Origin of the sequence: Mycobacterium marseillense (genome assembly GCF_010731675.1) — a bacterium.
Taxonomy (GTDB): Bacteria; Actinomycetota; Actinomycetes; order Mycobacteriales; family Mycobacteriaceae; genus Mycobacterium; species Mycobacterium marseillense.
Window position 1 is genome coordinate 1724881 of sequence record NZ_AP022584.1, and the last position, 57671, is coordinate 1782551.

A 57671-nucleotide genomic window follows, 5' to 3' on the forward strand; every position below is an offset into this window, starting at 1 on the left:
GGCGATGATCAGCGTCCGCTCGAACTGGCCCATGTTCTCGGTGTTGATCCGGAAGTAGGCCTGCAGCGGGATGTCGACATGCACGCCGGGCGGGACGTAGATGAATGAACCGCCGCTCCATACCGCGGTGTTGAGCGCGGAGAACTTGTTGTCTCCCGCCGGGATCACGGTGCCGAAGTACTCCTGAAAGATCTCGGGGTGCTCGCGCAGACCGGTGTCGGTGTCGACGAAGATGACGCCCTGGGCCTCGAGGTCTTCGCGGATCTGGTGGTAGACCACCTCGGACTCGTACTGCGCCGCGACGCCACCGACCAGGCGCTGCTTCTCCGCCTCGGGGATGCCCAGCCGGTCGTAGGTGTTCCTGATGTCCTCGGGCAGGTCATCCCAGGTCGCGGCCTGTTTTTCGGTGGAGCGCACGAAGTACTTGATGTTGTCGAAGTCGATGCCCTCCAGGTTGGAGCCCCACGTCGGCATCGGCTTGCGCTCGAAGATGCGCAGCGCCTTGAGCCGGGCCTGCAGCATCCACTCCGGCTCGCTCTTCTTCGCGGAGATGTCGCGGACCACCGCGTCGGACAGCCCGCGCTGGGCGCTGGCGCCCGCGACGTCGGAGTCCGCCCAGCCGTAGCCATACCGCCCCAGGGAGGCGATCGCCTCTTCCTGGGTCAGCGGTGCGGTAGCCGTCTTGCTGGCCTCGGGTGTGAGTGTCATAGAGACGCTCCTTTGATGCTCGTTGTGTTGTGGCGCGGGCTGGGCGCCTTGCTTGAAACCTTGCTCTGCGTCAGGGGGACGTGCGTGGTGCAGGCGCAGTCGCCGTTGACGATGGTCGCCAACCGCTGGACGTGGGTGCCCAGCACCTCGGCCATCGCCTGCTGTTCGGCGTCGCACAACTCCGGGAATTCCTCGGCGACGTGGGACACCGGGCAGTGATGCTGGCAGATCTGGACGCCGTGAATCGGCCCGCCGACCTGCGTGGTGCTGGCTACGTAGCCGGCCTTGGTCAACGCGGTGGCGATCCGTTCGGCGGCCGCCTCGACGTCGTCGTCCGCGGCGCTGTCGGCTCCGGTCACCTCGGTCAAGATGGCGTCGATCCGCTGCCGGGCGAACGCCTGAACCGCCTCTTCACCGCCGATCGCACGCAGCTGGCGCATGGCCGCGGCCGCCAGGTCGTCGTAGGCGTGGTCGAGCTTGGCACGGCCGCCCGCCGTCAACCGGTAACGCTTGGCGGGACGCCCGCGTCCCACCTGCTGCCATGCCGCGGCGGGCGTGGCCTCCGCGTCGCCCGCCTCGATCAGGGCGTCGAGGTGCCGGCGCACACCGGCGGCCGCCAGGCCCAGCCGGTCACCGATCTCGCCGGCGGTAATCGATCCGGATTCCAGCAGCAGGCGCACGATGGCGCGGCGGGTGTGACCATCCGAGCTCGCAGCGCCGGCGTCGGCCGCGGCGGCACCCTCGAGGTTGGTTCGGATTTTCACAACACCAGTGTGACGCAATTCCGACGATCGGTCTAGCAAGGGTGCCCTGTGCTGGCGTTGCGCTGCTCACACGCAGCAGGACGCGTCGGCGACCCGCTACGCCCCGGCTGCGCCGCGCCGGCGATCGCCGACGGCGCGGCGGTGACCCTCGCCATCCGACGGCTACGCTGCTCTGATGGCAGCCCGCCACCACACGCTGAGCTCGTCGATCGCGAGTCTGCACGGCGACGAGCAAGCGGTGGGTTCGCCGCTGAACGATACCGAGCTCACCGCGCTGCGCCGCATCCGCCTGTTCGGCGCCACCGGCACCATGCTGATGGCGATCGGCGCGTTGGGCGCCGGGGCCCGGCCCGTCGTGCAGGATCCGACGTTCGGGGTGCGGCTGCTCAACCTGCCGTCGCGCATCCAGACCGTGTCGTTGACGATGACGACGACGGGCGCGGTCATGATGGCGCTGGCCTGGCTGATGCTCGGCCGATTCGCGCTGGGCAACCGGCGGATGTCGCGCGGCGACCTGGACCGCACGCTGCTGTTATGGGTACTGCCGCTGCTGATCGCCCCACCGATGTACAGCAAGGACGTCTACTCCTATCTGGCGCAGAGCCAGATCTCCCTGGAGGGACTCGACCCGTACCGGGTGGGACCGGCCTCCGGGCTGGGCCTGTCCCACATTTTCACCCTGTCAGTGCCGACACTGTGGCGCGAGACACCGGCGCCCTACGGCCCGCTGTTCTTGTGGATGGGGCGCGGCATCTCGGCGATCACCGGGGAAAACATCGTCGCCGCCGTGCTGTGTCACCGGCTGGTGGAGTTGCTCGGCGTCGGGCTGATCGTGTGGGCGACGCCGCGGCTGGCCCGGCGCTGCGGTGTCGCCGAGGTCAGCGCGCTGTGGCTGGGCGCGGCCAATCCGCTGCTGATCATGCATCTGGTGGCCGGCGTGCACAACGAGGCGCTGATGCTGGGCCTGATGCTGGCCGGGGCCGAATTCGCGCTGCGCGGCGTCAAAGCCCCGCGCCTGCTGCCCACCTCGTGGCGGCCGGGCCCGGACTGGGAACCGCTGGGCATGCTGCTGGCCGGCGCCGTGCTGATCACGCTGTCGTCGCAGGTGAAGTTGCCGTCGCTGCTGGCGTTGGGCTTCGTCACGATGGCGCTGGCCTACCGGTGGGGAGGAACCCTGCGCGCCCTGCTGTTGGCGGGTGGCGGCATGGCGACCCTGTCGCTGGCGGTGATGGCCGTCGTCGGCTGGGCCAGCGGGCTGGGCTTCGGCTGGATCTACACGCTGGGCACCGCGAACGTGGTGCGCAGCTGGATGTCGCCGCCGACGCTGCTGGCGCTCGGCACCGGGCAGGTGGGCATTTTGCTGGGCCTGGGCGATCACACCACCGCCGTGCTGGGGCTGACGCGTGCGATCGGCGTGCTGATCATCACGGTCATGGTGGCGTGGCTGCTGTTGTCCGTCTTGCGGGGCAGGCTGCACCCGATCGGAGGGCTCGGCGTGGCGCTGGGCATCTGCGTGCTGCTGTTTCCCGTCGTGCAGCCCTGGTATCTGCTGTGGGCGATCATCCCGCTGGCCTGCTGGGCCACCCGCACCGGCTTCCGGGTGGCGGCGATCGTGATCAGCCTCGTGGTCGGGATCTTCGGCCCGACCGCCAACGGTGACCGGTTCGCGCTGTTCCAGATCGTCGACGCCACGCTGGCCAGCACCCTCATCGTGGTGCTGCTCATCGCGGTGACCTACACCCGGTTGCCGTGGCGGAACCCGCCGGTGCAGGCGCAAGAACCCGACCCCCCACCGGCGGCCGACCCGGCGGCACCCGCGCAGCCCGCCCCGACCCCGCGGCCGGCGCCGGCGCATGACGCCTACGCTGATTCCACGTGAGCCGCGCCGACGACGATGCAGAGCGAAGCGATGAGGAGGAGCGGCGCTGGTGAGCGCGGACGTTCCTGAAGTAGTCGTGCGGCTGCGCGGCGTGAGCAAGCACTACGGATCCGGCGGGGCTGTCGTGGCGGCCGTCTCGGATCTCGACCTGGAAGTGCACGCCGCCGAAGTGCTGGCCCTGCTCGGCCCCAACGGCGCCGGCAAGACCACGACGGTGGAGATGTGCGAGGGCTTCGTGCGCCCGGACGCCGGCACCATCGAGGTGCTCGGCCTGGATCCGATCGCCGACAACGCGCGGCTGCGGGCGCGCATCGGTGTGATGCTGCAGGGCGGCGGCGGCTACCCCGCGGCCCGCGCCGGCGAGATGCTCGACCTGGTGGCCGCCTACGCCGCCGACCCGCTGGACCCCGCCTGGCTGCTGGACACGCTGGGCCTCACCGACGCCGCGCGCACCACCTACCGGCGGCTCTCCGGCGGGCAGCAGCAACGGCTGGCGCTGGCGTGCGCGCTGGTCGGGCGGCCCGAACTGGTGTTCCTCGACGAGCCCACGGCGGGCATGGACGCGCACGCCCGGCTGTTGGTGTGGGAGCTCATCGACGCGCTGCGCCGCGACGGCGTGACGGTGCTGCTCACCACCCACCAGCTCAAGGAGGCCGAGGAACTCGCCGACCGACTGGTGATCATCGACAACGGGGCGACGGTCGCCTCGGGCACGCCCACGGAGCTGATGCGCAGCGGGGCCAAGGACCAGTTGCGGTTCAGCGCGCCGCCACGGCTCGACCTGTCCCTGTTGTCCGCGGCGCTGCCCGAGGACTACAAAGCCACCGAGGTGACGCCGGGCGAGTACCTGGTCGAGGGTCCGGTCGACCCGCAGGTGCTCGCGACGGTCACCGCGTGGTGCGCCCGGATCGACGTGCTGGCCACCGATATGCGCGTCGAGCAGCGCAGCCTCGAGGACGTGTTCCTCGACCTGACCGGCAGGAAGTTACGGCCATGAGCGAATCACGGTTTCCCGCAGGCACTTTCGCCCCCGACCCGCGCCCCAGCGCGGTGCCCAAAATGCTGGCCGCCCAGTTCGGACTGGAGCTCAAGTTGCTGCTGCGCAACGGCGAACAGCTGCTGCTGACCATGTTCATCCCGATCACGCTGCTGGTCGGACTCACGCTGCTGCCGCTCGGCTCGTTCGGCCAGCACCGCGCGGCCACCTTCACCCCGGTCATCATGGCGCTGGCGGTGATCTCGACCGCGTTCACCGGGCAGGCGATCGCGGTCGCCTTCGACCGCCGCTACGGCGCGCTCAAGCGGCTCGGGGCCACCCCGCTTCCGGTGTGGGGCATCATCGCGGGCAAGTCCCTGGCCGTCGTTACGGTGGTTTTCTTGCAGGCAATCCTGTTGGGCGCCATCGGTTTTGCCCTCGGCTGGCGACCCGCCCTGATCGCGTTGGCGCTGGGCGCGGCGGTCATCGCGCTGGGCACCGTGGTGTTCGCGGCACTTGGCCTGCTGCTCGGTGGAACGCTGCGGGCCGAGATCGTGCTGGCGGTGGCCAACCTGATGTGGTTTGTCTTCGCCGGCCTGGGCGCGCTGACCGTGGAAACCGACATCATCCCGACGGCGGTCAAATGGGCGGCCCGACTGACCCCGTCGGGCGCATTGACCGAGGCTCTCTCCCAGGCGATGACCATGTCGGTGGACTGGTTCGGGGTGATCGTCCTGGCGGCATGGGGCGCACTGGGCGCGCTCAGCGCGCTGCGCTGGTTCCGGTTCACCTGACGGCCGGCCCATCGGCGGGCGTACTACGGCATGTAGTTTTCGGTGCCTTAGGATCGGGCCGTGCTTGGACGAACGCTGTTGCGGCTGGTGGACCTGCTCCCCAATCCCAGTCTGGGCGTCCAACGGCTGATCGCCGTGGCCGTCATCCTGACCCAGGGCGGCATCGCCATCACCGGCGCGATCGTGCGCGTCACCGCCTCGGGGCTGGGCTGCCCCACCTGGCCGCAATGCTTTCCGGGCAGCTTCGTCCCGGTGGCCCACGCCGAGGTGCCGCACATCCACCAGGCCGTCGAATTCGGCAACCGGATGGTCACCTTCGCCGTGGTGATCACCGCGGCGCTGGCCGTGCTCGCGGTGACCCGAGCCCGACGGCGGCGCGAGGTGCTCGTCTACGCCTGGTTGATGCCGGTATCGACGGTCGTGCAGGCGGTGATCGGCGGGATCACGGTGCGCACCGGGCTGCTGTGGTGGACGGTGGCCATCCACCTGCTGACGTCGATGACGATGGTGTGGCTCGCGGTGCTGCTGTACGTCAAGATCGGCGAGCCGGACGACGCGGTGGCGCGCGTGCCGATCCCCGCGCCGTTGCGCGCGCTGACCGCGCTGTCCGGCGTGAACCTGGCCGCGGTGCTGGTCACCGGCACGCTGGTGACGGCCGCCGGCCCGCACGCGGGTGATCGCAGCCCCACCCGGACCGTGCCACGACTCAAGGTCGAAGTGGACACCCTGGTGCACGTGCACTCGTCGCTGCTGATCGCCTACCTGGCGCTGTTGGTGGGCCTGGGCTTCGGGCTGCTGGCCGTGCGGGCCACCCGGCCCGTGCTGGTGCGGCTCGCGGTGCTGCTGGTGCTGGTGTTCGCCCAGGCCGCCGTCGGCACCGCGCAGTACTACACCGGGGTTCCCGCCGTGCTGGTCGCGCTACACGTCGCGGGGGCCGCAGCGTGCACCGCGGCCACCGCGGCGCTATGGGCGTCCATGCGGGAACGGTTGCGAGAGCGGGCCGAGGCCGAGCCGCTCGCAGCCTGACTCGACCGCCACGGCGAACCGGCGCTGCGCGAGCTCGCGGGCGGCGGTGTCCAGGTGCCGCCAACCCAACTGCGGCGCAACGAGATCCAGCTTCACCAGCCGGTCCCCCGCCAGGTCGGCGCGCGCGTAAAGCAGCTCCCGGGGGCCGATCCCGGCGCTGGCGGCGGCCGCCGCCAGCGCCGCGTGGCCGAGGTCCCAGGACTCGAACTCCGGCTCGTCCGGCCAGGCGTGCGATTGCTCCCCGCCCAAAAAGATCAACGTCGTCCGACCCGTCGCGCCAGGTGCCGTCGGGACCCCGTCGTCCGCGAGATCGCGCAGATAACGCTCATCGAAATTCCACGCGATCGCGGCGGGCGGGTTGAGCAGGTGGCGCACCCGCTGCGTCCAGGCCAGGAATTCGTCACGCCGGCCCCGCTCGTGCGGCGCGGCCCGCAGGATCACCAAGTCGGCCTGGGCGGTATCCGGGTCGTCCCAGGACAGCCACCGCGCGTGCAGCCCGCGCCGGCGCAGCGCCGGGACCAGGCCCGCGTCATCGGGGTCGCCGCCGGGCCCCGCCAGCACGATGCGGGGATGGAAGACGTCCGGACGAGCAAGCTTCATGCCCGGGCATGATAAGCACATGCACGCAATCGAAGTCAGCGAAACCGGCGGCCCCGAGGTGCTGCGCTACGTCGATACGCCACAACCCACACCCGGACCGGGCGAGGTGCTGATCGAGGCCGAGGCCATCGGCGTCAACTACATCGACACGTATTTCCGTTCGGGGCAGTATCCGCGCCAGCTGCCGTTCATCCTCGGCCAGGAGACGAGCGGCACGGTGGTCAACACCGGCGAGGGCGTCGACAGTTTCACCGCGGGCGACCGGGTGGTCACCGCCGCCGCCTCCGGCGGTTATGCCGAATATGCCACCGCCCCAGCCTCTTTCACCGCCGCGGTGCCCGACGCGGTTCCCGCCGACGTGGCGGCCTCGGCCCTGCTGAAGGGCCTGACCGCCCATTACCTGTTGAAGTCGGTGTATCCGGTGCAGGCCGGCGACACGGTGCTGGTGCACGCGGGCGCGGGCGGTGTCGGCCTGATCTTGACGCAGTGGGCACACCTGTTGGGCGCGCGGGTGATCACGACGGTCTCGACTCCGGAAAAGGAGCGCCTGTCGCGACGGGCCGGCGCCGACGAGGTGCTCTCCTACCCCGACGACGCCGACGAATTCGGCGAGCGGATCCGCGCGTTGACCGACGGCGCCGGGGTGGCCGCGGTGTACGACGGCGTGGGCGCGACCACGTTCGACGCCAGCCTGGCCAGCCTGGCTGTGCGGGGCACGCTCGCGTTGTTCGGCGCGGCCAGCGGGCCGGTTCCGCCATTCGATCCCCAGCGCCTCAACGCCGCCGGCTCGGTGTTTCTGACCCGGCCGTCGCTGGCGCACTTCGTCCGCACCGGGCAGGAATTCAGCTGGCGGGCAGAGGAATTGTTCGCCGCGGTCGCCGGGGGCGACATCACCGTGGAGGTCGGCGGGCGCTACCCGCTGGCCGATGCGGCCCGCGCCCACCAGGATCTGCAGGGCCGCAAGACCACCGGCTCGCTCGTGCTGGTGCCCTGACCCAGTCCGTCAGAACAGGTGCGGCAACCCGATAGCCGAGTCGATCGCCAGCGCGCAGAACACCACCGCCAGGTAATTGTTCGACTGCAGGAACAGCCGCAGCGGCTTGACCGGCTCACCGACGCGCACGCCCGCGTACAGCTGGTGCGCCATCGCCAGGAACCACACCCCGGCGACCACCGCGACCGCCGCGTACAGCCAGCCGGTCGCCAGCGCCAGCGCCAGCGTGGACAGCACCGTCAGCCAGGTGTAGATCAGGATCTGCTTGGTCACCTGGCGCTCGGTCGCGACGGCCGGCAGCATCGGGACGCCCGCCGCTTTGTAGTCGTCCTTGTAGCGCATCGCCAGCGCCCAGGTGTGCGGCGGCGTCCAGAAGAAGATGATGGCGAACATCACCAGGGCGGGCCAGCCGATGGTGTTCGTCACGGCCGACCAGCCGATCATCACCGGCATGCAACCGGCCGCGCCGCCCCACACGACGTTCTGCGAGGTGCGCCGCTTGAGCAGCAGTGTGTAGACGAACACATAGAACGCGATCGTCGCCAGGGCCAGCAGCCCCGACAGCAGGTTCGTCGTCCACCACAGCCAGAAGAACGACCCGACCGTCAGCACCAGCCCGAGCACCAGGGCGTTGCGCGTGGGCACCGCGGCCCGCGCCAACGGCCGGCGGGCGGTGCGCTTCATCACTTTGTCGATGTCCGCATCGGCCACGCAGTTCAGCGTGTTGGCGCCCCCGGCGGCCAGCATGCCGCCGATCAGCGTGTTGACGATGAGCAGCGGGTTGACCGTGCCGCGCTGGGCGAGCAGCATCGCCGGGATCGCGGTCACGAGCAGCAGCTCAATGACCCGCGGCTTGGTCAGCGCCAGATATGCCAGCACCGTGCCTTGTATCCGGCTTGGCAAGTGGCTCGGCGCGGCGCGCCCGCGAACGCTCACGCAATAACTCCTTGGGGTCGCAGCGGCGCGCAGCATCTACTACAGACGATGGTAGACCGAGTGGCGGCGATGCCCCGCCCGTGGGTCCATTCCCGCAGACTTTTCCCAGTTTTCCGAACTGAATGTTAAGGGCTTTCGACGGGCGCGTAATTTTCACACCTGCCGGCCGCGGGTACCCGAAATCCTGCTCTGCAAGAGCCGGCCCTCCCGCACTAGGGTGGGATTGATCAGCTCGATGACCCAAGGACTGAGTCTGTGACGACACTCGAAGAGATCTCCACGCTGACCCAACCGCACCTCCCGGACGACTGGTCCGAGCTCGACTCGGCGGCCGTCGACACCGTTCGGGTGCTCGCCGCCGACGCGGTGCAAAAGGTCGGCAATGGCCACCCCGGGACGGCGATGAGCCTGGCCCCGCTGGCGTACACCCTGTTCCAGCGGACGATGCGCCACGACCCCAGCGACACCCACTGGCTGGGCCGCGACCGGTTCGTCTTGTCGTGCGGGCACAGCAGCCTGACGCTGTACCTGCAGCTGTATCTGGGCGGTTTCGGCCTGGAGCTCTCCGACATCGAGTCCCTGCGCACCTGGGGATCCAAGACGCCCGGGCACCCGGAGTTCCGCCACACCAAGGGCGTTGAGATCACCACCGGCCCGCTCGGGCAGGGCCTGGCCTCGGCGGTCGGCATGGCGATGGCCGCCCGCTACGAGCGCGGCCTGTTCGACCCCCACGCCGCCCCGGGCACCAGCCCGTTCGATCACTTCATCTATGTGATCGCCTCCGACGGCGACATCGAAGAGGGCGTCACCTCGGAAGCCTCGTCGCTGGCGGCCGTCCAGCAGCTGGGCAACCTCATCGTGTTCTACGACCACAACCAGATTTCCATCGAGGACGACACCAACATCGCGTTGTGCGAGGACACCGCCGCGCGCTACGAGGCCTACGGCTGGCACGTGCAGCGGGTCGAGGGCGGCGAGAACGTCGTGGACATCGAGGAGGCCATCGCCGCCGCCAAGGCCGTCACCGACCGGCCGTCGTTCATCGAGCTGCGCACCATCATCGGCTACCCCGCGCCGAAGCTGATGAACACCGGCAAGGCGCACGGCGCGGCGCTGGGCGACGAGGAGGTCGCCGCGGTCAAGAAGATCCTCGGCTTCGACCCGGACAAGAACTTCGAGGTGCGCGACGAGGTGATCGCCCACACGCGCAAGCTGGTCGACCGCGGCAAGGAAGCGCACGAGAAGTGGCAGGCGGATTTCGACGCGTGGGTGCAGCGCGAACCCGACCGCAAGGCGCTGCTGGACCGGTTGACCGCCGAGAAGTTGCCCGACGGCTGGGACGCCGACATCCCGCACTGGGAGCCGGGTTCCAAGGAGCTGGCCACCCGGGCGGCCTCCGGCAAGGTGCTGTCCGCGCTGGGACCGAAGCTGCCCGAGCTGTGGGGTGGTTCCGCCGACCTGGCGGGCAGCAACAACACCACCATGGATGACGTCAAATCCTTTGGCCCGCCGTCCATTTCGACGAAGGACTACACCGCCGACTGGTACGGCCGCACCCTGCATTTCGGTGTTCGCGAGCACGCGATGGGCGCGATCCTGTCCGGCATCGTGCTGCACGGGCCCACCCGCGCGTACGGCGGCACGTTCCTGCAGTTCTCGGACTACATGCGTCCCGCGGTGCGGCTGGCGTCGCTGATGGACATCGACACCATCTACGTGTGGACGCACGATTCGGTCGGTCTCGGCGAGGACGGGCCCACCCACCAGCCGATCGAGCACCTCGCGGCGTTGCGCGCCATCCCCAAGCTGTCGGTGGTGCGCCCGGCCGACGCCAACGAGACCGCGCACGCCTGGCGCACGATCCTGGCCCGCGGCAACGGCAGCGGCCCGGTGGGGCTGATCCTGACCCGCCAGGGCGTGCCGGTGCTCGAGGGCACCAGCGCCGACGGTGTCGCCCGGGGCGGTTACATCCTGGGCTCGGACGGCGAGGAGGCCGGCCAGGACCCCGACGTGGTGCTCATCGCCACCGGCTCGGAGGTCCAGCTCGCCGTCGCGGCGCAGAAGTTGTTGGCGGACAAGGACATTGTGGCGCGGGTAGTCTCCATGCCGTGCGTCGAATGGTTCGAGTCCCAGCCCGACGACTACCGCGACAGCGTGCTCCCGCCGTCGGTGTCGGCCCGCGTGGCCGTCGAGGCCGGGGTCGCGCAGAGCTGGCACAAGCTGGTCGGTGACACCGGGAAGATCGTTTCGATCGAGCACTACGGCGAATCCGCCGACTACAAGACCTTATTCCGTGAATTCGGCTTCACCGCCGAAGCCGTCGCTGCCGCCGCGGAACAAGTCGTGGATAACTGACGAAAGGGTAATTCACATGACCGCTCAGAACCCTAACCTCGCGGCGCTGAGCGCCGCGGGCGTATCCGTGTGGCTCGACGACCTGTCGCGCGAGCGGCTGCAGTCGGGGAACCTGCAGGAGCTCATCGACACCAAAAGCGTTGTCGGCGTGACCACCAACCCGTCGATCTTCCAGAAGGCGTTCGCCGAGGGCGACGCCTACGACGGTCAGATCGCCGAGCTCGCCGAGCGCGGCGCCGACGTCGACGCCACCATCCGCACCGTCACCACCGACGACGTGCGCAACGCGTGCGACGTGCTGACGCGCGAGTGGGAGAACTCCGACGGTGTCGACGGCCGGGTGTCCATCGAGGTGGACCCGCGGCTGGCGGGCGAGACCGACAAGACCATCGCGCAGGCCGTCGAGCTGTGGAAAATCGTCGACCGGCCGAACCTGTTCATCAAGATCCCGGCGACCGAGGCCGGGATTCCGGCGATCACCGCCGTTCTGGCGGAAGGGATTTCGGTCAACGTCACGCTGATCTTCTCCGTCGAGCGGTACCGGGCCGTGATGGACGCCTACCTTGCCGGCATGGAGAAGGCCCGCGAAGGCGGACACGACCTGTCCAAGATCCATTCGGTGGCTTCGTTTTTCGTCTCCCGGGTGGATACCGAGGTCGACAAGCGGCTGGAGAAGATCGGCGGCGAGGACGCCCTCGCGTTGCGCGGCCAGGCCGGCGTGGCCAACGCCCGGCTGGCCTACGCGGCCTACCAGGAGGTGTTCGACGGCGGCGAGCGCTACCAGGCGCTCAAGGCCGACGGGGCCCGGGTGCAGCGTCCGTTGTGGGCGTCGACCGGAGTCAAGAACCCCGACTACTCCGACACGCTGTATGTCACCGAGCTGGTGGCGCCCAACACGGTGAACACCATGCCGGAGAAGACCATTGACGCCGTCGCCGATCACGGCGAGATCAAGGGCGACACCGTCACCGGCACCGGCGCGGACGCCCAGCAGGTGTTCGACAAACTGGCGGCGGTCGGCATCGATCTGCCGGATGTCTTCATTGTGCTGGAGGACGAGGGCGTGGAGAAGTTCGTGGATTCGTGGTCCGAGCTGCTGGAGGAAACGCAGAAGCAGCTGGGTTCCGCCTCCAAATGAGCCCAGCCCGCACCGCGCAACAATGGCATAACCCGTTACGGGACAAGCGCGACAAGCGCCTGCCTCGTATCGCCGGGCCGTGCGGGATGGTCATTTTCGGTGTTACCGGCGACCTGGCGCGCAAGAAGGTCATGCCGGCGATCTACGACCTGGCCAATCGCGGGCTGTTGCCGCCGAGCTTCTCGCTGGTGGGCTTCGCCCGCCGGGATTGGAGCACGCAGGATTTCGGCAAGGTGGTGCACGAGGCGGTCAAGGAACACTGCCGCACGCCGTTCCGGCAGGAGAACTGGGATCGGCTGGCCGAGGGATTCCGGTTCGTCCCAGGCGCTTTCGACGACGACGAGGCGTTCGGCCGGCTAGCCGAGACCCTGGACAAGCTGGACGCCGAACGGGGCACGGGCGGTAACCACGCCTTCTACCTGGCCATCCCGCCGAAGTCCTTCCCGGTGGTGTGCGAGCAGCTGCACAAGTCCGGCCTGGCCCGCCCGCAGGGTGAGCGGTGGAGCCGGGTGGTGATCGAGAAGCCGTTCGGCCACGATCTGGAGAGCGCGCAAGCGCTCAACAAGTCCGTCAACGCCGTCTTTCCCGAAGAGGCGGTCTTCCGGATCGACCACTACCTGGGCAAGGAGACGGTCCGCAACATCCTGGCGCTGCGGTTCGCCAATCAGCTGTTCGACCCGATCTGGAACGCGCACTACGTCGACCACGTGCAGATCACCATGGCCGAGGACATCGGCCTGGGCGGTCGGGCCGGCTACTACGACGGCATCGGCGCCGCGCGTGACGTCATCCAGAACCATTTGATGCAACTGCTGGCGCTGACCGCCATGGAGGAGCCGGTCAGCTTCAGCCCGTCGGCGCTGCAGGCAGAGAAGATCAAGGTGCTTTCGGCGACACAGCTCGCCGAGCCGCTCGACGAGACCACCAGCCGCGGCCAGTACGCCGCGGGCTGGCAGGGCGGCGAGAAGGTCCTCGGGCTGCTCGACGAGGAGGGGTTCGCCAAGGACTCGATCACCGAGACGTTCGCCGCGATCACGCTCGAGGTGGACACCCGGCGCTGGGCGGGGGTGCCCTTCTACCTGCGGACCGGAAAACGGTTGGGCCGCAGGGTGACCGAGATCGCTCTGATCTTCAAGCGCGCACCGCACCTGCCGTTCGACGCGACCATGACCGACGAGCTCGGCACCAACGCCATGGTGATCCGCGTGCAGCCCGACGAGGGCGTCACGCTGCGGTTCGGCTCCAAGGTGCCCGGCACCGCGATGGAGGTCCGTGACGTCAACATGGACTTCTCCTACGGTTCGGCGTTCGCCGAGGAATCCCCGGAGGCCTACGAACAGTTGATCCTCGACGTGCTGCTGGGTGAGCCGTCGCTGTTCCCGGTCAATGAAGAGGTCGAATTGGCTTGGCAGATACTCGATCCCGCGCTGGACAACTGGGCGGCCGGCGGCAAGCCCGAGCCGTACGAGGCGGGCACCTGGGGCCCGGACTCCGCGTTCGAGATGCTGCATCGCACGGGCCGGGAATGGCGGCGGCCGTGATAATCGATATGGAAGACACCACCACCACCGCGGTCAACAAGAGACTCGACGAGCTGCGGGAAAGGGTCGGTGCCGTCGCCATGGGCCGGGTCCTGACGCTCATCATCGCGCCGGACAGCGAGGAGATCCTCGAAGAGTCGCTGCAGGCGGCCAACGACGCCAGCCACGAACACCCCAGCCGGATCATCGTCACGATGCGGGGCAACCCGTACGCGGACAAGCCCAGGCTGGACGCGCAGCTGCGCGCCGGCGGCGACACCGGCGCCAGCGAGGTGGTGGTGCTGCGGCTGTCGGGCGCGTTGTCCGGCCACGCGGCCAGCGTCGTCACCCCGTTCCTGCTGCCCGACATCCCGGTGGTGGCCTGGTGGCCCGACGTCGCGCCAGCGGTGCCCGCGCAGGATCCGTTGGGCCGGTTGGCGATTCGGCGCATCACCGACGCCACCAACGGGGTCGACCCGCTGGCGGCGATCAAGAGTCGGCTGCCCGGACACACCGCCGGCGACACCGATCTCGCCTGGGCGCGCATCACCTACTGGCGGGCGCTGCTCACCTCGGCGGTCGACTTGACGCCGCACGAACCGATCGAGTCGGCGCTGGTGTCCGGCCTGGCCACCGAGCCGGCCCTCGACGTCCTGGCCGGGTGGCTGGCCAGCCGGATCGACGGCCCGGTGCGCCGGGCCGTCGGCGAACTCAAGATCGAACTGAAGCGCAGCAGCGAGACCATCGTGTTGAGCCGCCCGCAAGAAGGCAGGACGGCCACGCTGAGCCGGACGTCGCGGCCGGACGCCCTGCTTCCGTTGGCGCGTAGGGAAACCGGCGAGTGCCTCGCCGAAGACCTGCGTCGCCTGGATCCCGACGAGATCTACCAAACCGCGCTCGAAGGCATTGAGAAAGTGCAATACGTGTGAGCACCAGCATCGAAATCTTCCCGGACAGCCAGGCCCTGGTCGCCGCCGCCGCGACGCGGCTGACCGACACCATCGCGAACGCCGTCGCGGCCCGCGGCCGCGCGCTCGTCGTGCTGACCGGCGGCGGCAACGGCATCGGGCTGTTGGAGTCGTTGGTGGACCGACCCGTCGAGTGGTCCAAGGTGCACCTGTTCTGGGGCGACGAGCGCTACGTCCCCGAAGACGACGACGAGCGCAACGACAAGCAGGCGCGTGCCGCGCTGCTCGACCACATCGATATTCCGTCCAGCCAGGTGCACCCGATGCCGGCCAGCGACGGCGAGTTCGGCGGCGATCTGGCCGCGGCGGCGCTGGCCTACGAGCAACTGCTGGCGGCCAACGCCGCGCCCGGGCAGCCGGTGCCGACTTTCGACGTGCACCTGCTGGGCATGGGGCCCGAGGGCCACATCAACTCGCTGTTCCCGGACACCCCGGCCGTGCTGGAAACCACCCGCATGGTGGTGTCGGTCGAGGACTCCCCCAAGCCGCCGCCGCAGCGAATCACCTTGACGCTGCCCGCGATTGCGCGTTCCCGCGAGGTGTGGCTGATGGTGTCCGGGGCGGGGAAGGCCGAGGCGGCGGCCGCGGCCATCGGTGGGGCCGCACCGGTCTCGGTGCCGGCCGCCGGGGCGGTCGGGCTGGACAGCACGCTCTGGCTGCTCGACGAGGACGCCGCGTCCAAGCTGCCGTCGGACCCGTCCGGCGTGGCCTGACGCGATTCGCAACGCGGGGTTCCCGGCCGGCCCGTCCGGGTCATAATGGCGGTCATGGCAGACAGAACCGTGCGCGGGGGGCAAGAGCGAAGCCGGATCAAGACGCTCACCCAGGCCGCGTTGAACGCCGACAAGACGGTGGAGCAGGTCGAAGACGTCCTCGACGGTTTGAGCAACACCATGAAAGAACTCAACAGTTCGCTGTCGGCGCTGAACGCCACGGTGGAACGCCTGGAAACCGGCCTGGACCATCTCGACGGCACGATGGCCAGCCTGGACGATCTGGCCAAGCGGTTGATCGTGCTGGTCGAACCCGTCGAGGCCATCGTCGGGCGGATCGACGAGATGGTGAAGGTGGGCGAAACCATGATGTCTCCCCTGTCGATCACCGAGCACGCGGTGCGCGGCCTGCTGGACCGGCTGCGCAACCGGACCGCGGAATAGGCGGCCGGCGGTACCCCTGATGGCCACGTTGCTGCTGCACCATTCCGCCTTCGCCGCCCACCGGACGGCGCCCGGGCATCCGGAGCGGCCGGACCGCTACCGCGCGGTGGAAGCGGCGCTGAGCCGGCCCGAGTTCGACGCGCTGCTGCGCGAGACCGCTGAGCCGGCCGAGCTCGCCGCCGCACGCTACGTGCACACCAACCGCTACGTGGACGCGCTGGAGGCGGCGCGCCCCGAGCGCGGCTACGTCTACCTCGACGGCGGCGACACCATGATGGAGCCCTCGACGTGGGAGGCGGCGCTGCGCGGGGTGGGCGCCACGCTGCGGGCGGTGGACCAGGTGCTGGCCGGCGAGGTGCAAAACGCGTTCGTCGCGTGCCGGCCGCCGGGGCATCACGCCGAAACCGAGCGCGCCATGGGCTTCTGCCTGTTCAACAACATCAGCATCGGCGCGCGGCACGCGCAGCGCAAACACGGGCTGATGCGCGTCGCGATCGTCGATTTCGACGTCCACCACGGCAACGGCACGCAGCAGATCTTCTACGCCGACCCGAGCGTGCTCTACGCGTCCACGCACCAGATGCCGCTGTTTCCCGGCACCGGTGCGGCGCGAGAAACCGGAGCCGGCAACATCTTCAACGCGCCGCTGGCGCCCGGTGACGGCGGCGCCGAACTGCGCGCCGCATTCACCGACCGGATACTGCCCGCGCTGCACGCCTTTTCGCCCGAACTGATCATCGTGTCCGCCGGGTTCGACGCGCACGAACGCGATCCGCTGGGTTCACTGACCATGACGACCGATGACTTCGCCTGGGTCACCAGGGAATTGATGAAATCGGCGGAGACGCTGTGCGACGGCCGGTTGGTGGCGGTGCTCGAAGGCGGTTATGACCTGCAAGCCCTGGCCGATTCGGTCACCGCGCACGTCGGCGAGCTGGTGAAAGGCTGAGCCCTCGCCGGTTCAGCTGGCCTTTTTCTCGTGCATCTCGGGCGCCGGGCCGCCGACCGGCGTCGCCGACTTCATGATGTCCTCGATCGCGGCGAGGTCCGCGTCGGTCAGCGTGACGTCGGCCGCACCGGCGCTGTCCTGCAGGTAGGTGACGTGTTGCGCGCCCATGATGGCGGTGTGCACGCCGGGTTGCGCGAGCGTCCAGGCGATGGCCAACTGGCTCGTCGTGACGCCGAGATCGATCGCCAAATGGCTCAGGTCCTCAACGACTTTCAGGTTGCGCAGATAGTCCTCGCCGGTGAAGATGGGACTCTTGCCGCGCCAGTCGCCATCGGCAAAGCTGGTGTCGGGCTTCATGGTTCCCGTGAGCAAGCCGTGCGCCAGCGGGCCGTAGACCATCACGCCGATGTCGTTGGCATGGCAATAGGGCAGCAGATCGCCCTCGATGTCACGACGGAACAGGTGGTAGGGCGGCTGCACCGCTTCCACCGGAAGCGTGGCCGAGAGTTCCTCGATTTGGGCGGTGTCGTAGTTCGACACGCCGACGTGCCGAATCTTGCCCTCCGACATCAGTTCTGCGAGCGCCTCACCCGTCTCGGCCGCTGGAGTGGTGGGGTCGGGCCAGTGCACCAGGTACAGGTCGATGTAGTCGACGCCCAGCGCGCGAAGGCTGGACTCGACGCCACTGCGCAGGTACTCACGGCTGGCGTCGCGGACCAGTCCCGTGTCGGTTTTGCGCAACCCGCCTTTGGTGGCGATCACCAGCTCCTCGCGGGTCCGCGCGAAATCGGCGCGCAGGGCCGTGCCGAGGATGCGCTCGGATTCGCCGAACCCGTATTGCTGGGCGGTGTCGAAGAAGTTGATCCCCAGGTCACGCGCGCGATGGATCATGGTGATCGCGGCGTCCTCGTCGGCTTGGCCCCAGTCACTACTGAACGCCCAGGTACCGAAGGCCAACCGGGAAACCTCAAGCCCCGTCTTGCCGAATGTGATGGTTTTCAAATGCCAACCTCCGCCGTTGGATAGTCGTCCCCGCGTACGCGGCCCGCGTAGCAGGCCACGACTCAACCATAACGACGGCGAGACCGCGTGCCGCAACACCAGTGCTCAGCGCGGAAAATACCGGCTGTCGTTGTCGACCGCGTCAAAAATGTCCAAGGCGTGCTGAAATGGCCCGGACGTGATCCGTTGATCGGTCGCATACGAGTGGTCGAGTTCGAACACGACACACAGGAGCAGACCGAGCAGCACCGCGAGCGTGCTGGACACGACGAGGTGGCCGACGGCGCTGCCCAGCCGCAGTAAACCGGTGAACGCGATCAGCACCACCGCCCCGAATATCAGGCCCGCCCACATCAGGGCGGGTATCCGCGGCTTGGTGCCGACGATGCGCTCGTTGCGGTCGGACGCCAAATCGCCCAGCTGGTTGAGGAATTGCTGGTTGATCGGCTTGGCCGCGATATTGGGCTGCTGGCGGCCGACGGTGCGATACATGCGGGTGATCGCGGCCCGCGCCCCGTCGTCGTGCTGCCTGTTCCACTCGGGCCCGGCCACCGCGCCCGCGTACTTGCGCAGCAACTCCTGAATCTCGGTCCGTTCGGGTTCGGGCATGGCGACCGTCTGCCGATACATCGTCGTGAGCGCCGACGCCTCGCCGGAGACGACGACCTGGGTGGACGAGAAGTGCTCCCAGGTGGCCACCACGGTGAAGCCCAGCAGCGCGCCGTACACAAACCCGACGACGGTCAGGTACGACGTCATCGCCGGATTGTGTTCGTTGCCGTGCCGCTTTTCCGGCAAAATGCGCCGCCCCAGCCACAGGGAGCCCGCCGCGATCGCGATCGCGACGGCGACGACGCACACCAGCAGCAGCCACAGGGGTAGTCCGGATCCGCTCACTGGTCTCCTCGCTCGGTGCCGCGCCGATCAGCGTATTGCGACCGCGGCTGGCCCGGGGACCGATTCGCGCGTTCTCAGCCGCTGTTTCGCAGCGCGCTGGCCAGCCCGTTCATCGTCAGCAAAATGCCGCGCTGCACCAATTCGTCGTCGTCGCCGGAGCGGTAGCGGCGCAGCAACTCCACCTGGAGGTGGTTCAGCGGCTCGAGATACGGGAAGCGGTTGAACACCGACCGCGCCAGGGCGGGGTTGTCGGCGAGCAGGTTGTCCTGCCCGGTGATCAGCTTGTGCATGGCGATGGTGCGGCGGTGCTCGTCGGCGATCTTGTCGAACACCCGGCGCCGTAGTTCCTCGTCGTCGACCAATTCGGCATAGCGCGCCGCCAGGCCCAGGTCGCTTTTGGCCAGCACCTGCGCCAGGTTGGACAGCACGCTGCGGAAAAACGGCCACCGTTGGTACAGGTCGTGCAGGATGCCCACCCGCTCGTCCTCGCTCTGCGGGCCCGCCGCGATCCACTGCTCGAAGGCCGTCCCGGTGCCGTACCAGCCGGGCAGCATGACCCGCGACTGGCTCCACGCCAGCACCCACGGGATGGCGCGCAGGTCGGAGATCGACTCGGTGGGTTTGCGCGACGTCGGCCGGCTGCCGATGTTCAGCGAGCCGATCTCGCTGACCGGCGTCGAGGCCATGAAGTAGTCGACGAAACCCGGTGTGTCGTGCACCAATTCGGCATAGGCGCGCTGGGCCAGCACGGCGACCTCGTCGAGCACCGCGTACGCCGGTTCCGCGGCGTCGCCCAGGCCCTCGACGTCCAGCAGCGTCGATTCCAGCGTAGCGGCCAGCAGGCTTTCCAGATTGCGTTGCGCCGCTTGCGGTTCGGCGTATTTGGCGGCGATCACCTCACCCTGCTCGGTGAGCCGCAGCGAGCCGTTGACCGCGCCGGGCGGCTGCGCCAGGATCGCCTCGTAGCTCGGCCCGCCGCCGCGGCCCACGGTGCCGCCGCGACCGTGGAAGAGCCGCAACCGGATTCCGGTCTTGCGCGCGACTTCCACCAGCGCCAGCTCGGCCCGGTACACCGCCCAGCTGGACGCCAGGTACCCGCCGTCCTTGTTGGAGTCCGAGTAGCCCAGCATCACTTCCTGGCTGTCGCCGCGCGCCGCCACCAGCGCCCGGTAGATCGGCAGTTCCAGCATCGCGTGCAGGATCGTCGCGCCGTTGTGCAGGTCGTCGATGGTTTCGAACAGCGGGGAGATGCCCACCGGGCAGTAGGGCTGGGGCCCGGACGCGTCGATCAGCCCCGCCTCTTTCAGCAGGATCGCGGCCTCGAGGACATCGGAGACCGAACGGCACATCGAGATCACGTAGTTGGGGACGGCGGACGGTCCGTACCGCTTGATGGCGTCCGCGGCCGCACGCACCACGCCGAGCTCGCCCCGTGCCAGGTCGGACAGCTGTGCGTCGTCGCCGACCAGCGGGCGGCGGGTGCCCAGCTCGGCCGCCAGCAGCTCGACGCGCTCGTCTTCGGGCAGCGACCGGTAGTCCGGGTGCACGCCGGCCCAGGCCAGCAGCTCGCCGACCACCTCTTCGTGCGCGTCGGAGTTCTGCCGCATGTCCAGGCCGCACAGGTGAAACCCGAAGACCCGCACGCCTTCTCGCAGCAGCGCCAGCCGATCGTCGGCCAGCAGCGCGCTGCCGTGGCCGCGCAGCGACTCGTCGAGGGTGTCGAGATCGGCCCCCAGTTCGGCCGGGGTCTCATACGGCGGCAGCCCCAGGTCCAGCACCTGCTGCGGGGTCCGGTCCAGGATCTCGGCGCTCGTCGCGCTGAGCCGGGCGCGGATCACCCGCACCGCCCGCCGGTACGGCTCGTCGGCGCGGGCCTTCTCCCCGCAGCCCTCGGCCAGGTCGGCCAGCGCGGGGGTGACCGAGACCAGACGCGCCGACATCGACAGCTCCTGCTCCAGCGCGGTCAGTTCGGCCAGGTAGTGCGCGAGCGCGGTGAACGCGGCGTTGCCGGTGGCCTGGCGTACCACGTCGGCCGTCACGTTCGGATTGCCGTCGCGGTCGCCGCCGATCCAGGACCCGGGCTGCAGCATCGGCTCGCCCAGCAGGTCGGCGTCGGGCCAGCGGGACCGCAGGGCGTCGCGGACCTCGGCGTTGACCTGTGGGATCACCTTGAAGAACGCGGCGGCGTAGTAGCGCAGACCCACCTCGATCTCGTCGGTGATCTGCAGCCGGGACAGCCGGATCAGCGCGGTCTGCCACAGCGTGAGGACCTGGCGGCGCAACTCGAGTTCGATGTCGCGGCCCTCGTCGGTCTCGGCGTGCCCCTCGGCGTGCAGCCGCATCAGCTCGGTGATCCGATGCTGGGTGACGAAGACGGTGCGCCGGCGGGTCTCGGTGGGATGCGCGGTGATCACCGGAGCGACCACGGCGCCCCTCAGCGCGTCGGCCACGGTGGCCGAATCGAGTTGTGCCTCATCGAGTTTGGCGTAGGTGGCGGCCAGGGTGCTGTCCTGTGGCGGTTCGCCGGCGGCGACGTGGACCGCGCGGCGGCGCTCGCGGTGGATGTCCTCGGCGACGTTGGCCAGCAGCGCGAAGTGGCTGAACGCGCGGATGACGGGGACGGCCTGGTGGATATCGATGCCGTCGAACATTCGCGCCAGTTCCGCGCGGTCGATCTCGGAGCGCCGCACGCGGAACGATTCCACCCGGGCACGTTCGACGAGCTCGAACACGTCCTGCCCGTTCTGCTCGCGCACCGTGTCGCCCAGGATGGCACCCAGCAGCCGGATGTCCGCGCGCATCGGCTCGGTCGCCTCGCGCCCCACCAGGGTGCGCTGGACGGCGCCGATCGGTTCCAGGGTGCTGTCGGGGGCTTCGGGCGTCTCAGCCATGCGTCTCAGTATCGGTGCGGCGCTCGTCAGCGGCGACGGTGAAAGTCACGACGCATCGCCGGCGCGTCGCGTCGCAAATTTCACGCTCGGAGCTCGAGGCAGGTCAGGTTCTCAGCGGTACTTGATCAGCAGTGCCATGGCGATGATGCACACCAGCCAGATGGCGGTGATGAAGTACGTCAGGCGGTCCAGATTCTTTTCCACCACGGTGGACCCGGACAGGCTGGACTGGACGCCACCACCAAACAGCGTGGACAGGCCGCCACCCTTGGCGCGGTGCAGCAGCACCAGCAGCACCACCAGGATGCTGGTGACGACCAGGGTGATCTGCAAAGCCAACTGCATGACGGCCAGCCTACCGGTGCCGTCACCGGCAGCAGGGGCCCCCCTAAGGAAGGGGCCCACCGGCGGCGATGGCCGCCAGCGTCGCGAATTGCTCGCCGTCCAGCGACGCGCCGCCGACCAGACCGCCGTCGATGTCGCCGCTGGCGACGAGCTCGCCGACGTTCTTGGCGTTGACCGAGCCGCCGTAGAGGACCCGCACCGAGTCGGCGATCTGCGGGGACGCCAAAGCGCCCAGTTCCTTGCGGATCGCCGCGCAGACTTCTTGCGCGTCCGCGGCGCTGGCCACCCGGCCGGTGCCGATCGCCCACACCGGCTCGTAGGCGATGACGACCTTGCCGATCTGTTCGGCGGACAGCCCGGCCAGCGAACCGCGCAGCTGTTCCTCGCAGTGGATGACGTGGTTTCCGGCCTCGCGGACGTCGAGATGCTCGCCGATGCAGACGATCGGGGTCAGTTCGTGCTTGAGGGCCGCGGCGGTCTTGGCGGCGACGACGGCGTCGTCCTCATGGTGGTACGTCCTGCGCTCGGAGTGCCCGACGACGACGAACGTGCAGCCCAGCTTGGCCAGGAACGCGCCGCTGACCTCCCCGGTGTAGGCGCCCGCGTCGTGCTGGGACAGATCCTGCCCGCCGTAGGTCAGCCGCAACTTGTCGCCGTCGACCAGGGTCTGCACGCTGCGCAGGTCGGTGAACGGCGGCAGCACCGTGACGTCGACCTTGTCGTAGTACTTGTCCGGCAGCGCGAACGCGATCTTTTGCACCAGGGCGATCGCCTCGAAGTGGTTGAGGTTCATCTTCCAGTTGCCGGCGATCAGTGGCTTGCGGCTCACGACTCTGGGCCTCCCTAGTTGTGGTCGGGCTGGGGTCGGCTCAACACCTCGATACCCGGAAGCGTCTTGCCCTCAAGGTATTCCAGCGATGCTCCCCCACCCGTGGAGATGTGGGAGAAGTCGCCCTCCGGGATGCCCAGCGCGCGCACGGCGGCCGCGGAGTCCCCGCCACCGACCACGCTGAAGGCGCCCTTGCCGGTCGCGGCGGCGATCGCCTCGGCGACGCCCTTGGTGCCCGCGGCGAACGCCGGGAACTCGAACACGCCCATCGGCCCGTTCCAGAACACGGTCTCGGCGTTGGAGAGCAAGGTGGTGAACCGTTTGACCGATCCCGGACCGATGTCCAGGCCCATCAGATCGTCTCCGATGGCGTCGGCGGCGACGGTCTGCGGTGTCGCGTCGGCGGCGAACTTGTCGGCCACCACGATGTCCACCGGCAGCCGCAGCACGTCGACGTAGGTGTCCAGCAGCCGGCGGCAGGTGTCCACCATCTCGGTCTCCAGCAGCGACTTACCGACCGAAAACCCTTGCGCGGCCAGGAAAGTGAAGCACATACCGCCGCCGATCACGATGCTGTCGGCCCTGGTGGCCAGCGACTCGATGACACCGAGCTTATCGGACACCTTCGACCCGCCGAGCACTACCGCGTAGGGGCGCTTGGTGGAGCTGGTCAGCTGCTCCAGCACCGCGATCTCCTCGGCCACCAGCGTGCCGGCGTAGTGCGGCAGCAGGGTGGCGATGTCGTACACGGAGGCCTGCTTGCGGTGCACCACACCAAAGCCGTCGGAGACGAAAGCCCCTGTCGGCCCGACCAATTCGGCGAGCTGGCGGGCGAGGGCGAGCCGCTCGGCGTCGTCCTTGCTGGTTTCGCGGGCGTCGAAGCGGATGTTCTCCAGCAGCAGGACGTCGCCGTCGGTCAGCCCCTCGGCGCGGGCCAGCGCGTCGGTGCCGACGACGTCCCCGGCCAGCTGCACGTGCCGGCCCAGCTGCTCGGACAGCGCCGCGGCGACCGGCGCCAGCGACAGCGTCGGGTCCGGCCCGTCCTTGGGACGCCCGAGGTGCGCGGTGACCACCACCTTGGCGCCCGCCTCGACGAGCGCCTTCAGCGTCGGCACCGAGGCGGTGATGCGCCCGGGATCGGTGATCTTGCCGTCTTCCAGCGGCACGTTCAGGTCCGAGCGGACCAACACACCGCGACCCGAAACCCCCTCGCCGAGAAGGTCTTTGAGAGTGTGGACGGCCACGGGTTACAGCGACTTGCCGACCAGGGCGACCAGGTCCACCAGGCGGTTGGAGTAGCCCCATTCGTTGTCGTACCAGGACACCACCTTGGCCTGGTCGTCGATCACCTTGGTCAGACCGGAGTCGAAGATCGAGCTGTGCGGGTCGGTGACGATGTCACTCGAGACGATCGGCGCGTCGTAGTACTTGAGGATGCCCTTCATCGGACCCTCGGCGGCGGCCTTCATCGCGGCATTGATCTCGTCGGCGGTGGCGGACTTCTTCAGCTCGGCGGTCAGGTCGGTGACCGAGCCGGTGGGGATCGGCACCCGCAGCGCGTAGCCGTCGAGCTTGCCCTTCAGCTCGGGGAGCACCAGTCCGATGGCCTTGGCCGCGCCGGTGGAGGTCGGCACGATGTTCAGCGCGGCGGCGCGGGCCCGGCGCAGATCCTTGTGCGGCCCGTCCTGCAGGTTCTGGTCCTGGGTGTAGGCGTGGATGGTGGTCATCAGGCCCTTGACGATGCCGAACTCGTCGTTGAGGACCTTGGCCAGCGGCCCGAGACAGTTCGTGGTGCACGAGGCGTTGGAAATGATGTTCTGGCTGCCGTCGTACTTGTCGTCGTTGACGCCGAGCACGATGGTGATGTCCTCGTCGGTGGCGGGCGCGGAGATGATCACCTTCTTGGCGCCGGCGTCCAGGTGGCCCTTGGCCTTGGCGGCGTTGGTGAAGATGCCGGTGGACTCGACGACGACGTCGACGCCCAGGTCGCCCCAGGGCAGCGCCGCCGGGCCTTCCTTGACCTCCAGCGCCTTGATCTTGGTGTTGCCGACGACGATGGTGTCGTCGCCCTCGAGGCTGACGTCGTGCGGCAGGCGGCCCAGGATGGAGTCGAATTTCAGCAGGTGCGCCAGGCTGGCGTTGTCGGTGAGGTCGTTGACCGCGACCACCTCGATGTCAGCGGTGCCTTGCTCCTGTTGAGCCAGCAAGGCCCGGTAGAAGTTCCGCCCGATTCGACCGAAGCCGTTGATACCTACTCGGACCGTCACTTGTCTCTCCTCTGTCTTCTTTCCTGTGTCCGCTGATTCGCGCTCGCCGCCAGCCTAGATCAGCGGCGCCAACCGTTGCCGCGCTGGTACAACAGCCGTGACGTCGGCCACACGCGGCACCGGCTAGACGGGATGGCCGCACTGCTCCTCACCCCGCTTCGCGGGCCGCATCGTCGTAGGGCTACCGGCGGCGCTTACGCAGCCGGCCCAGCGCCGCCTCGGCCGCGTGGTAGCCGCACAACCCGTGGATGCCCGCGCCCGGCGGGGTGGACTGCGAACACAGATAGACGCCCGGCACCCCGGTCGCGTACGGGTTCACCGAGACCCGCGGCCGCAGAATCACCTGCAGCCCGTCGTTGGCGCCGCCGAGGATGTCGCCGCCGATGTAGTTGGGGTTGTAGGCCTCCAGATCGGCGGTGCCCCTGCTCACGGTGGCGACGACGCGGTCGCGGAACCCGGGGGCGAAGCGCTCGATCTGGTCGACGATGGCCGCGGTGGCGTCGCCGGTGTAGCCGAACGGCACGTGCGCGTACGCCCAGATCGGGTTGATGTCGCCCGCCGAGCGCGACGGGTCGGCCAGGTATTGCTGCCCGACGAGGACGAACGGCCGTTGCGCCATGGTGCCTTGCGCGCGTTGACGTTCGGTGTCGGCGGTCTCGGCGAAGGTGCCGCCCAGGTGCACGCTGCCGGCGCGCCGGCACTCGGGGTTCGTCCACGGGATGTGGCCCTCGATGGCGAAGTCGACCTTGAAGGCCGAGGACCCCCGCCGGAAGCGCCGGTAGGCGCGTTTGACGCGGCCGGGCAGGACGTCGCCGTAGATCTGCAGCGCGGCGGCGGGCGTCAGGTCGAGCATGACGATGTCGGCGTCCGGGATGTCGCGGCGGCCGGTGACGGTGATTCCGGTGGTGATGGCGCCGCCGTGCGCTTGCAGTGCGGCGGCCAGGGCCCGCGTGATCGCGCCGGACCCGCCTTCGGCGACGGGCCACCCGTAACGGTGCCCGGCCGCCAGGAACAGCAGCCCCAGCGATGCCGTCAGCGGACGGTCCAGCCGGGTGTAGATGTGGGCGGCGGCGCCGCCGAACAGCGCGCGGGCCTGCTCGGTGCGAAACCAGCGGGCCAGCACGGTCGCCGGCAGCAGCGCGCGGGGCCCGAAGGCGGCGAGGCGGAGCGGGTGGTGCGGCACGCGCAGCACCGGGCGCAGCAGGTCCTGCGCCAGCTGATCGAATCCGGCCGCGAGGCCCCCGACGGCGAGCCGCCACCGGGTGGCGTCGATCCCCATCCCGGCGACCGTCCGATCCAGCGATTGGTACAGCACGCCGGCGGTGCCGTCGTCGAGCGGGTGCGCGCAGTCGATCTCCGGCCACTTCCACACCAGTCCGTACCGCGGCAGGTCGATCTCCTGCCAGTACGGCGAACCGACGCCGAACGGGTGCGTGGCCGAGCAGACGTCGTGGATCACTCCGGGCACCGTCAGCTCGGCCGAGCGCGCTCCCCCGCCGACGGTCTCGCCCGCCTCCAGCACCTGCACGTCGACACCGTGGCGGGCGAGATGGATCGCGGCGGCCAGCCCGTTGGGCCCGGCGCCGACGACGACTGCCCTAGCCATGGGCGCCGTCCGTGACGTGGACGGGGTAGTCGTCGCCGGGCTCGGGCCAGGGCTGGCGGCTCAGCATGCCCGCCACGTCGACGTAACCCTGCTCGATCAGTCCGGTCTTGGCGTCGACGATGCGGTAGGCCTGCGTCTGCCGGTGGATCGGTTGGGCTTCCAGGATGATCACCCGCACGTCACCGTCGTCGAAGTCGCAGCGGCGCTGCACCGCGGCCAGCAATTGTTCGTTGTGCAGGTGGCCTTCGCCGAAGTTCCAGCCGATCAGCGGCCCGGCGATGATCTCGCCGTCGCGCAGCAGGTAGTCGGCCTCGTCGGCGCCGTCCGGCAGGGCGCGCGGCACCAGCCCGCCCAGCGCGCGCCCGTGGGTGTGCATGGACCGCCAGCCCATCAGCTTGTCGATCATGAGCTCGGCGGTCTGCGGATCGTAAAGCCTCGCAAGCTGATTGGGCGCCAGGGCCGACGCCTTGGTGATGTTCGCCTCGATCTTGTCTTCGGCGCCTTTGCGCAAGCACCAGGTGCTGGTGGCCCAGTTTCCCGCGTAGTAGCGCATCGCGGGCAGGAACGAAATCTGTTGGGGGAAGAAGTTTCCCACGATCGGCACCACGGCGAGCGCGGCGATCAGGATGGCCAGTAGCAGCGGCGAGCTCAGCCCGGTGGCCGTGACCCCCGCGTAGTGACCGAACAGGTAGAACAGCGAGAAGATGAAGAAGACGTTCCACTCCAACGGGACTCCCATCGGGATGGTGGACGTGATGTTCAGGTGGAACAGCAGCATGAAGGCGATCAGGAACCACGCCCACCGATGGCCGTCGGCGACGAAGACCAACACCAGCGGAACTCCGAATTCCGCGGTGGTTCCGCCGACGTGGGCCATGACCTTCGGAATCCAGGAGGGCCGTAGGTCGTCGACGGGATCCAGGTAGAGCCGGCGCTTGAACCAGTTGAACGCCCGGCTGCGCAACAGCGGGCTGTTGCTCATCATGACCGCCACGACATACGGGAAGTGATGGTTGAGCTTGGAGGTCGCCGCGCCCCACCACAGCGCCAGCATGATGATCTTGAAGGCGGCGATCTGGTCGGTGAAACCGAAGAAGAACACCAGCAGCGTCAGCCCGTAGTGCTCGCCGCGCGCCGCCAGGAAGATGGTCTTGTCCCGCAGGCCCAACAGCGCCAGCGCGACGATCGCCGGGATGACCAGGACGGGGTCGATCAGGCCGACGTCGCCGGCCGCGGTGACCGGCCCGCCGCGCCCGGGCGAGAGCAACGCCCAGATGCCCGATGCCAGCACGACGAGGTACAGCGCGACGTCGACCACGGTGCGGTTGTCGCCGCGGGTGAACGGAACCTTGTCCGGCCAGGCCGGCAGCCGAATCGTGTTGGGCCGCAACCAATACAGAAAGCCGCCGAACGGCGGCCAGAACCGCGCGGTCAGCGGCCCCGATCCGCAGCCCAGGCCGAGGATCTCGAACAGCAGCGTGAAGACGACCACCTTCTGGTACACGATGGGCTGCGTCCACCAGTCGGCGATGTGCCCGAGATCGCCCAGGCCCGGCGTCAGCGAGATCACCGCGGCGGCGCCGGCGACGTACGCGGCGATCTTGAACACGTAGAACAGGTACACCGCGTACGGGGAGCCGAAGCCGTGCTCGACCCAGTGCCGGGTCATGATCTGGCGCCGGGTCGAACGCGGCAAACTGAGCCACGTGTGGGCGTCGACGTCGGGAAACTCCGGACTCATGAATCCCATGGGCGGCCTCGTTCCGATCGGCAAAACCAGCTGGCCCATCGAATGTATCGGCACCGTCAGGCGCGTGCGCCGATATCGTGTTCGGCCGCGAGCCGCGTCGCTTACGCCGGCGAAAATGCCGAAACACCATGACAGCGGCGCTGCCCCGGTCGCTACCATCGAGGGACTCGACTCGGCGATCAGGCCCGGCGCGAGCGTCAAGGGAGGAACGTGACCGACAGCGACAACTCCGAGGGCGGGGACATCGGCAAATTCGACCCCGTCTTGACCCAGCGCCTGATGGCGGTGATGCGCCCGGTCCTCAAGACCTACTTCCGGTCAGAGGTGCACGGCCTGGATTCGTTCCCGACCGGCGGCGCGCTGGTGGTCGGTAACCACTCGGGCGGCATGTTCCCCATGGACGTCCCGATCTTCAGCGCCCATTTCTACGACAAGCTCGGCTACGACCGGCCGGTCTACACGCTGAGCCACGACATCCTCATGACCGGTCCCACCGCGGACTTCTTCCGCCGCACCGGATACATCCGGGCCAACCGGGAGAACGCGGCGGTCGCGCTGCGGTCCGGCGGCGTCGTGATCGTGTTCCCCGGCGGCGACTACGACGCCTACCGGCCGACCCTGTCGGAGAACGTCATCGACTTCAACGGCCGCAAGGGCTACATCCGCACCGCGATCGACGCCGGCGTTCCGATCGTGCCGGCGGTGTCGATCGGCGGGCAGGAGACGCAGCTCTACCTGACCCGCGGCACATGGCTCGCCGAGCGGCTGGGCATCAAGCGGTTGCTGCGCAGCGCGATTCTGCCCGTTTCGTTCGGTTTCCCCTTCGGCTTGAGCGCCGTCATCCCGCCCAACCTGCCGCTGCCGACCAAGATCGTGACCCGGGTGCTCGAACCGATCGACATCGCCGCGAAGTTCGGCGAGGACCCCGACATCGACGAGGTCGACGAGTACGTGCGGTCGGTGATGCAGGAGGCCCTGACCGAGCTCGCCGCCAAGCGCCGCTTCCCGATTCTCGGCTGAGTCATGCCAAATCCCTTGAGCGAGACCCTCGGTCTGATCGGCACCATGCGCCGCGCGGGGCTGATCGCGCCCATGCGCCCGGATCGCTACGTTCGGATCGCCGCGGCGATGCGCCGCGAAGGCATGGGCATGACGTCCGGGTTCGCCAGCGCCGCCCAGCGCTGCCCGGATCGGCCGGGCCTGATCGACGAGCGGGGCAGCCTGACCTGGCGCGAACTCGACGAGCGGTGCAACGCGCTCGCCGCGGGGCTGCAGGGGTTGCAGTCGGGCCAGCCCCGGGTCATCGGGATCATGTGCCGCAATCACCGCGGCTTCGTCGAGGCGTTGGTGGCCGCCGATCGGATCGGCTCGGACATCCTGTTGCTCAACACCTCGTTCGCCGGACCCGCGCTGGCCGACGTGGTGGCACGCGAAGGCGTCGACGCCGTCATCTACGACGAGGAGTTCACCGCGACGGTGGACCGCGCGCTGGCCGGCACGCCCGACGCGACCCGCATCGTGGCGTGGACCGATGCCGAGCATGAGCTGACCATCGAGAAGCTGATTGCGGGACGGGCCGGGGCGCAACCGAAGCGCACCGGCCGCAAGGGCAAGATGATCCTGCTCACCTCCGGCACCACCGGAACCCCCAAGGGCGCCAAGCAATCTGGCGGCAACGCCGGCATCGGCACGCTGAAGGCGATCCTGGACCGTACGCCGTGGCGGGCCGAGGAGCCGATCGTGATCGTGGCGCCGATGTTCCACGCATGGGGGTTCTCCCAACTGCTGCTCGCGGCGTCGTTCGCCTGCCCGGTGATCACCCGGCGCAAATTTGACCCGGAGGCCACCCTGGATCTGATCGACCGGCACCGCGCGACCGGCCTGGTGGTGGTGCCGGTGATGTTCGACCGGATCATGGAGTTGCCGGTCGAGGTGCGCCGCCGCTACAGCGGCCGGTCCCTGCGGTTCGCGGCGGCGTCAGGTTCGCGGATGCGCCCCGACGTCGTCACCGCGTTCATGGACGCGTTCGGCGATGTCATCTACAACAACTACAACGCCACCGAGGCGGGCATGATCGCCACCGCCACGCCCGCCGACCTGCGCGCCGCGCCCGACACCGCGGGTCGGCCCGCGGGCGGAACCGAAATCCGCATCCTGGACCCGGAATTCAACGAGTTGCCCACCGGCGAGGTCGGCAGCATCTACGTACGCAACAACACCCAGTTCGACGGCTACACCTCGGGCAACACGAAGGATTTTCACGCCGGATTCATGTCGTCGGGCGACGTAGGGTACGTGGATTCCGCGGGCCGGTTGTTCGTCGTCGGCCGCGACGACGAGATGATCGTGTCCGGCGGCGAGAACGTCTACCCGATCGAAGTGGAGAAGGCGCTGGCCGCACATCCGGACGTCGCGGAGGCCGCGGTGATCGGCGTGGACGACGAGCAATATGGCCAGCGGCTGGCGGCGTTCGTGGTGCTGGAGCCGGGCGCCGGCGCCACCCCCGACGCCCTCAAGCAGCACGTGCGGGACAACCTCGCCAACTACAAGGTGCCCCGCGAGATCGCCGTGCTGGACGAACTTCCCCGCAGCAGCACGGGCAAGATCCTGCGCGCGGAACTGCAAGCGCGGGTAGGCGGCTGATGCGGTTCACCCGGACGATCAGAAAGCCTCGGCCGCTGGCGCGCGCCGCGCTGGAATTGGCCAACGCCGCCAACGGATTACGGCCGCTAGCCCGCAAGGGGTACAGCACCGTGCTGGTCTTCTGGTTCGGCTGGCCGGCGTCCGAGGTGCCCGGCGTGTACTTCTCGGTTTCGCTGGCCGATGTGCTGCGGCGGGGGCGCCGCGGCGACTTCGCGGGACGGCGCGGAAAGGCGGCGCTGGCCCTGACGGCGGCGTCCTGGGCCATCCTCGCGGTGATCAAGTATCGCGGCGTCACCACCCCGGGCCCCGTGCTGGAGGCGGGGCTGCGCGAGCAACTCGGCGACGACTACGAAGAGGCGCTCGAGAAACTCCCCCAATCCAAGCCCACCCGCCGCGGGCGCCGCACCCTGCCACTCGGCAATACGGTGGCGCGGCGCCGCTATGTCGAGAAGACGAACGTGGTGTCCTACGGGCCGCACGGCCGCGCCAACCTCGCCGACATCTGGCGCCGCCACGACCTGCCGCGTGACGGCAAGGCGCCGGTGCTGGTGCAGGTGCCCGGCGGCGCGTGGGTGATCGGCATGCGCCGGCCCCAGGCCTATCCGCTGATGAGCCACCTGGCCGCGCGCGGCTGGGTGTGCGTGTCGATCGGCTACCGGGTGTCGCCGCGGCACACCTGGCCCGACCACATCGTCGACGTCAAACGCGCGCTGGCCTGGGTCAAGGAGAACATCTCCCGCTACGGCGGGGATCCGAACTTCGTGGCGATCACGGGCGGGTCGGCCGGCGGCCATCTGTGTTCGTTGGCGGCGCTGACACCGAATGACCCGACGTTCCAGCCGGGTTTCGAGGAGGCCGACACGTCGGTGGTCGCCGCGGTGCCCGTGTACGGGCGCTACGACTGGTTCTCCACCGAGGGCGAGGGGCGGCGCGAATTCGTGGAGTTGCTCCAAAAATTCGTCGTCAAGCGCAAATTCGACACCCACCGCGACATCTACGTCGACGCCTCGCCGATCCGGCGGCTGCGCGCCGACGCGCCACCGTTCTTCGTGCTGCACGGCCACGACGATTCCCTGATCCCGGTGGGCGAGGCGGCCGAGTTCGTCGAGGAGCTGCGCGCGGTGTCGAAGTCGCCGGTTGCCTACGCCGAATTGCCGCATGCCCAACACGCTTTCGACATCTTCAGTTCGCCGCGCGCGCACCGGTCCGCGGAGGCCGTGGCGCGGTTCTTGTCCTGGGTGTACGCGACGCGTCCGCCCGAGCGCGACTGAGGCGGCTTTCGTCGCTCGAGCGCGGCTGAGGCGGCGGCTTTTGTCGCTTGAGGCTGTGCGCCCGGGCTGCCCGGGGCGGTGCCCCCGGGGCCGCCCGAGGCGTTGCGTCCGGAGGTGTCGCCCCGGGCCGCCGCCTTCCCCGACACGATTTCGGATATTGGAAACGCATAGCGAAATACCTTGTGTCACTGTGGTTTCAGTAGTCACAATGCGGCGATTCTTGTCAGAGGGTGTCGATAGTTTGGCGGTGTGAGTCCAACTGGTCTGCCCGATGTCGATGCGGTGTTCGACGCGCTCGATGCCGAGGTGGACCGCGCGTGCGGGTTGGTGCTTGATGCGTTGACCATCCAGCAGCAGCTGGCGGTGTTGGAGCGCTGTGAGAAACTCCGCCGGCGCCTTCCGGTCATCGAGCATCCGCTGCTCAATTCCCTTGCCCGCCAGGTCCCCTCCCAAGAACTGGGCGCCGGGCTCTCCCACGCGTTGACCGATCGCATCCTGATCAGCCGCAACGAAGCCTCCCGGCGCATCAAAGAAGCCCGCGACCTCGGGCCACGCCACGGCCTAACGGGCGAACCGATCCCCCCTGTCCTGGCGGCCACCGCCGCCGCCCAACGCGCCGGCAGCTTGGGGGCGGGCCAGGTGGCGGTGATCCGCAACTTCTACCACCACCTACCCGGCTGGGTCGACGTCGCTGCCCGCGACAACGCCGAGGCCCGACTCGCCCAGCTGGGCACCCAGTTTCCCCCCGAACACCTCGCCGCACTGGCCCGCACGATGACCAACACCCTCAACCCCGATGGCACCTTCACCGATGAGGACCGCGCCCGCAGCCGCGGGGTGAGCCTGGGTGACCAACAGCCCGATGGCATGTCGGCGCTGCGGGGCCTGATCACCCCCGAGCTACGCGCCACCCTGGAAGCCGTGGAAGCCAAACTGGGTGCCCCGGGCATGTGCAACCCCCTCGATGAGATGCCCTGTGTGGACGGATCGCCCAGCCAGGAGGCCATCGAGCGCGACCCCCGCTCAGCCGCCCAGCGCCACCACGACGCACTGCTGGCCGGGCTGCGCGCGTTGCTGGCCTCCGGCGAGTTGGGTCAGCACAACGGACTGCCGGCCTCCATCATCGTCACCACCACCCTGCAAGAGCTCGAGGCCGCCGCCGGGCGGGGACTGACCGGTGGGGGCACGATTTTGCCGATGAGTGATGTGATCCGCCTGGGCCGCCACGCCAACCACTACTTGGCGATCTTCGACAAAGGCAAAGCCCTGGCCCTGTATCACACCAAACGCCTGGCCTCACCCGGACAACGAATCGTGTTGTACGGCAAGGACCGCGGCTGCACCGCACCCGGCTGCACCGTATCCGGCTACTACTGCGAAGTCCACCACGTCACCGACTACAGCAAGTGCCACACCACCGACATCAACGACCTCACCTTCGCCTGCGGCCCCCATCACCGCGTCATCAAACCCGGCGGCTGGATGACCCGCAAAAACGCCAAAGGCGACACCGAATGGAAACCCCCACCAGAATTCGACCGCGGCCAACCCCGCACCAACACCTACCACCACCCCGAAAAACTCCTCCACGAAGACGACGAGGACGACGAAGACGACAATCCCGGGGCCGCATAACACTTCGTAAATCATCCGCGCTCGCGGCGACCCGTAGCGTCAGATCGCCAGGCAGGCTTAGCCGGAGCTGTTCTCCCCCGCGGCGGCCTTCTCGAGGTCGGTCAACGCCGGCTCGATTCGGTCGGCCATGTCGTCGATGTCGTTGGCCACCTCCGGCGTCGTCACGAAACCGAAGTCCAGGTAGTCCTGGTAGGAGAAGCAGGTGATGTTCAGCGCGACGTCCATCACCGGCGGACCCAGCGGCACCAGCGAATCCAGTTTGGCGCCGGCCATGTACAGCGGGAACGGCGGGCCGGGCACATTCGAGACAACCAGGTTGATAGGGGCCAGGTTTCGCGACAACCCGCTGGCGGTGTAGGCCCGCGCGGCCAGCTGCAACAACCCCGGCGGGGTGGTCTCGGTCAGCCCCATGATCTGATGCGCCGACAGCGCCTTGGCCATCAGCTTGGCATTCTGGGTGCTTTCGTGGATGGACCGCAGCCGCTCCCCGGGATCTTCGATATGGGTGGCCAACGAGACGGTCATCGAGCTCACCTTGTTGCCGATGTCGTCCTTGTTCTCGTCGGTGCGGGTCGATACGGGGATCTGCGCGATGAGCGGTTTGGCAGGCAGCTCACCACGTTTGAGCAAGTAGTCGCGCGCCGCGCCGGCCACCAACGCCAGCACGACGTCGTTGAGCTTGACACCGTACGCATCCTTGATGGCCTTGGCGCGGGCCAGTTCGACGCGGCAGCCGGTGATGCGCCGGTGCGGCGATACCGACGCATTGAAGCGGGTTTTGGGCGCATCGAAGTAGCGCGATGGCTTGCTGCTCACACCCAACGCGGCGATCTGTTGGCGCACGGTCTGCTCGACCAGCCGCGCGACGCGGAACGGCGTCTTGACGCCGACGTTGATGAGCGCGCCCACCGCCCGCCGCTCGATGCCCGGAATCTGCAATCCCACCAGCGATCCCACCGTCTCCTGTTGCGGCGGACGGGGTTCCGGCGTGGCGTCCAAAAGGATTTCACCCAACCCGGCGCCCGAGACCCCGTCGACGATGGCGTGGTGCATCTTGGTCAGCGTCGCCATCCGCCCGCCCTCGACGCCCTCGATCACCCACATCTCCCACAGCGGACGCGAGCGGTCCAGCTTGTAGGACATCAGCCGGCCCACGAGCTCCTCGAGCTCGCGGCGGCCGCCGGGGGAGGGAACGCCGATGCGGCGAAGATGGAAATCGACGTCGAGGTCCTCGTCCTCGACGAACCACGGCCGATCCAGCCCCAGCGGCGCGCCCGTGACCCGCCACCGCAACTGCGGCACCTCCGGCAGGCGGTCGATGAGCAACTGGCGGAGGCGCGCAAAGCTGTACTCGGAGCATTCCTTCGGGTCGCAAATCGCCAAGGCCCCCACATGCATGTGCCAGCCCGCGGTTTCCGCCGACCAAAATGCCGCGTCAACACTAGAAAGCCGTTTCATCCCCCGACCGTAGCCCCCGCCCACCCCTTGCGAACAGCGATTCGCGCGACCAGTTACGCGTCTTCTGATTGCCTGACTCCTCAGCCCGCCGCTTCGCGGCGCGCATCGTCGTCAGGCGTCTTCCAGCAAATCCGGCGTGACCGCCGACTCGGTGTCGGGAATGCCCTCGATCTTCGCCTTGCGGTCGGCCATCGACAGCAACCGCCGAATACGGCCGGCCACAGCGTCTTTCGTCATCGGCGGATCGGCGAGCCGGCCGAGTTCCTCCAGCGACGCCTGTCGGTGCTCGACGCGCAGCTTGCCGGCCGACGCCAAATGATCAGGCACGGTGTCGCTGAGGATCTCCAGCGCCCGCTCCACCCTGGCCGCCGCCGCGACCGCCGCCCGCGCCGAGCGGCGCAGGTTGGCGTCGTCGAAATTGGCGAGCCGATTCGCCGTTGCCCGGACCTCGCGGCGCATCCGGCGCTCCTCCCACACCAGCCGGGTGTCCTGGGCGCCCATCCGGGTCAGCAACGCGCCGATCGCCTCGCCGTCGCGCACCACCACCCGGTCGGCGCCGCGCACCTCGCGGGCTTTGGCGCTGACCCCGAGCCGACGCGCCGCACCCACCAACGCCAGCGCGGCCTCCGGGCCGGGGCAGCTGACCTCCAGCGCCGAGGACCGCCCCGGCTCGGTCAGCGACCCGTGCGCCAGGAAAGCTCCCCGCCACGCGGCCTCGGCGTCGCCGACACTGCCGCCCACCACCTGGGCTGGCAGCCCGCGCACGGGGCGGCCGCGGTTGTCGAGCAGCCCCGTCTGGCGGGCCAGCGCCTCACCGTCGTTGGCGACCCGCAGCACGTACCGGGTGCTCTTGCGAATTCCGCTGGCGGACAACACATGCACGACGGCGGTGTAGCCGTAAAGGTCGAAAATGTCTTTGCGCAGCCGCCGCGCGACGTTGCCGAGATCGACCTCGGCCTCCACCACGACGCGACCGCCCACGATGTGCAGCCCGCCGGCGAACCGCAGCAGGGACGTGACCTCCGCCCGGCGCGCGCTGACCGATTTCACGACCAGGCGGCTCAGTTCGTCCTTGACTTCGGTCGTCATCGCCACGAGTCGTCACCCCTTGGTCCGCTGCCGGCCGGCCCGTGCCGGCCGGCCCGTCCCCACCTGGTGGTGGGCTTGCACCGTCGACCCGAATATCCGCGGTGGCCGTGACCGGAGCCGCTTCCGGAGCCTTGTGGGCCGCCCGGACCCCGTCCAGGGCCGCCGCGAGCTTGCCTGGATCATGTAAAGGTGTACCAGGTCGGGCCACGTCGGCGAAGTGGACCTCGGCATGCAGCAGGGTCGCGGTGCGGCGCAGTTGCTCGCGTTCGCGCTCGCTCGGCACCCGGTCGGCGTCGATGATGATGTCGTGCACGGTGAATTCCGGTGCGTGCTGGGCCAGCACGTGCAGGTGACGCTCGACGGAAAAGCCGGCCGTCTCCCCCGGCTCCGCCACCAGGTTGAGCACCAGGGCACGCCGCGCGGCGGTCGCCCGCAGCGCCGCCGCCAGCTCGGGCACCAGCACATGCGGGATCACGCTGGTGAACCACGAGCCGGGACCCAGGACCACCAGGTCGGCGCCCATGATCGCGTCGACGGCCTGCCGGGTGGCCGGGGGGTGGTCGGGCAGCAGCCGCACCCGGCGCACCTTGCCCGGGGTGGTCGCGATCGCCACCTGGCCACGGATCACCCGGAACATCCGCGGGTCGCCTTCCAGGCCGGACACGTCGGCCTCGATCTGGAGCGCGATCGGGCACATCGGCAGCACCCTGCCCTTGACGCCCAGGATGCGGCCCAGCTCGTCGAGGGCGGCCACCGGATCGGCCAGCACCTCGGACAGGCCGGCCAGCATCAGGTTGCCGATCGGATGCCCGGCCAACGCGCCGCTGCCGCCGAACCGGTGCTGCAGGATGGTCGCCCACAGCCGCCCGTGTGGACTGTCAGATGCCAAGGCGGCCAACGCCATTCGCAGATCACCGGGCGGCACCACGCCGAGTTCGCTGCGCAGCCGGCCCGAGGATCCGCCGTCGTCGGCGACGGTCACCACGGCGGTGACGTACGGGGTGAGACGGCGGGCCGCCGACAACGTCGCATACAAGCCGTGTCCGCCGCCCAGCGCGACGATGCCCCGGTTGAACGGCTCGCTCATTCGCGACCCAGATCCCGGTGCAGCACCCGCACCGACAGCTGGCGATCGGCGTTCAGCAACTGCATCAATTGCTCGGCGATCGCGACGCTGCGATGCTTTCCCCCCGTGCAGCCGATGGCGACCGTCATATAGCGCTTGCCCTCCCTGCGGTAACCGTCCACGACCAGAGATAGCAGTCGATGGTAGGCGTCGAGAAACTCGGCCGCGCCGGGCTGGCTCAACACGTACTCCCGGACCGCGGGATCCTGCCCGGTGCGTGGGCGCAATTCGTCGACCCAGTGCGGGTTCGGCAGAAATCGCACGTCCATCACCATGTCGGCGTCCATCGGCAGGCCGTACTTGAAGCCGAACGACTCGACCGTGACGCTGGTGGTCGCGCCGGCGTCGCCGCCGAACGCGCGCTCGATGGTCTCGCGCAGGCCTCGCACCGACAGCGTGGACGTGTCGATGATCAGGTCGGCGGTGGCGCGCACCGACGCCAGCATCCGGCGCTCGGCGGCGATGCCCTCGGCCAGTGTCTGATCGCCCTGCAGCGGGTGGCTGCGCCGGTTCTGCTCGTAGCGGCGCACCAACATGTCGTCGGATGCTTCCATGAACACCACCCGCGGGGCGATGTTTCGGGTCGCCAGCTCCGTGCGCACCGAGTCCAGATCACCGGTGAAGCCGCGCGAGCGCACGTCCATCACGACCGCCAGCTGGGTGATCCGCGACCCCGCGTCCATGCCGAGGTCGACCATCCGGGTGATCAGCTGCGGGGGCAGGTTGTCGGCCACATACCAGCCGAGATCCTCGAGAACCTTGGCCGCCGTACCCCGCCCGGCCCCCGACAACCCCGTCACCAGAACGACGTCGATGCCGGCCGGGGTATCCACCGAGTGGCCGCCCGCCAGCTCACCGGGGCCCGTCATTGCACGGCCCTGGACTCATCGGGCGCCGGCTCGGCGGCTTGCTCGGGCCGCAGCGCCTCCAGGACGGCGGTCGCGGTGGCGACGCCGATGCCGGGAACGGCGGTGATCTGGTCGACGGTGGCCTCCTTGAGGCGGGCTATCGATCCGAAATGGGTGACCAATGCCTTACGGCGATGTTCGCCCAATCCTGGCACCGAGTCCAGCACCGATGCCGTCATTCGCTTGGATCGCTTGCTGCGATGGTAGGCGATCGCGAACCGGTGCGCCTCGTCGCGCACACGTTGCAGCAGGTAAAGCCCCTCGCTGTTGCGCGGCATGATGACGGGGTCGGGTTCCGAGGGCACCCACACCTCTTCCAGCCGTTTGGCCAGCCCGATCACCGCGACGTCGGTGATGCCGAGCCCTTCGAGCACCGCGCTGGCCGCGTTGACCTGCGGCGCGCCGCCGTCGACGACGTACAGGTTCGGCGGATAGGCGAAGCGGCGGGACTTCCCTTCCGGCGAAAGCATATTCGGGTCGTTCTGTTCGCTCACGTGCCGCGCGAAGCGGCGGCGGGTTACCTCGGCGATGGAGGCGACGTCGTCGGAGCGGCCCTGCCCGGCGGCCTCGCGGATGGCGAAATGCCGGTAGTCCGATTTGCGCGGCAGGCCGTCCTCGAACACCACCAGCGAGCCCACCACGTCGGTGCCCTGCACATGGCTGATGTCCACACATTCGATGCGCAGCGGCGCCTCGGACAGGCCGAGGGCTTCCTGAATGTTCTGCAGCGCAGCGGATCTGGCGTTGAAGTCACCTGCGCGCCTCAGCTTGTGTTGCTGCAGAGCTTCTTTCGCGTTGCGCTGCACGGTTTCGGCCAGCGCGCGTTTGTCACCGCGGCGCGGCACCCGCAGCGCCACCCGGGACCCGCGCAGGGCCGACAACCAGCTCGTCAGCTCGTCGGCGTTGGACGGCAGGCAGGGCACCAGTACCTCGCGTGGCACGGGGTTCACCGATTCGTCTGCGGCGCCACCCAGTTCGGCCTGCTCGCCATAGAACTGCGTCAAAAACTGCTCGACCAACTGCTCCTCGCCGGAATCGCCTGGGTCGGCGGACTTTTCGACGATCCACCCGCGCTGGCCGCGGACCCGGCCACCGCGCACGTGGAACACCTGCACCGCGGCCTCGAGATCGTCGTCGGCGAAGGCCACCACGTCGGCGTCGGTGCCGTCGCCGAGCACCACGGCCTGCTTTTCCATCGCCCGCTTCAGCGCGCCGAGGTCGTCGCGCAGCCGCGCGGCCCGCTCGAAGTCGAGCCGCTCGGCCGCGGCGTTCATCTGCTGTTCCAGCTCGCGGGCGAACCGGTCGGTTTTACCGGACAGGAAGTCGCAGAAGTCGTCGACGATCTGGCGGTGCTGTTCGGCGCTGACCCTGCCGATGCACGGCGCCGAGCATTTGTCGATGTAGCCCAGCAGGCACGGACGGTCGATCTGCTTGTGCCGCTTGAACACTCCCGCCGAACAGGTGCGCGCCGGGAACACCCGGGTGAGCAGGTCCAGCGTTTCCCGGATGGCCCACGCGTGCGAGTAGGGGCCGAAATAGCGGACGCCCTTGCGGCGCGGGCCGCGATAGACCATCAGCCGGGGGAATTCCTCGTTGAGGGTGACCGCCAGCACCGGATAGGACTTGTCGTCGCGGTAGCGGACGTTGAACCGCGGGTCGAACTCTTTGATCCAGTTGTATTCGAGCTGCAGCGCCTCGACTTCGGTGTTGACCACCGTCCACTCGACTTTGGCCGCGGTGGTCACCATCTGCCGCGTTCGCGGATGCAGGCTCGAGATGTCGGCGAAGTACGACGTGAGCCGACTGCGCAGGCTCTTGGCCTTGCCGACGTAGATCACCCGGCCGTGCTGATCGCTGAACCGGTACACGCCGGGCTCGACCGGGATGGACCCGGGCGCGGGGCGGTACGTGGCGGGATCTGGCACAGATCCAGGCTAGTAGCCGGGGACGACGTGCCGAGAAAGGCGGGGCGCGTGCGGGTGCCGGTCTACTGTGGTGCCCACGAACATTTCGGGAGGCCGGAAAGGGTTGGGAGGAAACTTGGCCGCCGAGTCCTCGCTCGCCTGGTTGCTGCAGCCAGTGTCGGTCGACACGTTCCTCGACGAGATCTGGGCGAGACGGCCCCACCACATCCAGCGCGCCGACCCGCGCTACTTCGATCGCCTGCTGCCCTCGGTCGACGACCTCCTCGACCAGATGCAACCGGAACCGTCTGCGATGCGGCTCGTGAAGGGCGGCCAGGACATGGATCCGGCGAGCTACCGCCGCGGCGACGGCAGTCTCGACCCGGCCCGGGCCCGCGACGGCCTGGCCGACGGGTACACCATCGTGCTGAACGGTCTCGAGCGGTACCTGCGCACCGTCGCTACGCTGTCGCATTCCCTCGAGGTCGAGCTGAATTTCCCGACGCGGGTCAACGCCTACGTCACGCCCCCGGACTCCACGGGCTTTGTCCCCCACTACGACCCGCACGACGTGCTGGTCCTGCAGATCCAGGGGTCCAAGACGTGGCAGGTGTCCACCGGCGCGCCGGTGCCGCCACACGAGATCCAGAGCCGCAAAGGGGTCGGGACGGACGGGCCGGCGCCGGCGACCGAGGTGCGCCTGCGCGCCGGCGACGTGCTGTATCTGCCGCGCGGCCAAGTGCATTCGGCCGAAACGCACTCGGAGCCGTCGCTCCATTTGACGATCGGTCTGCACGCGCCGACCGTGCTCACGCTCGTCACGCACGCGCTGTACGCGCTGAGTTTGCGCGACCCCGGTCTGCACGCCCGCTTGTCACCGCGGCACCTGGACGACGCGGACGTCCGCGCCGGGCTGGGCGACCTGGTGCGCGACACCCTGCGAACCCTCGGGGGGCCCGGCATCGTCGAGGACGGTCTCGGCGCGTTGGAGGACGTCCTGGCCCGGCGCGGCCGGTGCCCACCGGTCGGACGGGTCAGCGACACCGTCGGAATCGACGCACAGACGCTGGTGCGCAAGCACCAGCCGCTCTACGCGCGGGTGACCCGCTCCGCCGATCGCGTTGTCCTGCACTTCGCTCAGTTGTCCGTGGCCGCCGGGCTCGACCACGAGGCCGCGATGCGGTTCCTCGCCGCGAGCACCGAGCCGTTCCGGGTCGGCGAGCTGCCTGGTCTGAGCGCCCCGCAGCAGGCGGGGCTGGCTCAGACGCTCCTGCTCAACGGATTCCTCGCGCGGCTGTCCAAAGACTGACAATTAGCTTCGCATTTCCGGTGAAATCCAGGAATGCTATCCGTATTTGCGGATCTTCTCGGGATAAGCTTCACGGCATGCGGACCATCGTCCGCACGCGGACGCCCTTACCGCTTAGCTGACCCGTCGCAGCCCGTGGACGCGTCGGTTGACTTGGTAGCACGCGATATCGGCGCCCAAGCCTTCGAACGAGATCGCAGTTTCGCAACGACGAGGGTGGCCAACAATGACGATGCCGATCTGGGCGGCCTTCCCGCCGGAAGTGAACTCGGCGGCGCTCTCCACCGGCCCGGGGCCCGCGTCGTTGCTGAACTCGGAGACGGCGTGGCTGACGTTGAGTCAGGAATACGATGCGGCGGCCCAAGAACTCAGCGACTTGTTGGCCGAGGTGCAGGCCGGGACGTGGCAGGGTCCCACCGCGGAGAAGTTCGTGGCCGCGCACGTGCCGTACCTGGCCTGGCTTTTACAGAACAGCGCCAACGCCACGGCGGCGGCCCTCGAGCACGACACCGTGATCGCGGCCTACGACGCCGCGGTGGCGGCCATGCCGACACTGGCGGAGATCGCAGCCAACAAAGCTCTGAACGCCTCGCTGATAGCGACGAACTTCCTTGGTGTCAATACGATTCCGATCGCGCAAAACGAGTTCGACTATTTGCAGATGTGGCTGCGGGCGGCCACCGCGATGGCAACGTACGAAGCGATCTCCCAGACCGCGATGACGTGGGTCCCGCCCACCGCGCCGCCCCCGGCGATCCAGCTGGCCAACCCGCCTAACCAAGATGCGGGCGGGGGGGCAGATCAGTTGAGCTGGTGGGTAGATCGCGTGGAAATGGTCGCCCAAGAACTCCACTCGGACCTGAGCTCTGGATCCAACCCGTCCACGGCCATCCACTCCCTGCTGACCGACCCGCTGCTCCTCAAGGTTCCGCACTGGGCGGGCGAGTCGCTCTACACGTTCATTCCCCAAGTGCCGCAATTGACGCAGCTCTCGGTCGGGCTGATCGTCCCCTTCCTCCCCGTCGCCGGGGCGGCCGGCCTGGCGGGACTGGCCGGCCTGGCCGGCGTCGCGCAGCCCGCGCCCGCGCTGCCGGGGGTGGCGGCCGCGCCGGCGCCCTCCCACACCGGAGCGCCCGTCGCGATGGCGCCGGGGCTGAGCACACCCGCCCCGGCCCCGGCGCCGGCCCCGGTGCCCGCAGCCACACCGGCGGCGGCCCCGGCATCCGTCGCGGCGCCCGCGGCGCCACCCGCGACGGCGGTCCCGGGCTTCAGTGCCCCGTACGTCGTCGGCCCGCCGGGCCTCGGGGCCGGTGCGGAGGTCCGCGCGACCGCGCGGGCCGAGCGGAAATCGGTCGAGCCCGCCGCCGCGGCCGCGGCGGCCGCCCCCGCCCAGCGGGACCAGGCCCGCCGCCGGCGCCGCCAGCGGCAGGGCATGGTCGACCCCGGGCACCGCTACGAATACCTCGACACGGACCCGAACCCGGATGCCGCCGGCAAAACCCCGGCGACCGCCTCGGACCGGGGCGCGGGGCCCCTGGGGTTCGCCGGCACCGCCCGCGGCGCGGACGCCGCCCCCGTGGGGCTGACCACAATCGCCGGCGATCCACTGGGCGACGGACCCCCAATGCCGCTGCTACCGAGCAGCTGGGGCCCCGAAAGCGAACCCCCGGACACGGGGCGGGCGGACGCCCCCTGAGCACCCCGAACGCGTTGCCGGCGGTTTGGGCGGCCTCCGTTCTGGCTACCAAGCTTCTAACTCAACGTTAGAGTGGGGGCACAGCAATGGAGGGAGTCCGTAAATGATGAAGCGCTCGTTGGCCAAACTGGCCGTCACCGTCGGCGGCCTGGCTTTGGCGTCGACCGCTGGGGCCGGGGTCGCATCCGCCAGTCCTGATTACGGTCCGATGATCAACACGACCTGTAGCTACGACCAGGCGATGCGGGCGGTGCACGCCGAGAACCCGATGGCCGCTCAGTACCTCGACCAGTCGCCGCCGAACCAGCAGTTCTTGCAGCAGTACCTGGCTTCGTCGCCCGATCAGCGCGTGAATCTGCTGCACGCGATCGAGCACAACCAGGGGGCCCAGCAGGCCCTGCCGATTTTCCAGCAGATGATGACGGACTGCACTCGCTACTGAGTGCCTCCGATAGGCGTATTCCGACTCAAGCGTTAGGTCGTCAGGCGGCGGGCCGCTGCGGATAAGCAGCGCGCCCGCCGACCTGTTCGGCGCTCACGGGGCCTGCAGGTCCGGCCGATAGCGCGCCAGCAGCGCGCGCACTGTGTCCATGGCCTCTACCGCGCGGCCCTTGTCGACGGCCTGGATGGCCATCACCGGGATGTACTCGTCGTCGGGCAGGTCGATGCGCGCCCAGCGGTGTCCCACCGGAAACGAGACGTCGACGACATCGGGCCACTCGATCAGCTTGTCCCCCAGCAGGTTTCGCACCGACACGCCCGGTGGCCCGACCCGCAACCGGGGGCGGGCGAACAACAGCACGATGCCGGCGATGACCACCCCGAGCACCGCGATCGCCACCTGGTCGGCGGTCTGGAAAACGACGCCGGTGGACCTTGCCTTGAGCAACAGGCCCACCAGGATGTGCGCGCCGGCGATGAGTACCGCCGCCCCGTAGGCGAATAACGGCGTGCGGTGGGGACGCAGCACCGCGTCCCAGGTTTCGCGGTCGGGTGGCGACGTCACGGCCGGGCGCGCAACTCGCGCAGGGTGAGCGCCGCGGACAGCGCCGCCCCGGCCGCCTGCGCGCCCTTGTCCTCGTCCGACGCCGGAAGCCCAGCGCGATCGAGCGCCTGCTCCTCGTTGTCGGTGGTCAGCACGCCGTTGGCCACCGGCGTCGATGCGTCCAGCGAGACCCGGGTCAGGCCCTGGGTCACCGCGTCACAGACGTACTCGAAATGCGGTGTCTGCCCGCGGATCACGACGCCCAGCGCGACGACGGCGTCGTGGGTGCGGGCGAGCTCCTGCGCCACCACCGGGATTTCGATGGCGCCGAGCACGCGGACCACGGTGGGGTTGTCGACACCCGATTCGGCGGCCACTTTGCGCGCGCCGGCCAGCAGCGCGTCGCAGATCTCGCTGTGCCAGGTGCTGGCCACGATGCCGAGTCGAATACCTGAGGCGTCAAGCGCCGGCACTTCCGGCACGCCGGCGCCACCACTCATCGGCGCCGCTCTCCCCCGCCAGCGGGATCGGGGAGGCTCACAACGCCCCGCCGAATTCACCCGGAAGATGGACGGATTCGTGAAAGTCATCCAGCCCCGCCAGATCGTGACCCATCTTGTCCCGCTTGGTCATCAGGTAACGGATGTTCTCCGCGTTGGCGCGCACCGGAAGCGGTACCCGCTCGATGATGTGCAGGCCGTACCCGTCCAGCCCGACGCGCTTGGCCGGGTTGTTGGTCAGCAGCCGCATCGAGCGCACGCCGAGGTCGACCAGGATCTGAGCACCGATCCCGTAATCTCTTGCGTCGGCAGGCAATCCGAGCTTGAGGTTCGCATCGACGGTGTCTTCGCCCGCGTCCTGCAGCTGATAGGCCTGCAGTTTGTGCATCAGGCCGATGCCGCGGCCCTCGTGGCCGCGCATGTAGAGCACGATGCCGCGCCCCTCGCGGGCGACCATCGCCATGGCGGCGTCGAGCTGGGGCCCGCAGTCGCAGCGGCGAGAGCCGAAGACGTCACCGGTCAGGCACTCGGAGTGCACGCGCACCAGCACGTCGTCACCGTCGGCGTTCGGCCCGGCGATCTCGCCGCGAACCAGCGCGACGTGTTCGACTTCCTCGTAGATGCTGGCGTAGCCGATGGCACGAAACTCGCCGTGCCGCGTCGGGATCCGGGCCTCGGCGATGCGGGCGATGTGCTTCTCGTGCTTGCGCCGCCACTCGATCAGGTCGGCGATGGTGATCATGGCGAGGTCGTGTTCGTCGGCGAACACCCGCAACTCGTCGGTCTGGGCCATCGAGCCCTCGTCTTTTTGGCTGACGATCTCGCAGATGGCGCCCGCGGGCTGCAGACCGGCCATCCGGGCCAGGTCGACCGCGGCCTCGGTGTGACCGGGCCGGCGCAGCACCCCACCGTCCTTGGCGCGCAACGGAACCACGTGACCGGGCCGGGTGAAATCGTCGGCGACGCTGGTGGGGTTGGCCAGCAACCGCATCGTGGTGGCGCGGTCCGAAGCCGAAATTCCGGTTCCTACACCATCTTTCGCGTCCACCGTGACGGTGTAGGCGGTGCCGTGCTTGTCCTGGTTCACCGCATACATCGGCAACAGCCCCAGGCGGTCGCAGATCGCCCCGTCCAGCGGCACGCACAGGTATCCCGAGGTGTAGCGGACCATGAACGCCACCATCTCCGGCGTCGCCTTCTCGGCGGCGAAGATCAGATCGCCCTCGTTCTCCCGGTCCTCGTCGTCAATGACGATGACGGCCTTGCCGGCCGCAATGTCGGCAACCGCCCTCTCGACGGAGTCCAACCTCGTCATCTCTGCTACCTCGCCGTCCCCGCTGTCCGGCGGGAACACTGTCAAAACGGCTCACACGAGAAGCCCACGTGTTGCATTCAGTATGAACCACGCCGGCGGCGCGGTTATTGCGACGGCTTGATCAGCGGGACATCAACCTCTCGACGTATTTGGCGATCACGTCCACTTCGAGATTCACCTGCGTCCCGATCGGGGCCTGGCCCAGCGTGGTCAGTTCGCGGGTGGTGGGAATCAGCGAGACCTCGAACCAGTCGCGCGGGTCGCTGCCCAGCCCGGACACCGTCAGCGAGATCCCGTCGACGGTGATCGACCCCTTCTCGACGACGTAGCGGGCCACCTCCGGGGGAATCTCGATGCGCACGACCTCCCAGTGCTCGGACGGCGCGCGCGCCACGATCTGCCCGGTGCCGTCGACGTGGCCCTGCACGATGTGCCCGCCCAGCCGGCTGTTGACGGCCGCGGCGCGCTCCAGGTTCACCCGGCTGCCGACCTGCAATTCGCCAAGGTTGGACCGGTCCAGCGTCTCGCCCATCACGTCGGCGGTGAAATGGCCGCCCGGCAGCAGCTCGGCGACGGTCAGGCACACGCCGTTGACGGCGATCGAGTCGCCGTGGCCCGCGTCGGCGGTCACGACGGCTCCGCGGATCGTCAGCCGCGCCGCGTCGGACAGGACGTCGCGACCCGTCACCTCCCCGAGTTCCTCGACAATTCCGGTAAACATCCCCTAAGGCTAATTGGCCCGTCCTCAGGCGGATGAGCAGGGCAAACACCGCCGCACGGGCGACACCGGGGCCCCGCGTTCACCAGGGCAGTCACCGGCACCCTCTACGATGCAGAGTATGCAGACCCGCCGCCGTCTATCGGCCGTCATCGCATCCCTGACCCTCGCCACCGCCTTGATCGCCGGCTGTTCGTCGGGCTCAAAGCAGAGCGGCGCACCACTCCCCGACGGCACGACCTTGGTCAAGCAGTCGGCCGACGCCACCAAGAAGGTGCAGAGCGCGCACATCGCGCTGAGCATCCAGGGCAAGATCCCGGGACTCCCCATCAAGACGCTCAACGGTGACCTGACCACGGCGCCGGCCACCGCCGCGTCGGGCAACGCCACCATCACCCTGGGCGGCTCCGATATCGACGCCAACTTCGTGGTCGTCGACGGAACGCTGTACGCCACGCTGACCCCCAACAAGTGGAGCGACTTCGGCAAGGCCTCCGACATCTACGACGTGTCGGTGCTGCTGAACCCGGACAGCGGGCTGGGCAACGCGCTGGCGAACTTCAGCGACGCCAAGGCCGAGGGCCGCGAGACCATCGACGGGCAGAGCACCATCAAGGTCAGCGGGAACGTGTCGGCCGACGCGGTGAACAAGATCGTGCCGCAGTTCAACGCGACCCAGCGGGTGCCGAGCACGGTGTGGATCCAGGAGTCCGGTGACCACCAGCTGGTCCGGGCCAACCTGCAGAAGAGTTCGGGCAATGCCGCCGAGATCACCCTGTCGAAGTGGGGCGAGCAGGTTCAGGTCACCAAGCCCCCGGTGAGCTCGTGAGTTCACAAACCGGACGCCGCGTCACGATCAGTGCCGGCAGTCTGGCGGTACTGCTGGGCGCCCTGGACGCCTACGTCGTCGTCGGCATCATGCGCGACATCATGACCGACGTTCACATCCCGATCAACCAGCTGCAACGCATCACCTGGATCATCACGATGTACCTGCTGGGCTACATCGCCGCCATGCCGCTGCTCGGGCGCGCTTCCGACCGGTTCGGCCGCAAGCTGGTGCTGCAGCTCAGCCTGGCCCTGTTCATCGTCGGTTCGGTGGTCACCGCGCTGGCCGGCCACTGGGGCGATTTCCACCTGCTCATTGCCGGCCGCACCATCCAGGGTGTGGCCAGCGGCGCGCTGCTGCCGGTCACCCTCGCCCTGGGCGCCGATTTGTGGGCCCAACGCAACCGCGCCGGGGTGCTCGGCGGTATCGGCGCCGCGCAGGAGCTCGGCATGGTGCTGGGCCCGCTGTACGGGATCTTCATCGTCTTCCTGTTCCACGACTGGCGTTACGTGTTCTGGATCAACGTCCCGCTGACCCTTATCGCGATGGCGATGATCCAGTTCGGCCTGCCGCCGCACGAGCGAGCCGACGAGCCCGAGAAGGTCGACCTGGTTGGCGGCGTGCTGCTCGCGGTCGCGCTGGGGCTCGCCGTGATCGGCCTGTACAACCCGCAGCCCGACGGCAAGCAGATCCTGCCCAGCTACGGGTTGCCGCTGGTGATCGGTGCGGTCGTGGTCGGCGTGCTATTCCTGCTCTGGGAGCGTTTCGCGCGCACCCGGCTGATCGAACCTGCCGGCGTGCGCTTCCGGCCGTTCCTCGCCGCGCTGGGCACGTCGTTGTTCGCGGGTGCGGCGCTGATGGTGACGCTGGTCAACGTCGAGCTGTTCGGCCAGGGCGTGCTGCAGATGGACCAGGCACAGGCCGCCGGTCTGCTGGCCTGGTTCCTGATCGCGCTGCCGATCGGCGCGGTGCTCGGCGGGTGGATCGCCACCCGGATCGGTGACCGTGCGATGACCTTCATCGGACTGCTCATCGCGGCCTACGGCTACTGGCTGATCCATTACTGGCGCCAGGACGTGATGAGCCAGAAGCACAACATTCTCGGGCTCTTCGACGTGCCGATATTGCACGCCGACCTGCTGGTGGCCGGCTTCGGCCTCGGGTTGGTCATCGGGCCGCTGAGCTCCGCGGCGCTGCGGGTTGTCCCGTCCGCCCAGCACGGCATCGCCTCGGCGGCGGTCGTGGTGGCGCGGAACACGGGCATGCTGATCGGTGTGGCCGCGCTCAGCGCGTGGGGCCTGTACCGCTTCAACCAGATCGTGGCGGGCATGACGGCCGCGATCCCGGCCGACGCCAGCCTGCTGGAGCGGATCGCCATCCAGGGAACGATGTACCTCAAGGCGTTCGCCCAGATGTACGGCGACATCTTCGCCGCCACCGTCGGCATCTGCATCGTGGGCGCGCTGCTGGGCCTGCTGATCGGCGGCCGCAAGGAACACGCTGAGGAACCAGAACTTCCTGAGCCGCAGGAAGTCTCGCTGAGCGAGCGCTAGCCGCTGCGCGGCACCAGGCTGAGTATCACGTCGGGACCCACCCGTTCGATGCTGTCGAACTGCCAGCGCAACGCCCGCGCGATCGTCGACACCCCGACGTCGTCGACCGCGGTGACCGGACCCCCCAGCAGGGTCGGCGCGACGTAGGCCAGGATTCGGTCGACCGCGCCGGCCCGCAGGAAGGCGCCCGCCAGGGTCGGGCCGCCCTCCAACAGCACGTCGGTGCGGTCCGACACCGCCTTGAGCACCTCCATGGGATCGTGCGTCCGGATCAGCATGGTTCGCGAATCGTCGTTGAGAACCTTTGCCTCCGAGGGTATTTCACGCATCCCCACCACCACCCGCAGCGGCTGCCGCTCGGCCAGTGAGCCGTCGGGCAAGCGGGCGGTCAGCGCCGGATCGTCGGCCAGCACGGTGCCCGTGCCGACCACGATCGCCTCGCACGCCCCGCGGCGGCGATGCAGATCCATCCGGGAGGCCTCGCTGGAGATCCACTGGCTGGAGCCGTCGGCGGCCGCGCTGCGGCCATCGACGCTGCTGGCGTACTTCCACGTCAGGTGCGGCAGCCCGGTCCGCTGCTTGTGCAGCCACTCCCGCAGCGGGCCGCCGGCCACCTCGTCGGCCAGCACACCGGAGCGCACCGTGACGCCGGCCTCCTCGAGCCGCGCCGCGCCCCCGGCGGCCTCCGGGTTCGGGTCGGCGACCGCGTAGACCACCGTGCCCACCTTCGCGTCCAGCAGCGCGTTCACGCACGGCGGCGTCTTGCCGTAGTGGTTGCACGGTTCGAGCGTGACCACCGCGGTCCCACCCGCGGCCAGGTCGCCGGCGCGGCGCAGCGCCAGGATCTCGGCGTGGTCGCCGCCGGCCGGTTCGGTGCCGCCCACGCCGACCACTTCGCCGGCGGCGTCCAGGATGACCGCGCCCACCGGGGGATTCGGATACGTCGTTCCCTTGACGAGAGTGGACTGCTCGATCGCCAGGCGCATCGCGGCGTCAAGGCCCTCACCCGGCGAAACGGTCATCGACGCCAATGCGGGGAGGCGGCGGCGGCCTGTCGCCGCAACGCGTCGATCGCGGTCTCCGGGTCGGCGGCGCCGTACACGGCCGAACCGGCGACGAAGCAGTCGACGCCCGCCTCGGCGGCCTGCTCGATGGTGTCTCCGTTGATCCCGCCGTCGATTTCGATGAGGATCGTCAACTCCCCCGCGTCGATGAGCTTGCGGGCGGTGCGCACCTTGCTCAGGACATCGGGAATGAAGCTCTGGCCGCCGAAGCCGGGCTCCACCGACATGATGAGCAGGGTGTCGAACTGCGGCAGGATCTCCAGGTACGGCTCGAGAGGTGTGCCCGGCTTCACGCTGATCCCCGCTTTGGCGCCGGCGGCGCGGATATCGCGCGCGACCGCGATCGGATTCTCGGTGGCCTCGGCGTGGAAGGTGACGTTGTAGGCCCCTGCCTCGGCATAGGGCGGCGCCCAGCGATCGGGGTCCTCGATCATCAGGTGGCAGTCCATCGGGATGCTGGTGGACGCCAGCAGGCTCTCCACCACCGGCAGCCCGAGCGTCAGGTTCGGCACGAAGTGGTTGTCCATCACGTCGACGTGCAGCCAGTCGGCGCCGGTCACGGCGGCGGCTTCGTCGGCGAGCCGGGAGAAGTCAGCGGAGAGGATCGACGGTGCGATCAGGGGCCCCTTCGATGAATCCGTGTTGCCAGGCATGAGCGCCAGACTACTGAGCTGCGCCGCTCAGTTCACATCTGGCGGTGTCGCTACCCCTCGCCGCCGCACTACCCCGCTTCGCGGCGCAGCGCCGCGGCGACAGGTCCTTCTGGGTTCGCCGCCGCACTACCCCGCTTCGCGGCGCAGCGCCGCGGCGACAGGTCCTTCTGGGTTCGCCGCCGCACTACCCCGCTTCGCGGCGCAGCGCCGCGGCGACAGGTCCTTCTGGGTTCGCCGCCGCACTACCCCGCTTCGCGGCGCAGCGCCGCGGCGACAGGTCCTTCTGGGTTCGCCGCCGCACTACCCCGCTTCGCGGCGCAGCGCCGCGGCGAACATCGCGTCGGTGCCGTGCCGGTGCGGCCACAACTGCACGTAAGGCCCGTCCCCCAAGTCCGCTCCCTTGTCCAAGGGCTCGAACAACGGCCGGGTGTCCAGCGCGCTGACCGGATGGCGGCGCAGCGCGTCGGCGACCACCCCGACGGTCTCGGCCAGGTGCGGCGAACACGTCGCGTACAGCACAACGCCGCCGGGACGGGTCAGCGCGATCGCGGCGCCCAGCAACTCGCGCTGCAGCTTGGTCAGGGCCGGCACGTCGGCCGGCTGACGGCGCCACCGCGCCTCGGGCCGGCGGCGCAGCGCCCCCAGCCCGGTGCAGGGCGCGTCGACGAGCACCCGGTCGAACGTCGGCTCGAGGTCGGTGTGCCGGCCGTCGACCCGCAGCACGTCGACCGGCAGGCCGCGGGTGTTCTCGGCCACCAGGTCGGCGCGGCGCGGGGCCGGCTCCACCGCGGTGACGCGGGCCCCCGAATCAGCGCCGATCGACGCCAGCAGCGCCGTCTTGCCGCCCGGCCCGGCGCACAGGTCGAGCCAGCGTCCGGCGTCGCCCTCGACCGGCGCCAGGGTCAGAGCGCGCGCCACCAGCTGGCTGCCCTCGTCCTGGACCAGGGCGGCCCCGTCGCGCACCGGCGCCAGCCGCCCGGGGTCGCCGCCCGGCAGGTACACCGCGTACGGCGAATAGCGCCCGACGGTGCCGCCCACCGCGTCGGCCAGCTCGGCGGCGGTCAGCGTGCCGGCGCGGGCGGCCAGATGCACCTGGGGCCGTTGGTCGTCGCTGGCCAGCACCGCGTCGAGTTCGCCCGCGGCCCCGCCCAGCGCGTCGGCGAAGGCCTGGGCGATCCATCGGGGATGAGCGTGCACGAACGCGGCGTGCCCGATCGGGTCCCGCGCTGGGTCCGGGGCCAGTTCGGAGACCCAGGACCGTTCGTCGCGCCGGGAGATGGTGCGCAGCACCCCGTTGACGAAACCGGCTCGCGCCGAGTCGAATTCGATGCCCGCCTGTTCGACGGTGGTGGACACCGCGGCGTGCGCGTCCACCCGGGTGCGCAGCAACTGATACGCGCCGAGGCGCAGTAGGTCGAGCAGGACGGGATCGATGGCTTCCGGGGCGCGCCCGGCGGCCGCGCCGATGACCGCGTCGAGCAGGCCGCGGCTGCGACACGCGCCGTAGGTCAGCTCAGTGGCGAATGCGGCGTCGCGGCCGCTGATTCCGCGCTCGCGCAACAGCGCGGGCAGGGCCAGGTTCGCGTACGCGTCGCGCTCGCTGACCGCCCGGAGCACGTCGAACGCGGCCGCCCGGGCCGGGTCCAGCGGCCGGCGCGCGGGCCGGCGATCCCGCTGCGCGGGCCGGCGCTGCGGGCGGCTCGGCGTGCGGTCCGGCCGGTTGCGCTGCCGCCCGTCACGGCCGGTGCTCATGTCGCCCGCACCGCGGGGTCGAGCCGCGCACCGCGCGCCCAGTCGACCGCGTTCATGAATTTCTTTCCCGGCGGCTGGATTTGGCCCAGGCGAACCGGATCGGAACCGGTGCCGACCCAGACGCTCTTGCGGTCGACGTGAATGGCCCCGGGCGGCAACGGTTCCGGTATACCGGGCGCGTCGTCGGCGGCGACCGGGCCGAGTTTGATGCGCAGGTCGCCGATCACCGTCCAGGCGCCGGGGGTGGGCGTGACGGCGCGGATGCGGCGGTCCACCACGAGCGCGGGCAGGTCCCAGCGCACCCGGGCCTGCTCGACGGTGATCTTGGGCGCGACGCTGACCCCCTCGGACGGCTGCGGTCGCGGCGTCAACGTCGAATCGGCGATGCCGTCCAGCGTGGTCGACAACAGCGCCGCACCCGAAATGGCGAGTCGCTCAAGCAATTCCCCGGCCGTATCGGTCGGGCGGATCGTCTCGGTCACCACGCCGTAGACCGGGCCCGAGTCCAGGCTGGGTTCGATCTGGAACGTTGAGGCTCCGGTGATGGTGTCCCCCGCGGCGATGGCCGCTTGGACCGGCGCGGCGCCACGCCAGGCGGGCAGCAGGGAGAAGTGCAGGTTGATCCAGCCCCGCGGCGGCACCGCCAGCAGGTCGTCGCGCAACAGCGCGCCGTAGGCCACGACCGCGCAGCAGTCCGGCCCCAACCGCGACAGCTCCGCGACGAATTCCGCGGAGTTCGGCCGCGACGGCCGCAGCACCGGAATGCCGCGATCGAGCGCCTCGCGGGCCACCGGTGAGGGCTCGGGCTTGCCGCGCCGCCCGGCGGCGGCGTCGGGCCGGGTCAGCACCGCGATCACGTCGTGGCGGGGCGAGTCGATGAGGCGGCGCAACGCGGGCAGCGCGGGCTCGGGGGTACCGGCGAAGACGAGGCGCACCGGCCCAGTCTAGAAAGCGCCGGAGGCCGCCCGGACCCGCCCGAGGGTGGCTGGTTTGCGTGCGTACACTATTGCTTATGGCTACTGTTTCTGGCAGTCATAATCTGGCGGCGTGAACCGCACCGCCGTTCCGTGTCGACATCGACGTCGAGAGATGACCCTTTCCCTTCCCCCAAGGAGGTCTGATGACCGTCGACTCCACCATCAGCGACGCCAGAGTCGCCGCCACCCATCGCACGGTTTGGGCATTGGGCGATTACGCCCTGATGGCCGAGGAAGTGATGGCCCCGCTCGGTCCCGCCCTCGTCGAGGCCACCGGCATCGGGCCCGGCGTGCGCGTCCTCGACGTCGCCGCCGGCTCGGGCAACATCTCGCTGCCCGCCGCCGCCACCGGCGCCGCCGTCGTCTCCACCGATCTCACCCCCGAGCTGCTCCTGCGCTCGCGGGACCGGGCCGCGGCCCAAGGCCTGACCATCGACTACCGGGAGGCCAACGCGCACGCGCTGCCGTTCGGCGACGGCGAATTCGACGTCGTCATGTCGGCGATCGGCGTGCAGTTCGCGCCCGACCAGCAACGCGCCGCCAGCGAGCTGGTCCGGGTCTGCCGGCCGGGCGGCACCATCGGCGTGATCAGCTGGACGCCGGAGGGCTTCTTCGGGCGGATGCTGGCCACCATCCGGCCCTACCGGCCGAGCCTGTCGCACCCCGTGCCGCCGGCGGCGCTGTGGGGACGGCCGGGCTACGTCACCGCGCTGCTGGGCGACCGCGTCGGCGAAATCACCACGGCGCGTGGCATGTTGGCGGTGAACCGGTTCGCCGACGCCGAGGCCGTGCACGCCTATTTCAAGACGCACTACGGCCCGACGATCGAGGCCTACGCGAACATCGGCCACAACCGGGTGCTCGCCGCCGAGCTCGATGCCCAACTCGTCGAACTCGCGCAGCAACACCTCGCCGACGGCACCATGGGCTGGGAGTACCTGCTGGTCACCGCCACCAAGCGAACCGACTAGTCAGCCGGCTACAGGTCGATATCGGCGTCCAGGTGCACGTCGGGCTCGCCGCCCGCCGCGGTGAACGCGGTCAGCGCCCGCACCAGCCCGTGGCGCTCCGGCGGCGGCATCTTGGCGACGATGGCCGCGATCTCGGTGCGCCGGTGCGCGGTGACCTGGTGGACGACGTCGCGGCCGCGCGTGGTCAGCGCGGCGAGCAACTCGCGGCGCGAGGTCGGGTGCGGCAAACGGTCGATCAGTCCGGCAGCGACCAATCGGTCCACCATGCGGCCGGTGGCCGAGGGCTGCACACCCAGCAGGCCCGCGAGCGTGGCCAGATTGACCGGGCCGCGATTGGACAGGATCACCAGCGTCCGGAACTGCGCGATGGTGATGGTCTCGTCGACCTGTCCGACGGAACGCGCCGAGATGGCCATCAGCAAACGGGAGGCCGTCAGCAAAGCATCGGTGATGACATCCAATGACTCGTCAACAGTCGCGTTGTCCGCTGTCATATCGCCCCTCCCCGGATGGTTTCCGGCCTCTCGGCGGCTAAGGAATAGAAAGTGTAGCAACCTTCGAATGTCGTAAACACAGAATATTGCATGCACATACTGTCGCCCAGGGTAACTGTTTGTGAAAGTTAGCCGATGTGTAGCGGATCGATCTGGACCCGGGCGGGCTCATGGGTTTGCCGGGCGCTGAGTATCCCGACGCCGCGGCGCAGCGCGGCGGCCAGCGCCAGGCCCTGGCGGCGGGGCACGCGCACCAGCATTCTGGTCACCGCCACGCCGGGCGGGGTCCCCGCGGGGCGGCGGACGCCGGACGGTAGATCCACCGGCCCGAGCAGGTCGGCTTCCAGCTCGGCCAGCCGGATCTCGTCGAGCAGCGCGGTCACCGCGTCGGGCGTTCCGTCGATGGCGGCCATGTGCACGCTGGGCGGCAGGCCCACCTCGGCGCGGGCGGTCAGTTCCGATTCCGCGTGCCCCACCGGGTCCCAGCGGATCAGCGATTGTACTGTGGGAAGCGATGATTCGGCGACCACCAGCACCACGCCGCCGTCGCCGCGGGCACGCACCAGCGCGGCGGCGCTCATCCAGCGCCACAACGCGTCCTCGCCGGCCCGCAGATCTTGCCGGCCCAGCAGCGCCCAGGTGTCCAACAGCAGCGCCGCCCCGTAGCCGCCGGATGCGTGTGGCTCGGCGCCCGGGGTGGCGACCACGAGCGCCGGGCCGGGCGCGACCTCGGGCACGACGCCGTCGCCCGACGAGGTGATCACCGGCGTGCCGGGAAACGCGCGGCCGAGTTCCTCGGCGGTGCGGCGGGCCCCGACAACGACGGCGCGCACCGCATCCGACCCGCAGCGCGCGCACCGGCGCGTGGGGTCGATCCGCCCGCACCAGCGGCACAGCAGCGCCGCGCCCCCCTCCTGCGACGACTCGGACTCGGTGAGCGAGAGGGGCCCCGTGCAGTGCCGGCAGCGGGCGATGGTGCGGCAGCGCGCGCACGCCAGCGACGGGATGTACCCGCGCCGGGGCACCTGCACCAGCACCGGCGCCGCGGCCTGCAGCGCCGTGCGGGCGGCGCGCAGCGCGATCGAGGGAATGCGTGCCGTGCGCGCCGCGGGGTCGCGCTCGTCGGCGTAGCCGGTGTCGTCGAGCGCGCTCACCCGCGGGGTGCGGGCGCGCACCACGGGCCGCGCCGCGACGATGTCGTGCGCCCATCCGCTGCGCACCAGCGCGTGGGCCTCCGCGGTACGCGCGTAGCCGCCGATCAGCGCCGCGCACCGGGCCTGGTGCGCGCGCAGCATCGCCACCTCGCGGGCGTGCGGATACGGGGCCCGCGGCTCGGCCAGGCTGTCGTCGGCGTCGGCCCACACCATCACCAGACCCAGGTCGCTCAGCGGCGCGAACACCGCGCTGCGGGTACCGATCACCAGCCGCGCGGTGCCGCGCAGCGCCGCCAGCCAGCGCCGATAGCGGGCCGCCGGTCCCAGGCCGGCCGACAGGGCCACCACGCCGCCCTCGTCGATCCGCGCCGTCGCGGCCCGCCACAGGGCGTCCAGGTCGCGTTGATCGGGAACGATCGCCAGCGCCGAGCGGCCGGCCCGCACCGTTTGCGCGGCGGCCTCGGCGAAGCGGTCGGTCCACGGCTCACCCGGCAGCGCCTGCCACACCGCGCGGGCGGCGCGCGACTCGGCCAGGGCGGACAGGAACTGGGCGCCGCGCCCGTAGCCGTCCCAGCCTGAGGGGTCGACGGGGGCCGGGAGCGCTGGATCCCGGGCCACGACGGATTCCCGCTCCACCCTGGCGTGGCGGGCCGGCACGGCCAGCCGCAACACGTCGGGGCGGGTGCCGGCGTAGCGCGCGGCCACCGCGTCGACCAGCCTGCGGATCTCCGGGGTGAGCACCGGCTCGGCGGATACGACGCGATCGAGCCAGCCCAGCTTCCCCTGGTGGTCGGTGTCGTTGCGGCGCTCGAGCACGAACGCATCGACCAGCCGGCCGTGGAAACGCACCCGGACCCGCACCCCGGGCTGGGCGTCGTCGGACTGCTCGGCCGACACCAGGTAGTCGAACTCGCGGTCGAGGTGCGGCACGGACAGCATCGGCAGCACGCGGGCGATCGGTTCCACCTCGACCGGCGTGCGCGCGCTGGGGCTCACGGCACCCTCGGGCCGCGAATCATGGTGCTGTCCAATGTTTTACCGTCCGGGCCGCAGCGTACCGGGCGCATGCGACAATCAGCCTTCGGCGGGCGCCGGGGCCTCCCCGGTGTCCTGGCCGGCGAGCTCGCGACCGAAGAAGAACCCCGCCGTGATCAGGATCTGGGCCGCCGCGTAGGACCACCAGATCGGCACCGCGAGCGCCTCGTTGCCCAGGACGAAGCGGCTGATGGCGATCATCGAGTCCGACGCCGCGAAACACACCGCCCCCACGGCCGTCCAGATCGTCGGCAGCTTTGCCAGCAACGCCGTGCACACCA

The 57671-nt window shown here is 69.5% G+C and carries 50 protein-coding genes and 1 pseudogene (2 of these 51 only partly in view); 22 read left to right on the forward strand and 29 right to left on the reverse strand.

The window, feature by feature from the left end; all coding sequences use genetic code 11:
- A protein-coding gene (gene sufB, locus G6N26_RS07335; protein ID WP_067168569.1) for a Fe-S cluster assembly protein SufB crosses the window boundary here: on the reverse strand, window positions 1–708 show its 5' portion. The gene continues 741 nt to the left of window position 1, outside the view; only the first 708 of its 1449 coding nucleotides appear in the window; the start codon lies at window positions 706–708; its stop codon lies beyond the left edge, outside the window.
- Window positions 705–1472 carry a helix-turn-helix transcriptional regulator gene (locus G6N26_RS07340; protein ID WP_067168568.1) on the reverse strand — a complete coding sequence of 256 codons (768 nt, stop codon included), beginning with the start codon at window positions 1470–1472 and terminating at the stop codon, window positions 705–707. Before G6N26_RS07340 ends, sufB begins: the two co-directional genes overlap by 4 nt.
- Window positions 1473–1647: 175 nt before the next feature.
- Here G6N26_RS07340 and mptB point away from each other — a divergent pair, with 175 nt between their 5' ends.
- The 4 genes from mptB to G6N26_RS07360 are packed head-to-tail and all read left to right on the forward strand — an operon-like array spanning window position 1648 to window position 6147.
- Window positions 1648–3351, forward strand: a complete 1704-nt coding sequence (gene mptB / locus G6N26_RS07345; protein ID WP_163648749.1) for a polyprenol phosphomannose-dependent alpha 1,6 mannosyltransferase MptB — start codon at window positions 1648–1650, stop codon at window positions 3349–3351.
- 49 nt (window positions 3352–3400) lie between these two features.
- Complete coding sequence (locus tag G6N26_RS07350) at window positions 3401–4348, forward strand: ABC transporter ATP-binding protein (protein WP_095577383.1); 948 nt, start codon at window positions 3401–3403, stop codon at window positions 4346–4348.
- Window positions 4345–5121 (forward strand): ABC transporter permease, encoded by a 777-nt coding sequence (locus tag G6N26_RS07355; RefSeq protein WP_067168561.1) that lies wholly within the window; start codon window positions 4345–4347, stop codon window positions 5119–5121. The genes G6N26_RS07350 and G6N26_RS07355 overlap by 4 nt, the downstream gene beginning before the upstream one ends.
- Before the next feature lie 60 nt (window positions 5122–5181).
- Complete coding sequence (locus G6N26_RS07360; protein ID WP_083020351.1) at window positions 5182–6147, forward strand: COX15/CtaA family protein; 966 nt, start codon at window positions 5182–5184, stop codon at window positions 6145–6147.
- Here the strand turns inward: G6N26_RS07360 and G6N26_RS07365 are convergent.
- Complete coding sequence (locus G6N26_RS07365) at window positions 6085–6747, reverse strand: ATP-grasp domain-containing protein (RefSeq protein ID WP_083020350.1); 663 nt, start codon at window positions 6745–6747, stop codon at window positions 6085–6087. The two genes, G6N26_RS07360 and G6N26_RS07365, sit on opposite strands and share 63 nt — an antisense overlap.
- A 19-nt stretch (window positions 6748–6766) precedes the next feature.
- Between G6N26_RS07365 and G6N26_RS07370 the strand changes: the two genes are divergently transcribed.
- Window positions 6767–7741, forward strand: coding sequence for a quinone oxidoreductase family protein (locus G6N26_RS07370; RefSeq protein WP_083020349.1), 975 nt, complete (start codon window positions 6767–6769; stop codon window positions 7739–7741).
- 9 nt (window positions 7742–7750) lie between these two features.
- Here the strand turns inward: G6N26_RS07370 and G6N26_RS07375 are convergent, their stop codons facing one another.
- Window positions 7751–8677: a heme o synthase gene (locus G6N26_RS07375; RefSeq protein WP_067168552.1), complete on the reverse strand. Its 927-nt coding sequence runs from the start codon at window positions 8675–8677 to the stop codon at window positions 7751–7753.
- A gap of 255 nt (window positions 8678–8932) precedes the next feature.
- Between G6N26_RS07375 and tkt the strand changes: the two genes are divergently transcribed.
- From tkt to G6N26_RS07410, 7 genes are read left to right on the forward strand one after another with little or no spacing between them, the layout of a single operon-like run.
- Complete coding sequence (tkt, locus tag G6N26_RS07380) at window positions 8933–11032, forward strand: transketolase (RefSeq protein ID WP_083020348.1); 2100 nt, start codon at window positions 8933–8935, stop codon at window positions 11030–11032.
- Between the two features lie 16 nt (window positions 11033–11048).
- Window positions 11049–12170: a transaldolase gene (gene tal, locus G6N26_RS07385; RefSeq protein WP_067168548.1), complete on the forward strand. Its 1122-nt coding sequence runs from the start codon at window positions 11049–11051 to the stop codon at window positions 12168–12170.
- A complete protein-coding gene (zwf, locus tag G6N26_RS07390) occupies window positions 12167–13711 on the forward strand; it encodes a glucose-6-phosphate dehydrogenase (RefSeq protein ID WP_067168545.1) in 1545 nt (514 codons plus the stop codon). Before tal ends, zwf begins: the two co-directional genes overlap by 4 nt.
- Window positions 13708–14619 (forward strand): glucose-6-phosphate dehydrogenase assembly protein OpcA, encoded by a 912-nt coding sequence (gene opcA, locus G6N26_RS07395; RefSeq protein WP_083020353.1) that lies wholly within the window; start codon window positions 13708–13710, stop codon window positions 14617–14619. Before zwf ends, opcA begins: the two co-directional genes overlap by 4 nt.
- The gene (gene pgl / locus G6N26_RS07400) at window positions 14616–15371 is read left to right on the forward strand and encodes a 6-phosphogluconolactonase (RefSeq protein WP_067168543.1); all 756 of its coding nucleotides are present in this window, start codon (window positions 14616–14618) and stop codon (window positions 15369–15371) included. Before opcA ends, pgl begins: the two co-directional genes overlap by 4 nt.
- A gap of 45 nt (window positions 15372–15416) precedes the next feature.
- Window positions 15417–15815 (forward strand): ATPase, encoded by a 399-nt coding sequence (locus tag G6N26_RS07405; protein WP_067168540.1) that lies wholly within the window; start codon window positions 15417–15419, stop codon window positions 15813–15815.
- Between the two features lie 19 nt (window positions 15816–15834).
- Window positions 15835–16764 (forward strand): histone deacetylase family protein, encoded by a 930-nt coding sequence (locus tag G6N26_RS07410; protein WP_083020347.1) that lies wholly within the window; start codon window positions 15835–15837, stop codon window positions 16762–16764.
- A 12-nt stretch (window positions 16765–16776) separates the two neighbouring features.
- On the opposite strand, the gene G6N26_RS07415 is transcribed toward G6N26_RS07410, so the two are convergent.
- The 9 genes from G6N26_RS07415 to G6N26_RS07455 all read right to left on the reverse strand — a co-directional run bounded on the left by G6N26_RS07415 (window position 16777) and on the right by G6N26_RS07455 (window position 28351).
- The gene (locus G6N26_RS07415) at window positions 16777–17766 is read right to left on the reverse strand and encodes an aldo/keto reductase (RefSeq protein WP_083020346.1); all 990 of its coding nucleotides are present in this window, start codon (window positions 17764–17766) and stop codon (window positions 16777–16779) included.
- A 105-nt stretch (window positions 17767–17871) separates the two neighbouring features.
- On the reverse strand, window positions 17872–18663 hold the full coding sequence (locus G6N26_RS07420; RefSeq protein ID WP_067168532.1) for a bestrophin-like domain: 792 nt from the start codon (window positions 18661–18663) through the stop codon (window positions 17872–17874).
- A 74-nt stretch (window positions 18664–18737) separates the two neighbouring features.
- Window positions 18738–21554, reverse strand: coding sequence for a phosphoenolpyruvate carboxylase (gene ppc, locus G6N26_RS07425; protein WP_083020345.1), 2817 nt, complete (start codon window positions 21552–21554; stop codon window positions 18738–18740).
- A gap of 111 nt (window positions 21555–21665) precedes the next feature.
- Window positions 21666–21899, reverse strand: a complete 234-nt coding sequence (secG, locus tag G6N26_RS07430) for a preprotein translocase subunit SecG (RefSeq protein WP_067168527.1) — start codon at window positions 21897–21899, stop codon at window positions 21666–21668.
- 43 nt (window positions 21900–21942) lie between these two features.
- Complete coding sequence (gene tpiA, locus G6N26_RS07435) at window positions 21943–22728, reverse strand: triose-phosphate isomerase (protein WP_067168525.1); 786 nt, start codon at window positions 22726–22728, stop codon at window positions 21943–21945.
- Between the two features lie 14 nt (window positions 22729–22742).
- Complete coding sequence (locus G6N26_RS07440) at window positions 22743–23972, reverse strand: phosphoglycerate kinase (RefSeq protein WP_067168522.1); 1230 nt, start codon at window positions 23970–23972, stop codon at window positions 22743–22745.
- Window positions 23973–23975: 3 nt separating this feature from the next.
- Window positions 23976–24995: a type I glyceraldehyde-3-phosphate dehydrogenase gene (gene gap / locus G6N26_RS07445; protein ID WP_064934385.1), complete on the reverse strand. Its 1020-nt coding sequence runs from the start codon at window positions 24993–24995 to the stop codon at window positions 23976–23978.
- A 181-nt stretch (window positions 24996–25176) separates the two neighbouring features.
- On the reverse strand, window positions 25177–26601 hold the full coding sequence (locus G6N26_RS07450) for a phytoene desaturase family protein (RefSeq protein ID WP_067168520.1): 1425 nt from the start codon (window positions 26599–26601) through the stop codon (window positions 25177–25179).
- Complete coding sequence (locus G6N26_RS07455; RefSeq protein WP_083020352.1) at window positions 26594–28351, reverse strand: DUF3556 domain-containing protein; 1758 nt, start codon at window positions 28349–28351, stop codon at window positions 26594–26596. Before G6N26_RS07455 ends, G6N26_RS07450 begins: the two co-directional genes overlap by 8 nt.
- Window positions 28352–28561: 210 nt before the next feature.
- On the opposite strand from G6N26_RS07455, the gene G6N26_RS07460 reads away from it, so the two are divergent.
- The 4 genes from G6N26_RS07460 (at window position 28562) to G6N26_RS07475 (ending at window position 33900) form a co-directional block, all read left to right on the forward strand.
- Window positions 28562–29371 carry a lysophospholipid acyltransferase family protein gene (locus tag G6N26_RS07460; RefSeq protein WP_067168517.1) on the forward strand — a complete coding sequence of 270 codons (810 nt, stop codon included), beginning with the start codon at window positions 28562–28564 and terminating at the stop codon, window positions 29369–29371.
- 3 nt (window positions 29372–29374) lie between these two features.
- On the forward strand, window positions 29375–30994 hold the full coding sequence (gene fadD12, locus G6N26_RS07465) for an acyl-CoA ligase FadD12 (RefSeq protein ID WP_083020344.1): 1620 nt from the start codon (window positions 29375–29377) through the stop codon (window positions 30992–30994).
- Entirely contained in the window at window positions 30994–32265 is a 1272-nt protein-coding gene (locus G6N26_RS07470; RefSeq protein ID WP_067168513.1) for an alpha/beta hydrolase, read from the forward strand. Before fadD12 ends, G6N26_RS07470 begins: the two co-directional genes overlap by 1 nt.
- Window positions 32266–32514: 249 nt before the next feature.
- Window positions 32515–33900: an HNH endonuclease signature motif containing protein gene (locus tag G6N26_RS07475; protein ID WP_163648751.1), complete on the forward strand. Its 1386-nt coding sequence runs from the start codon at window positions 32515–32517 to the stop codon at window positions 33898–33900.
- 57 nt (window positions 33901–33957) lie between these two features.
- Here G6N26_RS07475 and G6N26_RS07480 read toward each other — a convergent pair whose 3' ends face one another.
- From G6N26_RS07480 to uvrC, 5 genes and pseudogenes are all read right to left on the reverse strand, one after another.
- Window positions 33958–35358 carry a WS/DGAT/MGAT family O-acyltransferase gene (locus G6N26_RS07480; RefSeq protein WP_067169553.1) on the reverse strand — a complete coding sequence of 467 codons (1401 nt, stop codon included), beginning with the start codon at window positions 35356–35358 and terminating at the stop codon, window positions 33958–33960.
- A gap of 111 nt (window positions 35359–35469) precedes the next feature.
- On the reverse strand, window positions 35470–36447 hold the full coding sequence (gene whiA, locus G6N26_RS07485; RefSeq protein WP_082991322.1) for a DNA-binding protein WhiA: 978 nt from the start codon (window positions 36445–36447) through the stop codon (window positions 35470–35472).
- Window positions 36444–37534 (reverse strand): annotated as a pseudogene (yvcK, locus tag G6N26_RS07490) (uridine diphosphate-N-acetylglucosamine-binding protein YvcK). The gene whiA and the pseudogene yvcK overlap by 4 nt, the downstream one beginning before the upstream one ends.
- A complete protein-coding gene (gene rapZ, locus G6N26_RS07495) occupies window positions 37531–38442 on the reverse strand; it encodes an RNase adapter RapZ (RefSeq protein WP_083019556.1) in 912 nt (303 codons plus the stop codon). The pseudogene yvcK and the gene rapZ overlap by 4 nt, the downstream one beginning before the upstream one ends.
- Window positions 38439–40406 carry an excinuclease ABC subunit UvrC gene (gene uvrC, locus G6N26_RS07500; RefSeq protein ID WP_083019554.1) on the reverse strand — a complete coding sequence of 656 codons (1968 nt, stop codon included), beginning with the start codon at window positions 40404–40406 and terminating at the stop codon, window positions 38439–38441. Before uvrC ends, rapZ begins: the two co-directional genes overlap by 4 nt.
- A gap of 115 nt (window positions 40407–40521) precedes the next feature.
- Here uvrC and G6N26_RS07505 point away from each other — a divergent pair, with 115 nt between their 5' ends.
- The 3 genes from G6N26_RS07505 (at window position 40522) to G6N26_RS07515 (ending at window position 43832) form a co-directional block, all read left to right on the forward strand.
- Window positions 40522–41694: a cupin domain-containing protein gene (locus G6N26_RS07505; protein ID WP_083019551.1), complete on the forward strand. Its 1173-nt coding sequence runs from the start codon at window positions 40522–40524 to the stop codon at window positions 41692–41694.
- Window positions 41695–41920: 226 nt separating this feature from the next.
- On the forward strand, window positions 41921–43390 hold the full coding sequence (locus G6N26_RS07510) for a PPE family protein (RefSeq protein WP_083019549.1): 1470 nt from the start codon (window positions 41921–41923) through the stop codon (window positions 43388–43390).
- A gap of 103 nt (window positions 43391–43493) precedes the next feature.
- Window positions 43494–43832: a hemophore-related protein gene (locus G6N26_RS07515; protein ID WP_064936546.1), complete on the forward strand. Its 339-nt coding sequence runs from the start codon at window positions 43494–43496 to the stop codon at window positions 43830–43832.
- A gap of 93 nt (window positions 43833–43925) precedes the next feature.
- Here G6N26_RS07515 and G6N26_RS07520 read toward each other — a convergent pair whose 3' ends face one another.
- The 4 genes from G6N26_RS07520 to G6N26_RS07535 form a co-directional block, all read right to left on the reverse strand.
- On the reverse strand, window positions 43926–44396 hold the full coding sequence (locus tag G6N26_RS07520; RefSeq protein ID WP_083019547.1) for a PH domain-containing protein: 471 nt from the start codon (window positions 44394–44396) through the stop codon (window positions 43926–43928).
- Window positions 44393–44875, reverse strand: coding sequence for a 6,7-dimethyl-8-ribityllumazine synthase (gene ribH / locus G6N26_RS07525; protein ID WP_067168798.1), 483 nt, complete (start codon window positions 44873–44875; stop codon window positions 44393–44395). Before ribH ends, G6N26_RS07520 begins: the two co-directional genes overlap by 4 nt.
- Before the next feature lie 37 nt (window positions 44876–44912).
- Complete coding sequence (locus tag G6N26_RS07530; RefSeq protein WP_067168808.1) at window positions 44913–46190, reverse strand: bifunctional 3,4-dihydroxy-2-butanone-4-phosphate synthase/GTP cyclohydrolase II; 1278 nt, start codon at window positions 46188–46190, stop codon at window positions 44913–44915.
- Between the two features lie 121 nt (window positions 46191–46311).
- Window positions 46312–46911 carry a riboflavin synthase gene (locus tag G6N26_RS07535; RefSeq protein WP_067168800.1) on the reverse strand — a complete coding sequence of 200 codons (600 nt, stop codon included), beginning with the start codon at window positions 46909–46911 and terminating at the stop codon, window positions 46312–46314.
- Between the two features lie 118 nt (window positions 46912–47029).
- On the opposite strand from G6N26_RS07535, the gene G6N26_RS07540 reads away from it, so the two are divergent.
- Together G6N26_RS07540 and G6N26_RS07545 are read left to right on the forward strand one after the other, a co-directional pair.
- Window positions 47030–47737 (forward strand): LppX_LprAFG lipoprotein, encoded by a 708-nt coding sequence (locus tag G6N26_RS07540; RefSeq protein WP_067168802.1) that lies wholly within the window; start codon window positions 47030–47032, stop codon window positions 47735–47737.
- Window positions 47734–49290 (forward strand): MFS transporter, encoded by a 1557-nt coding sequence (locus G6N26_RS07545; protein ID WP_083019545.1) that lies wholly within the window; start codon window positions 47734–47736, stop codon window positions 49288–49290. Before G6N26_RS07540 ends, G6N26_RS07545 begins: the two co-directional genes overlap by 4 nt.
- Here G6N26_RS07545 and ribD read toward each other — a convergent pair.
- From ribD to fmt, 4 genes are all read right to left on the reverse strand, one after another.
- A complete protein-coding gene (gene ribD, locus G6N26_RS07550; RefSeq protein ID WP_083019543.1) occupies window positions 49287–50312 on the reverse strand; it encodes a bifunctional diaminohydroxyphosphoribosylaminopyrimidine deaminase/5-amino-6-(5-phosphoribosylamino)uracil reductase RibD in 1026 nt (341 codons plus the stop codon). The genes G6N26_RS07545 and ribD overlap by 4 nt on opposite strands.
- Window positions 50309–51016, reverse strand: a complete 708-nt coding sequence (gene rpe, locus G6N26_RS07555; RefSeq protein WP_095578243.1) for a ribulose-phosphate 3-epimerase — start codon at window positions 51014–51016, stop codon at window positions 50309–50311. Before rpe ends, ribD begins: the two co-directional genes overlap by 4 nt.
- 291 nt (window positions 51017–51307) lie before the next feature.
- On the reverse strand, window positions 51308–52759 hold the full coding sequence (locus tag G6N26_RS07560; RefSeq protein WP_083019541.1) for an RsmB/NOP family class I SAM-dependent RNA methyltransferase: 1452 nt from the start codon (window positions 52757–52759) through the stop codon (window positions 51308–51310).
- Window positions 52756–53694 (reverse strand): methionyl-tRNA formyltransferase, encoded by a 939-nt coding sequence (gene fmt / locus G6N26_RS07565; protein ID WP_083019539.1) that lies wholly within the window; start codon window positions 53692–53694, stop codon window positions 52756–52758. Before fmt ends, G6N26_RS07560 begins: the two co-directional genes overlap by 4 nt.
- Before the next feature lie 185 nt (window positions 53695–53879).
- On the opposite strand from fmt, the gene G6N26_RS07570 reads away from it, so the two are divergent.
- Entirely contained in the window at window positions 53880–54707 is an 828-nt protein-coding gene (locus G6N26_RS07570) for a class I SAM-dependent methyltransferase (protein WP_083019537.1), read from the forward strand.
- Between the two features lie 8 nt (window positions 54708–54715).
- On the opposite strand, the gene G6N26_RS07575 is transcribed toward G6N26_RS07570, so the two are convergent.
- The 3 genes from G6N26_RS07575 to G6N26_RS07585 all read right to left on the reverse strand — a co-directional run.
- Window positions 54716–55201, reverse strand: a complete 486-nt coding sequence (locus G6N26_RS07575; protein WP_067165904.1) for a MarR family winged helix-turn-helix transcriptional regulator — start codon at window positions 55199–55201, stop codon at window positions 54716–54718.
- Between the two features lie 128 nt (window positions 55202–55329).
- A complete protein-coding gene (locus G6N26_RS07580) occupies window positions 55330–57294 on the reverse strand; it encodes a primosomal protein N' (RefSeq protein ID WP_083019558.1) in 1965 nt (654 codons plus the stop codon).
- A gap of 135 nt (window positions 57295–57429) precedes the next feature.
- A protein-coding gene (locus tag G6N26_RS07585; protein ID WP_067165900.1) for a lysoplasmalogenase crosses the window boundary here: on the reverse strand, window positions 57430–57671 show its final stretch. Its footprint extends 523 nt past the window's final position; only the last 242 of its 765 coding nucleotides appear in the window; its start codon lies beyond the right edge, outside the window; the stop codon is at window positions 57430–57432.

Bases quoted from the DNA above. Each gene is read 5' to 3' on its own strand.
- ribD (WP_083019543.1), bottom strand. From the start codon at position 50,312: ATGACCGTTTCGCCGGGTGAGGGCCTTGACGCCGCGATGCGCCTGGCG.
- fadD12 (WP_083020344.1), top strand. From the start codon at position 29,375: ATGCCAAATCCCTTGAGCGAGACCCTCGGTCTGATCGGCACCATGCGC.
- G6N26_RS07455 (WP_083020352.1), bottom strand. From the start codon at position 28,351: ATGGGATTCATGAGTCCGGAGTTTCCCGACGTCGACGCCCACACGTGG.
- G6N26_RS07470 (WP_067168513.1), top strand. From the start codon at position 30,994: ATGCGGTTCACCCGGACGATCAGAAAGCCTCGGCCGCTGGCGCGCGCC.
- G6N26_RS07540 (WP_067168802.1), top strand. From the start codon at position 47,030: ATGCAGACCCGCCGCCGTCTATCGGCCGTCATCGCATCCCTGACCCTC.
- G6N26_RS07355 (WP_067168561.1), top strand. From the start codon at position 4,345: ATGAGCGAATCACGGTTTCCCGCAGGCACTTTCGCCCCCGACCCGCGC.
- G6N26_RS07370 (WP_083020349.1), top strand. From the start codon at position 6,767: ATGCACGCAATCGAAGTCAGCGAAACCGGCGGCCCCGAGGTGCTGCGC.
- ribH (WP_067168798.1), bottom strand. From the start codon at position 44,875: ATGAGTGGTGGCGCCGGCGTGCCGGAAGTGCCGGCGCTTGACGCCTCA.
- mptB (WP_163648749.1), top strand. From the start codon at position 1,648: ATGGCAGCCCGCCACCACACGCTGAGCTCGTCGATCGCGAGTCTGCAC.
- G6N26_RS07405 (WP_067168540.1), top strand. From the start codon at position 15,417: ATGGCGGTCATGGCAGACAGAACCGTGCGCGGGGGGCAAGAGCGAAGC.
- G6N26_RS07480 (WP_067169553.1), bottom strand. From the start codon at position 35,358: ATGAAACGGCTTTCTAGTGTTGACGCGGCATTTTGGTCGGCGGAAACC.
- G6N26_RS07570 (WP_083019537.1), top strand. From the start codon at position 53,880: ATGACCGTCGACTCCACCATCAGCGACGCCAGAGTCGCCGCCACCCAT.
- secG (WP_067168527.1), bottom strand. From the start codon at position 21,899: ATGCAGTTGGCTTTGCAGATCACCCTGGTCGTCACCAGCATCCTGGTG.
- rapZ (WP_083019556.1), bottom strand. From the start codon at position 38,442: ATGACGGGCCCCGGTGAGCTGGCGGGCGGCCACTCGGTGGATACCCCG.
- G6N26_RS07575 (WP_067165904.1), bottom strand. From the start codon at position 55,201: ATGACAGCGGACAACGCGACTGTTGACGAGTCATTGGATGTCATCACC.
- tal (WP_067168548.1), top strand. From the start codon at position 11,049: ATGACCGCTCAGAACCCTAACCTCGCGGCGCTGAGCGCCGCGGGCGTA.
- whiA (WP_082991322.1), bottom strand. From the start codon at position 36,447: ATGACGACCGAAGTCAAGGACGAACTGAGCCGCCTGGTCGTGAAATCG.
- G6N26_RS07530 (WP_067168808.1), bottom strand. From the start codon at position 46,190: ATGACGAGGTTGGACTCCGTCGAGAGGGCGGTTGCCGACATTGCGGCC.
- G6N26_RS07365 (WP_083020350.1), bottom strand. From the start codon at position 6,747: ATGAAGCTTGCTCGTCCGGACGTCTTCCATCCCCGCATCGTGCTGGCG.
- zwf (WP_067168545.1), top strand. From the start codon at position 12,167: ATGAGCCCAGCCCGCACCGCGCAACAATGGCATAACCCGTTACGGGAC.
- G6N26_RS07535 (WP_067168800.1), bottom strand. From the start codon at position 46,911: ATGTTTACCGGAATTGTCGAGGAACTCGGGGAGGTGACGGGTCGCGAC.
- G6N26_RS07510 (WP_083019549.1), top strand. From the start codon at position 41,921: ATGACGATGCCGATCTGGGCGGCCTTCCCGCCGGAAGTGAACTCGGCG.
- G6N26_RS07450 (WP_067168520.1), bottom strand. From the start codon at position 26,601: ATGGCTAGGGCAGTCGTCGTCGGCGCCGGGCCCAACGGGCTGGCCGCC.
- G6N26_RS07560 (WP_083019541.1), bottom strand. From the start codon at position 52,759: ATGAGCACCGGCCGTGACGGGCGGCAGCGCAACCGGCCGGACCGCACG.
- G6N26_RS07580 (WP_083019558.1), bottom strand. From the start codon at position 57,294: ATGCTGTCCGTGCCGCACCTCGACCGCGAGTTCGACTACCTGGTGTCG.
- G6N26_RS07410 (WP_083020347.1), top strand. From the start codon at position 15,835: ATGGCCACGTTGCTGCTGCACCATTCCGCCTTCGCCGCCCACCGGACG.
- ppc (WP_083020345.1), bottom strand. From the start codon at position 21,554: ATGGCTGAGACGCCCGAAGCCCCCGACAGCACCCTGGAACCGATCGGC.
- G6N26_RS07515 (WP_064936546.1), top strand. From the start codon at position 43,494: ATGATGAAGCGCTCGTTGGCCAAACTGGCCGTCACCGTCGGCGGCCTG.